The sequence below is a fragment of the Arthrobacter sp. B0427-1-12 genome (assembly GCF_059092905.1).
Genome location: NZ_JBNHIC010000014.1, coordinates 57,290 through 101,030, shown reverse-complemented (window position 1 = coordinate 101,030; position 43,741 = coordinate 57,290). Strand labels below are relative to the sequence as shown.

Annotated in this window: 53 protein-coding genes (1 of these 53 only partly in view); 26 read left to right on the top strand and 27 right to left on the bottom strand. The window is 66.1% G+C overall.

The annotated features are described in order from the left end of the window. Positions 1 to 205: 205 nt before the first annotated feature. The 4 genes from AC5RWU_RS10995 to AC5RWU_RS10980 are packed head-to-tail and all read left to right on the top strand — an operon-like array spanning position 206 to position 5,323. A complete protein-coding gene (locus AC5RWU_RS10995) occupies positions 206 to 1,447 on the top strand; it encodes a DUF1611 domain-containing protein (protein WP_494030718.1) in 1,242 nt (413 codons plus the stop codon). After that, a complete protein-coding gene (locus tag AC5RWU_RS10990; RefSeq protein WP_494030717.1) occupies positions 1,444 to 3,249 on the top strand; it encodes an ABC transporter ATP-binding protein in 1,806 nt (601 codons plus the stop codon). The genes AC5RWU_RS10995 and AC5RWU_RS10990 overlap by 4 nt, the downstream gene beginning before the upstream one ends. After that, a complete protein-coding gene (locus AC5RWU_RS10985) occupies positions 3,246 to 4,364 on the top strand; it encodes a CapA family protein (protein ID WP_494030716.1) in 1,119 nt (372 codons plus the stop codon). The genes AC5RWU_RS10990 and AC5RWU_RS10985 overlap by 4 nt, the downstream gene beginning before the upstream one ends. An 8-nt stretch (positions 4,365 to 4,372) precedes the next feature. Continuing rightward, positions 4,373 to 5,323 (top strand): hypothetical protein, encoded by a 951-nt coding sequence (locus AC5RWU_RS10980; RefSeq protein WP_494030715.1) that lies wholly within the window; start codon positions 4,373 to 4,375, stop codon positions 5,321 to 5,323. Positions 5,324 to 5,345: 22 nt separating this feature from the next. Here AC5RWU_RS10980 and AC5RWU_RS10975 read toward each other — a convergent pair whose 3' ends face one another. Together AC5RWU_RS10975 and AC5RWU_RS10970 are read right to left on the bottom strand one after the other, a co-directional pair. Continuing rightward, entirely contained in the window at positions 5,346 to 5,690 is a 345-nt protein-coding gene (locus AC5RWU_RS10975; protein WP_494030714.1) for a DUF202 domain-containing protein, read from the bottom strand. Between the two features lie 6 nt (positions 5,691 to 5,696). Then, positions 5,697 to 6,071 carry a YidH family protein gene (locus AC5RWU_RS10970; RefSeq protein ID WP_494036988.1) on the bottom strand — a complete coding sequence of 125 codons (375 nt, stop codon included), beginning with the start codon at positions 6,069 to 6,071 and terminating at the stop codon, positions 5,697 to 5,699. Between the two features lie 349 nt (positions 6,072 to 6,420). On the opposite strand from AC5RWU_RS10970, the gene AC5RWU_RS10965 reads away from it, so the two are divergent. Continuing rightward, positions 6,421 to 6,642, top strand: coding sequence for a helix-turn-helix domain-containing protein (locus tag AC5RWU_RS10965; RefSeq protein WP_494030712.1), 222 nt, complete (start codon positions 6,421 to 6,423; stop codon positions 6,640 to 6,642). 17 nt (positions 6,643 to 6,659) lie between these two features. Then, positions 6,660 to 7,298 carry a PAS and ANTAR domain-containing protein gene (locus AC5RWU_RS10960; protein WP_494030711.1) on the top strand — a complete coding sequence of 213 codons (639 nt, stop codon included), beginning with the start codon at positions 6,660 to 6,662 and terminating at the stop codon, positions 7,296 to 7,298. On the opposite strand, the gene AC5RWU_RS10955 is transcribed toward AC5RWU_RS10960, so the two are convergent. Then, positions 7,295 to 7,795 carry a TetR family transcriptional regulator gene (locus AC5RWU_RS10955; RefSeq protein ID WP_494030710.1) on the bottom strand — a complete coding sequence of 167 codons (501 nt, stop codon included), beginning with the start codon at positions 7,793 to 7,795 and terminating at the stop codon, positions 7,295 to 7,297. The genes AC5RWU_RS10960 and AC5RWU_RS10955 overlap by 4 nt on opposite strands. Before the next feature lie 62 nt (positions 7,796 to 7,857). Beyond that, entirely contained in the window at positions 7,858 to 8,490 is a 633-nt protein-coding gene (locus AC5RWU_RS10950; protein WP_494030709.1) for a dienelactone hydrolase family protein, read from the bottom strand. A gap of 294 nt (positions 8,491 to 8,784) precedes the next feature. Here AC5RWU_RS10950 and AC5RWU_RS10945 point away from each other — a divergent pair, with 294 nt between their 5' ends. The 3 genes from AC5RWU_RS10945 (at position 8,785) to AC5RWU_RS10935 (ending at position 9,813) form a co-directional block, all read left to right on the top strand. After that, a complete protein-coding gene (locus tag AC5RWU_RS10945) occupies positions 8,785 to 8,982 on the top strand; it encodes a hypothetical protein (protein ID WP_494030708.1) in 198 nt (65 codons plus the stop codon). Between the two features lie 94 nt (positions 8,983 to 9,076). Then, positions 9,077 to 9,475, top strand: coding sequence for a hypothetical protein (locus AC5RWU_RS10940; RefSeq protein WP_494030707.1), 399 nt, complete (start codon positions 9,077 to 9,079; stop codon positions 9,473 to 9,475). 128 nt (positions 9,476 to 9,603) lie between these two features. Beyond that, positions 9,604 to 9,813 (top strand): hypothetical protein, encoded by a 210-nt coding sequence (locus tag AC5RWU_RS10935; RefSeq protein ID WP_494036987.1) that lies wholly within the window; start codon positions 9,604 to 9,606, stop codon positions 9,811 to 9,813. A 14-nt stretch (positions 9,814 to 9,827) separates the two neighbouring features. Here AC5RWU_RS10935 and AC5RWU_RS10930 read toward each other — a convergent pair whose 3' ends face one another. Together AC5RWU_RS10930 and AC5RWU_RS10925 are read right to left on the bottom strand one after the other, a co-directional pair. Next, complete coding sequence (locus AC5RWU_RS10930) at positions 9,828 to 11,081, bottom strand: sensor histidine kinase (RefSeq protein WP_494036986.1); 1,254 nt, start codon at positions 11,079 to 11,081, stop codon at positions 9,828 to 9,830. A 155-nt stretch (positions 11,082 to 11,236) separates the two neighbouring features. Continuing rightward, positions 11,237 to 13,954, bottom strand: coding sequence for a PEP/pyruvate-binding domain-containing protein (locus tag AC5RWU_RS10925; protein WP_494036989.1), 2,718 nt, complete (start codon positions 13,952 to 13,954; stop codon positions 11,237 to 11,239). A 910-nt stretch (positions 13,955 to 14,864) separates the two neighbouring features. Between AC5RWU_RS10925 and AC5RWU_RS10920 the strand changes: the two genes are divergently transcribed. From AC5RWU_RS10920 to AC5RWU_RS10905, 4 genes are all read left to right on the top strand, one after another. Then, positions 14,865 to 15,395, top strand: a complete 531-nt coding sequence (locus AC5RWU_RS10920) for a hypothetical protein (RefSeq protein ID WP_494030703.1) — start codon at positions 14,865 to 14,867, stop codon at positions 15,393 to 15,395. Then, positions 15,392 to 16,360, top strand: coding sequence for a hypothetical protein (locus AC5RWU_RS10915; RefSeq protein ID WP_494030702.1), 969 nt, complete (start codon positions 15,392 to 15,394; stop codon positions 16,358 to 16,360). Before AC5RWU_RS10920 ends, AC5RWU_RS10915 begins: the two co-directional genes overlap by 4 nt. 124 nt (positions 16,361 to 16,484) lie before the next feature. Continuing rightward, positions 16,485 to 16,916 (top strand): hypothetical protein, encoded by a 432-nt coding sequence (locus AC5RWU_RS10910; RefSeq protein ID WP_494030701.1) that lies wholly within the window; start codon positions 16,485 to 16,487, stop codon positions 16,914 to 16,916. Between the two features lie 66 nt (positions 16,917 to 16,982). Then, positions 16,983 to 17,117 (top strand): hypothetical protein, encoded by a 135-nt coding sequence (locus AC5RWU_RS10905; protein ID WP_494030700.1) that lies wholly within the window; start codon positions 16,983 to 16,985, stop codon positions 17,115 to 17,117. Between the two features lie 10 nt (positions 17,118 to 17,127). Here AC5RWU_RS10905 and AC5RWU_RS10900 read toward each other — a convergent pair whose 3' ends face one another. After that, on the bottom strand, positions 17,128 to 17,529 hold the full coding sequence (locus AC5RWU_RS10900; protein WP_494030699.1) for a sortase: 402 nt from the start codon (positions 17,527 to 17,529) through the stop codon (positions 17,128 to 17,130). Between the two features lie 163 nt (positions 17,530 to 17,692). On the opposite strand from AC5RWU_RS10900, the gene AC5RWU_RS10895 reads away from it, so the two are divergent. Continuing rightward, entirely contained in the window at positions 17,693 to 18,460 is a 768-nt protein-coding gene (locus tag AC5RWU_RS10895; protein ID WP_494030698.1) for a DUF2382 domain-containing protein, read from the top strand. Positions 18,461 to 18,539: 79 nt separating this feature from the next. Here the strand turns inward: AC5RWU_RS10895 and AC5RWU_RS10890 are convergent, their stop codons facing one another. Beyond that, the gene (locus tag AC5RWU_RS10890) at positions 18,540 to 19,811 is read right to left on the bottom strand and encodes a glycosyltransferase 87 family protein (RefSeq protein ID WP_494030697.1); all 1,272 of its coding nucleotides are present in this window, start codon (positions 19,809 to 19,811) and stop codon (positions 18,540 to 18,542) included. Between the two features lie 101 nt (positions 19,812 to 19,912). Beyond that, on the bottom strand, positions 19,913 to 21,502 hold the full coding sequence (locus AC5RWU_RS10885; protein WP_494030696.1) for a multicopper oxidase family protein: 1,590 nt from the start codon (positions 21,500 to 21,502) through the stop codon (positions 19,913 to 19,915). A gap of 260 nt (positions 21,503 to 21,762) precedes the next feature. On the opposite strand from AC5RWU_RS10885, the gene AC5RWU_RS10880 reads away from it, so the two are divergent. Then, positions 21,763 to 22,266: a DUF2505 domain-containing protein gene (locus AC5RWU_RS10880; protein ID WP_494030695.1), complete on the top strand. Its 504-nt coding sequence runs from the start codon at positions 21,763 to 21,765 to the stop codon at positions 22,264 to 22,266. 2 nt (positions 22,267 to 22,268) lie between these two features. Beyond that, positions 22,269 to 22,487 (top strand): SCO4848 family membrane protein, encoded by a 219-nt coding sequence (locus AC5RWU_RS10875; RefSeq protein ID WP_494002666.1) that lies wholly within the window; start codon positions 22,269 to 22,271, stop codon positions 22,485 to 22,487. Positions 22,488 to 22,509: 22 nt separating this feature from the next. On the opposite strand, the gene AC5RWU_RS10870 is transcribed toward AC5RWU_RS10875, so the two are convergent. After that, positions 22,510 to 22,953 carry a limonene-1,2-epoxide hydrolase family protein gene (locus AC5RWU_RS10870; protein ID WP_494030694.1) on the bottom strand — a complete coding sequence of 148 codons (444 nt, stop codon included), beginning with the start codon at positions 22,951 to 22,953 and terminating at the stop codon, positions 22,510 to 22,512. A 158-nt stretch (positions 22,954 to 23,111) separates the two neighbouring features. Between AC5RWU_RS10870 and AC5RWU_RS10865 the strand changes: the two genes are divergently transcribed. After that, positions 23,112 to 23,558, top strand: a complete 447-nt coding sequence (locus AC5RWU_RS10865; protein ID WP_494030693.1) for a UPF0158 family protein — start codon at positions 23,112 to 23,114, stop codon at positions 23,556 to 23,558. 10 nt (positions 23,559 to 23,568) lie between these two features. Here the strand turns inward: AC5RWU_RS10865 and AC5RWU_RS10860 are convergent, their stop codons facing one another. From AC5RWU_RS10860 to AC5RWU_RS10835, 6 genes are all read right to left on the bottom strand, one after another. Then, positions 23,569 to 24,036 carry a sensor histidine kinase gene (locus tag AC5RWU_RS10860; RefSeq protein ID WP_494030692.1) on the bottom strand — a complete coding sequence of 156 codons (468 nt, stop codon included), beginning with the start codon at positions 24,034 to 24,036 and terminating at the stop codon, positions 23,569 to 23,571. Positions 24,037 to 24,149: 113 nt separating this feature from the next. Beyond that, the gene (locus AC5RWU_RS10855) at positions 24,150 to 24,620 is read right to left on the bottom strand and encodes a sensor histidine kinase (protein WP_494030691.1); all 471 of its coding nucleotides are present in this window, start codon (positions 24,618 to 24,620) and stop codon (positions 24,150 to 24,152) included. A gap of 76 nt (positions 24,621 to 24,696) precedes the next feature. Then, positions 24,697 to 25,182, bottom strand: coding sequence for a hypothetical protein (locus tag AC5RWU_RS10850; RefSeq protein WP_494030690.1), 486 nt, complete (start codon positions 25,180 to 25,182; stop codon positions 24,697 to 24,699). After that, on the bottom strand, positions 25,179 to 25,739 hold the full coding sequence (locus AC5RWU_RS10845; RefSeq protein ID WP_494030689.1) for a signal peptidase I: 561 nt from the start codon (positions 25,737 to 25,739) through the stop codon (positions 25,179 to 25,181). The genes AC5RWU_RS10850 and AC5RWU_RS10845 overlap by 4 nt, the downstream gene beginning before the upstream one ends. Positions 25,740 to 25,749: 10 nt before the next feature. Continuing rightward, positions 25,750 to 26,304: a hypothetical protein gene (locus AC5RWU_RS10840; RefSeq protein ID WP_494030688.1), complete on the bottom strand. Its 555-nt coding sequence runs from the start codon at positions 26,302 to 26,304 to the stop codon at positions 25,750 to 25,752. A gap of 68 nt (positions 26,305 to 26,372) precedes the next feature. After that, positions 26,373 to 26,972: an alternate-type signal peptide domain-containing protein gene (locus tag AC5RWU_RS10835; RefSeq protein ID WP_494030687.1), complete on the bottom strand. Its 600-nt coding sequence runs from the start codon at positions 26,970 to 26,972 to the stop codon at positions 26,373 to 26,375. Positions 26,973 to 27,124: 152 nt separating this feature from the next. Here AC5RWU_RS10835 and AC5RWU_RS10830 point away from each other — a divergent pair, with 152 nt between their 5' ends. Further along, a complete protein-coding gene (locus AC5RWU_RS10830) occupies positions 27,125 to 27,262 on the top strand; it encodes a hypothetical protein (protein WP_494030686.1) in 138 nt (45 codons plus the stop codon). On the opposite strand, the gene AC5RWU_RS10825 is transcribed toward AC5RWU_RS10830, so the two are convergent. Beyond that, a complete protein-coding gene (locus AC5RWU_RS10825; RefSeq protein WP_494030685.1) occupies positions 27,252 to 27,722 on the bottom strand; it encodes a PH domain-containing protein in 471 nt (156 codons plus the stop codon). The two genes, AC5RWU_RS10830 and AC5RWU_RS10825, sit on opposite strands and share 11 nt — an antisense overlap. Positions 27,723 to 28,077: 355 nt before the next feature. Between AC5RWU_RS10825 and AC5RWU_RS10820 the strand changes: the two genes are divergently transcribed. After that, positions 28,078 to 28,470, top strand: a complete 393-nt coding sequence (locus AC5RWU_RS10820; RefSeq protein WP_494036985.1) for an Hpt domain-containing protein — start codon at positions 28,078 to 28,080, stop codon at positions 28,468 to 28,470. A 3-nt stretch (positions 28,471 to 28,473) separates the two neighbouring features. Here AC5RWU_RS10820 and AC5RWU_RS10815 read toward each other — a convergent pair whose 3' ends face one another. After that, positions 28,474 to 29,268 carry a response regulator transcription factor gene (locus tag AC5RWU_RS10815; protein WP_494030683.1) on the bottom strand — a complete coding sequence of 265 codons (795 nt, stop codon included), beginning with the start codon at positions 29,266 to 29,268 and terminating at the stop codon, positions 28,474 to 28,476. Between the two features lie 156 nt (positions 29,269 to 29,424). Between AC5RWU_RS10815 and AC5RWU_RS10810 the strand changes: the two genes are divergently transcribed. Beyond that, on the top strand, positions 29,425 to 31,128 hold the full coding sequence (locus tag AC5RWU_RS10810) for a sensor histidine kinase (protein ID WP_494030682.1): 1,704 nt from the start codon (positions 29,425 to 29,427) through the stop codon (positions 31,126 to 31,128). A 9-nt stretch (positions 31,129 to 31,137) separates the two neighbouring features. Here AC5RWU_RS10810 and AC5RWU_RS10805 read toward each other — a convergent pair whose 3' ends face one another. The 3 genes from AC5RWU_RS10805 to galU form a co-directional block, all read right to left on the bottom strand. Further along, positions 31,138 to 31,815 (bottom strand): M15 family metallopeptidase, encoded by a 678-nt coding sequence (locus AC5RWU_RS10805; protein WP_494030681.1) that lies wholly within the window; start codon positions 31,813 to 31,815, stop codon positions 31,138 to 31,140. Positions 31,816 to 31,895: 80 nt separating this feature from the next. Next, on the bottom strand, positions 31,896 to 32,162 hold the full coding sequence (locus AC5RWU_RS10800) for a hypothetical protein (RefSeq protein WP_494030680.1): 267 nt from the start codon (positions 32,160 to 32,162) through the stop codon (positions 31,896 to 31,898). 147 nt (positions 32,163 to 32,309) lie between these two features. Beyond that, complete coding sequence (gene galU / locus AC5RWU_RS10795) at positions 32,310 to 33,200, bottom strand: UTP--glucose-1-phosphate uridylyltransferase GalU (protein ID WP_494030679.1); 891 nt, start codon at positions 33,198 to 33,200, stop codon at positions 32,310 to 32,312. A gap of 131 nt (positions 33,201 to 33,331) precedes the next feature. Between galU and AC5RWU_RS10790 the strand changes: the two genes are divergently transcribed. Then, positions 33,332 to 33,700 carry a VanZ family protein gene (locus AC5RWU_RS10790; RefSeq protein WP_494030678.1) on the top strand — a complete coding sequence of 123 codons (369 nt, stop codon included), beginning with the start codon at positions 33,332 to 33,334 and terminating at the stop codon, positions 33,698 to 33,700. Between the two features lie 75 nt (positions 33,701 to 33,775). Further along, entirely contained in the window at positions 33,776 to 35,113 is a 1,338-nt protein-coding gene (nhaA, locus tag AC5RWU_RS10785; protein ID WP_494030677.1) for a Na+/H+ antiporter NhaA, read from the top strand. On the opposite strand, the gene AC5RWU_RS10780 is transcribed toward nhaA, so the two are convergent. Further along, positions 35,114 to 36,046 (bottom strand): AfsR/SARP family transcriptional regulator, encoded by a 933-nt coding sequence (locus tag AC5RWU_RS10780; RefSeq protein WP_494030676.1) that lies wholly within the window; start codon positions 36,044 to 36,046, stop codon positions 35,114 to 35,116. Positions 36,047 to 36,511: 465 nt separating this feature from the next. Next, the gene (locus tag AC5RWU_RS10775; RefSeq protein ID WP_494036984.1) at positions 36,512 to 37,366 is read right to left on the bottom strand and encodes an AfsR/SARP family transcriptional regulator; all 855 of its coding nucleotides are present in this window, start codon (positions 37,364 to 37,366) and stop codon (positions 36,512 to 36,514) included. Between the two features lie 249 nt (positions 37,367 to 37,615). Here AC5RWU_RS10775 and AC5RWU_RS10770 point away from each other — a divergent pair, with 249 nt between their 5' ends. The 3 genes from AC5RWU_RS10770 to AC5RWU_RS10760 all read left to right on the top strand — a co-directional run bounded on the left by AC5RWU_RS10770 (position 37,616) and on the right by AC5RWU_RS10760 (position 40,211). Further along, positions 37,616 to 37,828: a hypothetical protein gene (locus AC5RWU_RS10770; RefSeq protein WP_494030674.1), complete on the top strand. Its 213-nt coding sequence runs from the start codon at positions 37,616 to 37,618 to the stop codon at positions 37,826 to 37,828. Next, entirely contained in the window at positions 37,825 to 38,400 is a 576-nt protein-coding gene (locus tag AC5RWU_RS10765) for an LPXTG cell wall anchor domain-containing protein (RefSeq protein WP_494030673.1), read from the top strand. Before AC5RWU_RS10770 ends, AC5RWU_RS10765 begins: the two co-directional genes overlap by 4 nt. Positions 38,401 to 38,669: 269 nt before the next feature. Further along, positions 38,670 to 40,211, top strand: a complete 1,542-nt coding sequence (locus tag AC5RWU_RS10760) for an S-layer homology domain-containing protein (protein WP_494030672.1) — start codon at positions 38,670 to 38,672, stop codon at positions 40,209 to 40,211. A gap of 104 nt (positions 40,212 to 40,315) precedes the next feature. On the opposite strand, the gene AC5RWU_RS10755 is transcribed toward AC5RWU_RS10760, so the two are convergent. Together AC5RWU_RS10755 and AC5RWU_RS10750 are read right to left on the bottom strand one after the other, a co-directional pair. Further along, positions 40,316 to 40,738 carry a response regulator gene (locus AC5RWU_RS10755; protein WP_494030671.1) on the bottom strand — a complete coding sequence of 141 codons (423 nt, stop codon included), beginning with the start codon at positions 40,736 to 40,738 and terminating at the stop codon, positions 40,316 to 40,318. 52 nt (positions 40,739 to 40,790) lie between these two features. After that, positions 40,791 to 41,723 carry an AfsR/SARP family transcriptional regulator gene (locus tag AC5RWU_RS10750; protein WP_494030670.1) on the bottom strand — a complete coding sequence of 311 codons (933 nt, stop codon included), beginning with the start codon at positions 41,721 to 41,723 and terminating at the stop codon, positions 40,791 to 40,793. A 331-nt stretch (positions 41,724 to 42,054) separates the two neighbouring features. Between AC5RWU_RS10750 and AC5RWU_RS10745 the strand changes: the two genes are divergently transcribed. Continuing rightward, complete coding sequence (locus AC5RWU_RS10745) at positions 42,055 to 42,738, top strand: potassium channel family protein (RefSeq protein ID WP_494030721.1); 684 nt, start codon at positions 42,055 to 42,057, stop codon at positions 42,736 to 42,738. Between the two features lie 79 nt (positions 42,739 to 42,817). On the opposite strand, the gene AC5RWU_RS10740 is transcribed toward AC5RWU_RS10745, so the two are convergent. Together AC5RWU_RS10740 and AC5RWU_RS10735 are read right to left on the bottom strand one after the other, a co-directional pair. Next, positions 42,818 to 43,327 carry a YciE/YciF ferroxidase family protein gene (locus tag AC5RWU_RS10740; protein ID WP_494030669.1) on the bottom strand — a complete coding sequence of 170 codons (510 nt, stop codon included), beginning with the start codon at positions 43,325 to 43,327 and terminating at the stop codon, positions 42,818 to 42,820. A gap of 186 nt (positions 43,328 to 43,513) precedes the next feature. Then, positions 43,514 to 43,741: the 3' end of a YcnI family copper-binding membrane protein gene (locus AC5RWU_RS10735; RefSeq protein ID WP_494030668.1), read on the bottom strand. The gene runs 531 nt beyond the window's last position; only the last 228 of its 759 coding nucleotides appear in the window; its start codon lies off the right edge, out of view; its stop codon occupies positions 43,514 to 43,516.

The following is a 43,741-nucleotide window of genomic DNA, read 5'->3' as shown; positions in this document are numbered from 1 at the left end:
CCCGCTCCTTCATACCCAGAAACGCCGAAGGGCTGGTTCGAGCGTCAATTCGCCCTCACCAGCCCTTCAAATCGCCCCTTGTTCAGCAGTCTCCTAGGCGCGCCTGCTTACCTTTGCAAGTGCAGTGAACCACGTCCAGTGGAGCACGCCCAGTGCCGTCCCCTCTGGCTGTTCGTCCCCGGTTCCAGCCCCTGGAGGCCACACCATGTCCGAACGACGGCGAATCTCAGTTGCACCTCTGGACGATGCCTACCGGCTCCGCGCCAAGGCTGCCTTCACCACGCGGCGGGTTCCCCGCGAGGCCATGCGCACCGTCGTCTCCGGCGCCATCCGCCCCCGGTCCGGGGACCTGGTGCTGGCAAGGGTCGTGCAGCTGGGACATCACAAGCACATCGAGCAGCCCAACGGCCGCCGCGCCATGCTGCTGGTGGGCGATCCGATCGTCGTCGCCTACGGTGACCGCTACGCCTCCGACCAGTTCGAATCCCAGGTCCCCGGCAATCTGCACCGTGCCCAGCTGGTGGCCTCCGGCGGCATCGCATCCTCCGTCCTGAGCCGCAGCCGCGCGGTCCGCCCCGCCACGGAGATCGAGCCGATCGGCCTGATCGGCGACGAGAACGGGGTTCCGCTGAACCTGAGCGCCTTCGCGCTGGAACCGGTGCCCGTCCCGGCCTCCCGGCCCCCGACCATCGCCGTGCTGGGGACCTCCATGAACTCCGGAAAGACCACCACCATCCGCTTTATGGTCGAGGGCCTGAGCCGGGCCGGCGTGCGGGTCGGCGCCACCAAGGTCACCGGCACCGGCTCGGGCAACGACTACTGGTGCATGATCGACGCCGGCGTCCACCGCATGCTGGACTTCACCGACGTCGGACTCGCCTCCACCTACCTGCAGCCGATGGACGTGCTGGAACGCAAGCTCGGCGAACTCGTCAACCACCTGACGGCCTCGGGCTCGCAGGTGAACCTGGTCGAGGTCGCCGACGGCATCTTCCAGGGTGAAACCTCCCGCCTACTGGAGTCCGCCGCCTTCCGCTCGCTGATCGATGCGGTGATCTTCGCCGCGCCGGACTCGATGGGCGCCTACGCCGGAGTCAGCCACCTCAGGGCGGTGGGGCACGAGGTCCTGGCGGTCTCCGGCCTGATCAACCGCTCGCCGCTGGCGGTGCGCGAGGCCGAAGCCGCCACCGGACTGGCCGTCCTGGGCGAGGAACAGCTTACAGACGGAGCGGTGGCGTCCCAGCTGCTGGGCCTGGGCCTGGTGGAGCCGCCGGCCGCCGCCGACGCCCCGTCGCCGGCGGCGATTCCGCTGGCGTCCGCCTCCGGCGACGGCACGCACCGGCACCGCGCCGGGGACCCCGGGGACGAGGAACTGGCCCAGCCGCAGCAGCTGTACGTGAGCTCGGACCAGGTCCGGGCCGCCCTCGCAGCGGAGCAGCGGCCATGAACGCCTCCGACGACGCCCCGGACACACGGCAGACGCCCAAGCTGTACCGGCTGCGGAAGCGGGATGTCGCCGTCGTCTTCCTGCTGGGGCTGGCCCAGCTGGCCACCCTGGTGACCTTCCTGCTCCTGCTGCGGTCCGTGGTCAATGCGTTGATCCCGGCAGACGTCGGCGCGGCGGCGGAATTCGCCCGCACGACGGCGCTGTACCAGGCGGGGCTGATGGCCATCCTGGCGATCGTCAACGGCGTCCTCCGCGGCCTGTCCTTCACCTTCTGCGAGGCGGTCGGCTACCGGGTTGTCCGGGATCTGCGGATGCGGATGTACGACCACTTGCAGGGCATGTCCCGCCGGCAGTTCCAGGGGCGTGCCCGCGGCGGCCTGCTGCTGCGCTTCCTCGGTGACCTGTCGATGCTGCGGACGTGGATCAGCCGGGGCATCCTCGGCGGGATCGTGGCCGGGATCATTGTGGCCGGCACGCTGGCGGTCATGGCCTTCCTCAATCTGTGGATGACGCTGACGATCCTGGCCGTGCTGTTCCTCGGCGCGGCGTTCTCGCTGGGCGCCGGGCGGACCATGCGGGTGCGGACCAAGACCATGCGCCGGCGACGCTCGCTGGTGATGAGCAACATTGACGAGCAGATGAACGCGCTGGCCGTAGTGCAGGTCTTTGGCCGCTCCGGCGGCGAGCGCTCCAGGTTGTCCCGTCAGAATGACACCCTCACCCGAGCCCTCGTCCGGCTGGCGGGTGTGCGCGGGTACCTCACCGGCGTCGCGACCGCACTGACCATGGTGCTGGTCGCCGCTGTGCTGTTCAGCGGACTGTTGGAGGTGTGGCGCGGCACGGCGACCATCGGGACGGTTGTGGCATTCGTCATCGTCTCCCGGCAGCTGTCCTCCCCCGTCCGCCGGCTGGGCCTGGCCCACGACTATTGGCACCGGGCGCAGGTATCCAGCCAGAAGATCACCGACTACCTGCAAAGTTCCAGCCGGGAGCTGGATGCGCCCGGCCTGCCGCGGCTGCGCGTGCGCAAAGGCGGCATCGACTTCAGCGGGGTCAGCGTCACCGGTTCGCTCAGCGGCGTCAGCCTTCATGTGGAGCCAGGGCAGCTGGTCGCCGTGACCGGTCCGGGTGGTGCCGGCAAATCGACCCTGCTGGGGCTTCTGGCCCGGACCGTGGAACCGGACCACGGCTCGATCATCATTGACGGGCAGGTCCTGGCCGCCACTACCATCCGCTCCTCCGCGCGCTGGATCGGCGTCGTCAGCCCGGACCTGCCGCTGATGCGCGGGACCGTGCGGCGGAACCTGACCTACGGCATGCCCGAGGCCACCGAGGAGGAGCTGGACCGGATCATCCTGTCCAGCGGCCTGGAGGACGTCCTGGCGGAGCTGCCGCGCGGCACCGAAACGTGGGTGACGGAGGGAGGGGCGAACCTGTCGCTGAGCCAGCGCCAGCGCATCGCCCTGGGCCGAGCCCTGCTGGGCAACCCGCCGATCCTGCTGCTGGACAAGCCCACCGTCGGCCTGGATGCCAGGGGCAAGGAGGCCTTCCTGAAGATGCTCACCCACTACAACGGAACCGTCCTGCTGGCCACGCACGATACCGCGGAGATCGCCCTGGCGGATCAGGTCGTGGTGCTGGAACAGGGTTCGGTGCGCGAGGTGCTCACCGGTGAGGAATACCGGGACCGGCTGTGGCTGGAGCAGCAGCGCAGCATGCCCTGGGCGACCAACCGCGGTGCCCCGAACGGGACCGGTGCGCACGCGCGCTCCGCCGACCAGCCCGGAGGTGCCACCCCATGAATCCCCGCATCCGCGACCGCATCCTGACCGCATTCTTCATCATCGCCGCGCTGGCGCTGGGCGGAACGGTGACCGCCAGTTACTGGTTCAACCGCGAGCCGGAGGTGCAGGCCATCAACGTCGACGTCACCCCGGCGGTGCCCGGCCAGCTGAGCCTGCAGTTCGCCGGCGACACGATGCTGGCCGACGGCGCCCAGGAATTCATCAACCTGAACGGCCACGCCGCGACGCTGCAGCAGGTGGGACCGCTGCTGGACGGTGACCTGGTGATCGCCAACGCCGAGGCACCGATCAGCGACCAGACCGTGCCGTTCAACCCGAACAAGGAATTCTCCTACAACGCCCAGCCTCCTGCCGCCGCCGCCCTGCGCGGGGCCGGAGTGGATGTGCTGGGTCTGGGCAACAATCATTCCATGGACATGGGCCTGCCGGGATTGCAGGACACCATCCGTTATGCGGCTGCCTCCGGCCTGCAGACCTTCGGCGCCGGCAGCAACCTGGCGGAAGCCGAGCGTCCGCTCCTGGTCCATTCGGAACTGGGCACGGTGGGCGTGGTTGCCCTGGGTGAGAATTTCGGCACTGCCACCCGCGCCGCCGAGGACAACCCCGGCACTGTTGCCTTCAGCCCCGCCACCGTCCAGCGCGGCTACGACCTGGCCAAGGCCGCCGGTGCGGACTGGGTCGTTGCCTATGTCCATTGGGGCGACAACTACACTCCCATCAATGAGGACCAGCGCCGCTGGGCCCGGATGCTGGTGGATGCCGGTTACGACCTCGTGGTCGGCTCGGGTGCGCACATCGTCCAGCCGGTGGAGTTCATCGGCAACGTCCCGGTCGTCTACAGCCTCGGCAACTTCGTCATGGGTTCGCCCGGCCGGTTCGACACCTTCGGCCAGGAGGGCACGGGGCTGCTGCTAAGCCTGCAGTTGATGGCGGATGCTCCAGCGCGGATGGCGTTCCGCTGCATTGTCACAGACAATGAGGTCGTGGACTATGTCCCCGTACCCTGCAGCGAGGAACAGACCCGGAACGTGATGCTCCGCGTGAATCCCGCGATCACCGTGGAGGGGAACATTGGCTGGCTGCCCTTTGACCGCCTGCACCCGACAAGCTGAGGATTCCCGTGCGCTTTCGGCACTGGGCCGTCAGGCCCGTTCTGTTCATCCTGCTGATCGCGGTGGCTCTGGTGAGCTGCACGCCGTCGGACCCTGATCCGGTGCCCACGTCGCCGCCCGCACCGGAACGTACGACGCCTACGCCTTCGGAACCGGCGGTGCCCATCACCGAAGGCACCGAGGGCGACTTCGTCTTCGAAGGCCCCACCGCCCAGCATCCGGTCAAGGTCTGGTACTCCGCCCCGGAGGACCTGGCCACGGCGGATGTGTTGTTTGTGATGCCCGGGACCAACCGCAACGGTGAGGAGTACCGCGGGGACTGGATCCCGCTCACCGAGGGCCGCAATACTCTGGTTCTGGTGCCGGAATTCGCCGAGGACGATTTCCCCGGCACCTCCTACAACCTGGGCAATATGGTGGACCAGGACGACGACGTGAGGCCGCAGGAAGAATGGGCCTTCACCATCATCGAGGACCTCTTCGACCACGTTGTGCAGACTACCGGCAGCCAGGCCACCGACTACGCGATGTTCGGCCACTCGGCCGGCGGCCAGTTCGTCCACCGGTTCATCGAGTTCATGCCCCACGCCCGGGTGCGCACGGCTGTGGCTGCCAACGCCGGCTGGTACACCACCATGGACGAGGACGAGAACTTCCCCTACGGGCTGGACGGCGCCCCCACCGAGCTGGACGACATGGACGACGCCTTCGCCCGCGATCTGGTGATCCTGGTCGGGGCGGACGACATCGACCCCGGCGACGACTCCCTGCAGCGCGACGACCGCACGGACGAGCAGGGCACCAACCGGCTGGAGCGCGGCCTGAACTTCTACCTGCAGGCCCGCAAAGCTGCCGAGGACGGATCCGCCCGGTTCGGCTGGCGCCTGATGGTGGTCCCCGGCATCGCCCACGAGCACGAGAAGATGGCCCAGGCCGCAGCCCCGATCCTGCTCCGCTGACTACCCCGGTGGTTGAGGGAGGTTAGAGGGTCAGCACCACGAAGATCCCCAGCCCGCCCAGGACCAGGGCGGCGAGCGACGTCCAGAGCACGGCCGCGGTATCGGCGGGGACGGTCTCCGCCACAATCCCGCGCACGCCCCGGCGGTAGCGCAGCCGCTGGGTCAGGTAGATCGCCGCGGCGGCCACGATGGCAACGGCGAACAGCGTCAGTACAAACGGTCCGTGGTGCTGGACCCAGCGCAGGAAGATCGCACTGGCCGTCACCAGCGCAATCATGGTCCGGCCCCAGGCCAGCGTGGTCCGTTCCGGCTGCAGTCCCGGATCTTCGTGCCTCGGCGGGGGTGCCGCCGTCGTATTCCTGCCCATCGCGCCTCAGGCGAGGATAACGAAGACGATGACGACGGCGGCGGCTATGGCCCCGCCGATGGCCAGCAGGGGTGCGATCAGCGGCAGCGGCAGCGGTGTCTTGTCCCGCATGCTGCGTTCGACGGCGATCCAGCGCACGGCGGCACCGCCGCTGATGCACATCCCCAGCAGCAACAGCAGGATGGCCAGCCCCTTACGGACCGGCTCGATGAAGATATCCGCAGTGAAGGCCTCGATGGCGATGCCGCCGGCCAGGAAAGCGAGGGCGGTGCGGATCCAGGCCAGGAAGGTGCGTTCATTCGCCAGCGTGAAGCGGGGGTCCGGCTCGGTCCCGCCGGGCAGGAGCTTCTCGGCGACTTTACCCCGCCGGGGCGGAGGCACCGGGGATGAAGGCGATGATACGGGCACGGACACAGTTTAGCCGCCCCGGCCCCCGCCGACTCACCTGCCCTCCTGCCCGCAACTCAGTCTGCTCAGGTACTGCCAGGACTTGCGGCGTGTCCGGGGGACACGCCGCAAAAACCGCGCTTCGGCCGGAAGAACCTGAGCAAACTGGGCTCCGGCCTGCTGGCTCCGGGGCCGGCCTGCTGGCTCCGGGGTGGCAGCGGAACAAGTCGGCGCGTCTGTTACCTAACTCACACCGTGTGGCATACAGTTAGGGGTTACAAGTTCACGCAGGGCGTGTTGCGGAACAGTGGGCATGCTCGCGTGGCGGAATCCTGGGGGGACGATGGCAGAGCAACAGCATGAGAGCCCGATCTTCTTGACGGTGTCCGATGTAGCGGCCCGCCTGAACGTGTCAAAGATGACCGTTTACCGGCTGGTGCATTCCGGGGATATGGAGGCGGTCCGCTTCGGCCACACCTTCAGGGTGAGCGAGGAAGCCGTCGAACATTACCTGGCCGACGCCGTCGTCAGCCACGATTCGGCGCCGCACCCGCAGCCCCACTGAACACAGCAGGAGCTTCGATGGCGAAACCGGAGGCCGCGGGCCGGGAGCCGGGCGAGTTCGCCGGCGGCCCCGTGCCCACCGGAACCTTCCACTGGCATACGGCGGAACCGCGCCTGCAGTGGTCGGAGGGGACCTTCCGGATCTACGGGTTCCGGCCCGGCGACGTGGTGCCCACGGTGGCGCTGCTGCTGGCCCACAAACATCCCGAGGACCGGCCGAAGATCTGCGCGCTGCTGCAGCGCCTCGCGGACAGGGGCGGCTATTTCCTGGACTACCACCGGATCGTGACCGCCGCGAACAGCACCCGCTACGTCATCAGCGTCGGTGAAGGCCGCCGCACCGGCGACGGCAGCATCAGCGTCACGGGCTACATCTGCGATGTGACGGACCTGCGCCGGGAGGAATCCGGCGCTGCCGCCCGCGAAGCCGTGTCCCGGGCCCGGCAGAGCATGGCCGCCATCGAGCAGGCAAAGGGTGCGTTAATGGCCCTGCATGGCGTCGGTGAAGAGGAGGCGTTTGCGCTGCTTGCCCGGACATCGCAACAGCGCAACCAGAAGCTGCGCGACGTGGCCGCCGACCTGCTGATCCGCCTGCAGCGCCCGCCGCAAGGGGATGGGCCGCAAGAGGCCGGGCCGCAGGCGGACGGCCGGGATTAGGGTTTTTTCGCTGCGGTGGCGCCGTGCTTCCCCGCGGCAGGCCGGCGCCCGTCCGATGCCATGAGCTCTTCCAGCTGCTCATCGGTGATGTAGGTCATGCGGGTCAGGATCGCCACCAGCCGTTCACGCTGCGCGGACGTGAAGCGCGTGGCATCGATCAGGTCGCTCACCCAGAGGCCGTCCATGGCCAGGCGCACGACAATGCCGATAATTCCGGACGGCGTCTTCGGATCCAGGTCGTCCTCGTCCAGCTGGCGGTTGAGGTAGTGCAGCGATTCGGCGAGGTTGGGCCGGTTGATCGCCGTCGTGAGCATGGCGGCCTGGTCCTTGTCCCGGTTGGCACGGAGATTGGAGAAGGCCTTAATGTAGGCCCGCTCCTCGGCGCCGATCGGCTCCGGGTCCGCTTCGGACAATTCCCCCAGCTCGTGCACAAGATCGGTAATGACCGCCTCGACGTCGCGCTCCACTTCGTCGATCGGCGCTCCGGGCCTGAACATTCGTCCTCCATACAGTCAGGGGGGTGGGGATGGTGCCGTAAGTCTATCCAGCGAACGCAGCCCTACATAAACCGGCTGAACCACTCCGAGCTGAGCCGGGCGACCTCGTCCAGCGTCCCGGGCTCCTCGAACAGGTGCGTGGCGCCCGGGACGATCGCCAGCTCCCGCTCGCACCGCATTAGGTCATGGGCGGACCGGTTGAGGCCGATCACCTGGGTGTCCCTGCCGCCGACGATGAGCAGCGTCGGCGCGGCGACTTGCCCGAGCGCCTCGCGGCCGGCCAGGTCCGGGCGGCCGCCGCGGGATACGACGGCGGCAACATCCTCCGCCCTCGAGGCCGCCACCAGCGCGGCTGCCGCGCCGGTGCTTGCGCCAAAGTATCCGAGCCTCAGGTCCCGGGTTTCCGCCCGGTCCCGCAGCCACCGCGTGGCCCCTTCCAGCCGTTCGGCCAGCAGGCCGATATCGAAGCGCAGCTCGGCGGTGACGGCGTCGATCCGTTCCTCCTCGGCTGTGAGCAGATCGAAGAGCAGGGTTGCGAATCCGGCCTGCTGCAGCTGGGCCGCCACGCGTTTGTTGCGCGAACTGTGGCGGCTCGAGCCGCTGCCGTGGGCAAACAGGACGATCGCCTCCGCACCGCCCGGCAGGACCAGGTCGCCTTCAAGGTCCACTCCACCGGCCTGGATACTTGTCACCATCAGGTCCGCCCTTTTCGGAAACTCTATGGGATTGTCAGCGGGGCCCCGCATCGTCCGTTACGGGGCCCCGCCTGAGATGAACGACGCCGGACCCGCTAGGCAAGGCAACGCCGCACCTACGGCGGCCTTTTCCGGCGCCGCCCTGCATCAGTTGTGTCAGGAATGCCTTGGGAAAATACTGGCTCAGCTCCGTCACAAACAGCCTCTCGGCGTCATATGGCCCGAATGTGTTCTCCGCCACATTCTACTCGTCTAACGTTGCTGTACCTGCTTCGTCATTTTCTAGGGGGAACAATGGCAAAGAATGCGTTCTTCAGGTTGCGGAGTCCGTTCAGGACAGGCGACTACGTGGTCGGAGACGACCCCTTCAACGGAAGGATTGAAGGCGTCGTAGCGGTCATCAACGGCAAGGACATCGGCGTCCGGCCCGCTGGCGGCCCAAGCGACCACTTCATCTACTTCGACTACCGCACCGTCAAGAAACCCGACTGAAAATTTTGGCGGCGCAATTGTGACCGTCATGCCCCTGCCGGTACCACGCCTCGGGGTTTAAGATAGTTCTCTAACTTTTTTGGAGGACCAGCTCATGGAGGATTCAAGAGCAGCATCCGGTGCACTCAGATACGTGCTCGTACCACAGAACCTGGATTACCACGGGGACGGTGGACTGCAGTACGTCGTCACCTCGGTGGAGGTCTGGACGGAGCAGATCGTCGTTGTTGCGCATTGCCCGGTGGAGGACGAAAACCAAATGCCGGACCTCGTCCTGGAGGACCATCTGGGAACGCACTACGTCTGCAAGGATTCAGGCCGGGCGGGCACCCGCGTGTTCCAGACCTTCAAACCGGGCCTGCCGCCCAATATCAGGAGCCTTAGTGTCCGCTCGCTGGGCGAGGATGAGAACCTGACCGCGGCACCGATCGTGGTCGCCGTACCGGCAGCTGCTTCAGCCGGCAACGGCGGTCCGGTCCTGTCGGCCGAATAGGGGCCGGGCAATCCGCACCGGAGGCTGTTCCCTTCATCACAGTCTCCGGGCACAATGGCTCTGTGGACAAAAAGTTTTCAGGCACCGCCATTGCAACCAGTAAGAATCCGCATGACTGGGGCCGGGCGATGTCAGTCGCGCTCGAGCACCTCCTGGCGAAGGCGCGGACGGGCGGCTTCGACATCGAACACGAGCACCTGTACGACCAGAACCTGCACATCAACTTCCGGGAAGCCGGAACGGGTGTCCAGATTTCCCTGTCCTGGAGCCCGGAGCCCGGGGCGTATCCGCCGCTGCGCGAAGATTACCCGGACGCGGAAGCCTCGCTGAACGTCTGACCCAGGCAGCGCTGCTAGTCCAGCGGGAGCACCACGCTGACGGAGGTTCCCTTGCCGGGCTGTGACTTGATGTCGATCGTCCCGCCGGCCTGGCCCACGATGATGTGGATCAGGCGAAGCCCCAGATGCTCCTCATGCCGCGGAGCCTCGGCGTCGAAACCGGCTCCGTCGTCGGTCACTGTCAGGCGCGCCGTATCATCCTCGCGGCACAGTGCCACGGTCACGTTCCGCGCCCCCGAATGCTTGAGCGTATTGGACAGCGCTTCCTGGACCGCCCGGTAGAGCACCGCTGCCGAGGCCCGGTCGATCTCCAGCACGGTCGGCACCTCCAGACGCACCTGCATCTGCCGCTCGCGCAGCGGGTCCGCCAGCGGCGCCAGCGCATCCGCCAGGCCCACCCGGTCAAAGTCCACCCAGTTCAGTTCGGTGAGCATGCCGGAGACGGTCTTGACGTCCCCCTGCAGGATGGTCCGGCCCTGCATGATCAGCGACCGCACGTCATCGCCGGCGCGCGGCTCGAGCGCCTCCAGCGCGTAGCTCAGTCCTGCCAGGTCCTGGATCACGCTGTCCCGCAGGTTCCGTGCAATCCGGCGGCGGTCGACGGCGGATGCCTCCACGGCATCGCCCAGCAGCTTGCGCCGAGCTTCGTCAGCACGCTGCGCGCGGCGCGCCAGCCGTGCCGCCAGCGGCACCTGCGCCGCATGCATGAGCAGCAGCGCGACAACGGCCGCCGGCAACAGCGCCAGCAGCAGTCCCTGCTGGGTAATGATGATGGCGTCGGAGGGGTAGTAGGCCTCGAAGATGAGCCGCTCCCCTGCCGCCGAGACCTCCGAGGTGTAAATCTCCACCATCGTCCCCAACTCCGACTCGTAGAGGTGCTCGGGCCGCTGGGCGGTGGTGATGCTGGCAGTCGAGGCATCCGCCTGGAACGCCTGCTGCACTGAGTCCGGCAGCGGGAACCGCTCGCCGAGCAGTCGCTGCTCATCGGAGTAGATGATGGTGCCACTGGAATCCCAGATCTTCAGCCGCAGCAGGGAACCCTCCGCGATCCGCTCATCAACCGCCCGGTCCAGGGCCGCCAGCGATTCAGCATTGCCGGCCAGCAGGCTTTCGTCCACCAGTGGCGCCAGGGTCTGCTCGGCAAGGACCTGGCTCCGCTCGGTGAAAGTATTCAGCTCCTGGCTCATGGCAACGTGGCGGATCCACAGGAATGCCGGAACCGCCACGACAATCAGTGCGACCAGCCCGATCACCAGGGAATCGCGCACTGCAGTCCGTACAGCGCGTCGCTCCCGGGACGCTGACATTGTCCGCCGGCCGGTGACAGGCGGCGGCACCGAAATTGTGGCCATAGGCAAAATATTTCACCAAAAACCTTGGGATGACCTTTGGGACAATCCGGCGTGTCGCAGTATGGCGTGTTCTAATTCGGCGCGGCACCGTCCCCGATTACGACTGTCCCGGCAGCGCCGTCCACCGTGATGGTCTGTCCGGTGGCGACCCGGTGCGTGGCATCGAAAACGCCGACGACCGCGGGGATCCCGTATTCCCGCGCCACCACCGCTCCGTGGGAGATGGCCCCGCCCATTTCCATGACCAGCGCCCCGGCGGTCAGGAACAGCGGCGTCCAGCCCGGATCGGTCGATGGCGCGACGAGGATCTCCCCCGGCTCCAGGTGGGCGCCCACCGGATCCAGGATGACGCGAGCCTTCCCGGTCGCGGTACCGGCCGACGCCGGACTGCCGGTCAGGGTCCTGCCATCGCCCGCCGCGCTGGATCCCGCGACGGCTCCGGCTCCCGCCGCCGCAGCGACGGCGGCCTCCACATCGGTGCCGTCGGAAAGCAGCAGCCGGGGAACGTGCCGGCGGCGGAGCTCGAAGTCATAGGTCCGGCGGCGCTGTGCCACCAGCTCCTTCAGGTCCGCGCCGCGCAGGCCCACCTTCGCCTCGTCAAAATCCAGGAAGAAGATGTCGGAGGCCGCTGCGATCCGGCCGGCATCCATCAGTTCCCTCCCCACCGCCGCTAGCTGGCGCCGGACCTCCGCAAGCAGCAGGACGACGTCGTACTTGGGCAGCTCGCGCAGCCCGGCCAGCTGCCGTGCCCTGGCCAGCCCGAACCTGACCGCCCGGGCACGCAACGGTCCGCGGGCACGCGCCGCCAGGCTCTCCGCCGCCGCCTCCGCCTCCCGTGCCGCCCGCGCGAACCGGCGGTCCGGGGCCTGCTCCGGATCCTCCAGCCGCAGGTAGTTGGCGATCACGCCGAGGATGTGGTCCGGCTCCTCGGACCAGCGCGGCACCCCAAGGTCGATCTCCGCCACCGCCCGGTGGCCGTACTGCTTCAGGAACCCCAGCACGGCGGACTGTACGACGGCGGGCAGGCGGCCAGCGTCGTAAGCGGTAGCAAGTTCCGCGGCAGTGAGGTGACGGAACGCGCGAACGGACTCCGGGTCGCCGCGCACCCGGACGGCCACCTCCCAGAGCGCCAGGTCCATCTCCGTGGTGACATTGTTGGGCAGGCCGCGCAACACGGCCCGCAGCTCACCCGGTTCGGCGATGCCGCGCAGCAGCCAGCGGGCCACGCCGAGCAGGGCGTACCCGGCGGCCGGCGCCGCCAGCACGGCCGGGATCAGCCTGTACACCTCGCGGGACAGCAGCCGTTCGCAGTGGGCCAGCCGCTGGTTCGCGGTCGCCGGCTCGGGCAGCTCCAGCCGTTCGGCCAGTCCCGCACCGAAGTCCCGGGCCTGCCGCACGGCGGAATCCGGCCGGAAAATCGCCCGGGCGAACCCCGCCGGCAGCTGCCCCAGCAGCGCGAAGCTGCCGCCCAGCCGGGCGAACTCCGGGCGCCAAGAACCACTGCCCCAGGAACCACTCCCCCGGGGGGCTTTGACCCCGGCGAACCGCGGGTCGTCGGCCAGGACGCGCAGCAGCGGCACCGACGCCGCGTCCGCGATCCCCAGGACCTTCAGCGTGCTCCGCCGGCCGGCCTTGCTGCGGAGCACCGGCGTCAGGTCCAGGTACAGGCGCTGGCCCGCCTCCAGGTACAGCCAGGGCCCCCGCTTCGTGCCCATCAGCCGGAACGCGGCCAGCCCCATCGGCGTCACCGGACGGACCAGGCCCTGCATCAGGCTGGCGCAGATGTAGGCGGACAGTTCGCCGTCCGCCTGCGTGTCGCCGGTTTGGGTTCCGGCCGGCCCGTTTTCGTCCGGCAGCGGGTAGAGCGTGGTGATCGGCCGGGCCTGCGTCAGCCAGGCCTTGCCCGCGCCGTCGATCGCCCACTCCACATCCTGCGGCGTTCCGAATATCTCCGCGGCCTTGGCGCCGAGGTCCGCCAGCTCCTGCAGCTGCGCGTCGGCCAGGCAGGATCCGCGCGCGCCGTCCGGGCCGGCGTCGTTGGCCGTCCGCTGCCCGGGCTGCCGCTGCAGCACCTTTCCCGAGGCGGTTTCCAGGACAAAGTGGTCCGGGTTGACCGCGCCGGACACCACCGCATCGCCCAGTCCTGGGGCGGCGTCGATCACGGTCTCCACGCGCCGGCCGGTGACGGGGTTGGCGGTGAACAGCACGCCGGCGGTGCGGGCGGCCACCATCTCCTGCACGACGACGGCCAGGCTCACCGCGCGCTGGCCGATGCCGTTGGCCGCACGGTACGTTACGGCCCGGTCGGTCCAGAGCGAGGCCCAGCAGCGCCGGACAGCGTCCAGCACCTCGTCCGCGCCGGTGATGTTGAGGTAGGTGTCCTGCTGGCCGGCAAAGCTGGCGAACGGCAGGTCCTCGGACGTCGCGGAGGAGCGGACCGCAACCGGCCCTTCGCCCATCGCGGCATGGCCTGACCGGACTGCTTCGGCCACCGCTGCGGGGATTGGAGCGGCCAGCAGGTGCCGGCGGACCCGGCCGGCCAGCGCGGCCAGGGCCGCGGTGTCGTCCGGCGGCAGGCTCTCCAGCTCGGCCAGGATCCCGTCCAGACCTGTCCCGGCCGGACCGCTCAAGGCCGGACCGTTCAAGGCCGGACCGTTCAAGGCCAACCCGGCGCCCGCCGCCACAGCGCGGTAGGCAGCCGTCGTCAGGCAGAAACCGCCGGGAACCGGCAGACCGGCCGCGGTCAGCAGCCCCAGGTTCAGCGCCTTCCCACCCACGGCGGCCAGCATGCCGCTGCCTATCCCGCGAAGGTCGACGGCGACTTCCGGCTGGCGTTGCTGGCCCGCGTCCACATGTGCTCCCAATACTGGTTCACGGATAATGTGGAGCCGACTATAGCCGCAGATGCTTGGATAATCCCGTACTCACAGAGCCACCAGCCAGGGAGACTCCACTGACTGATCGGCCGGGAAAGAAGCAGCACCCAGGATCGCCACGCGCAGCTGGAACTCCAAACTGCCGCATCAGGCGATCCTGGAACAGGCCATCGACGCGGACCGTGCTGAAGGTCTTCGGTGAGGCGTACGAACTGGACGGCGCAGCCGCCGGCTGTCCCCTCCCGCGCCCAAGTACTTACGACTCCGGCAGCCGCCCAAGCGGCGCCCCACCTGATTCACGGGGTAACGCGGAGGAACGTTTAAAAGAAGTTGCCCCGCCGTGGCATTTGGGGGACTGCCACGGTGGGGCAACAGAAAAAACAGTACATGAGCCGAGTTAAAAAAACAACCGGTTGCTCATCATCCTTATGAATTAGCGGCTTGATGCCTCCCAGCGTGATACCTGGCTTAAGCCGCAAGGAGCCGCCGGACAACGGTCCGGCAGCTCCTTGCTCCCCCAAAAAACGAGACTCCCATGGCATAGTTCGTCTCAGGTGCAGCCGCATGAACCGGAATAATCCTCCGGAAGGTGGCATCGCACAGAATAAATAAAACCATCAAATGCTGGACATGTCCAATCAGCCTAGGTTTACGGCGCCGGAAGCGGGGACGGATGCGCCTGAGTTCGACCGAGTATCCCGCAAACCCAGGGCTGCTCCGCATCGGGGACGCTGCAATTCGCCGCAAAAATGCGATACCTTACCGCGCAGCAGTTGCTTTCCACGGATTTTCCGGCGTCTCCGACTGCTATGGTTACGTCGCCATGAACAGCTCGCACCGCTCGCCCGCGCAGGAATACCGGTATCTGCGCGACTATGAGAAAGCCTCCGCCAACGCGCAGGATACGTTTGCCGGTCTTTCCTTGTCCGGACCGGTTTCCCTGAAATCGATCCAAAGCCACCTGGAGTCGCTCCGTGGCCGCCGGATCATTGTCCAGGAAATGGCTGCGCTGGATAACAGCAACATCTGCGGCCTGTGGTTCGGCCTGGATGACGTCGACCTGATCTTCCACGCCGCCACCACAGGGGAAATGCACCGTCAGCAGATCGTGCTGCACGAGTTCAGCCACATCCTGCTCAACCATGAGCATGAAGAATTCCGGGCGGACACGTTCGCCGGGCTCTTCCCGGATCTGGAGCCGGACGCTGTGGTCCGGGCCCTGCATCGGGGCAAGCACGGCAACGTCACCGAGATGGCAGCCGAAGTCCTGGCAGATCTGCTGGCCGAGCAGATCCGCACCTCCGGCGCTCACGCCCGGAGGCAGCCGCACCGCTTCACGGAGGTCTTTGGATGATTTTCCTGCTGGTCCTGTATTTCGCCTCGGAGATCGTGCTGCTCGCCTGCGTCGTGGTGCGCGCGGGCGCACTGGCCCGCAACCGCCGGGATCCGGTCTTCTACGCAGCACTGTTCTGGCTGCTGGCCATGACCCTGAATGAAGCCCATGTCTACGCCGCTGCCGAAAGCGTGCTGGGCGGCATCCTGCTGACCGCACTGATCATCCATCTGTCGCTGCAGTTGGGCCTGTTCCTGCTGCGGCGTGCGGTGGTCCAGGCCGCTGATCCCGGGACGCTGCGTTTCGCTTCCAGCATGGTCCCGTTCATCGTGGCCACGGCGGTCCAGATCGTGTCCTACCTTCTGATGGATGTGGAGACGGCCAAGGCCCAGTTCAATGGAGGCACGGCCCTGCACGTGCCCTATCTGGTGTTCAGCGTTTCCTTTGTGCTGTACCTGCTGTGGGTGTTCTTCGGCCTGATGATGATCTCCATTCGGTATGTGCCGGCCATGACAGGGGCAATGAAGACGGGCTTCATCCTCATTGGCACTGGATCGCTGCTGGCCCTGATCGGCTGCTCCTCCCAACTGCTGGCGCTCACGGCCCGGTTCATGGGCATCGAACCCCGGATCGTCTTTGTCCTGTCCGGGATCTATGTGGTCCTGGCCAGCCTGACATCCATGGCGTGCTGCGCCGGCATTGCCGTACCGGCCGCCGCTTCCAATGCAGCACGCAGGAAACAGCGGAATTACCACGCAGCCGCACTGCCCGCGGTGGAGGAACTGTGGAACCGGACGGTGGTCCAGCGGGGCGTCCGGCACCTGCCGGTCAATGAAGCAGCACCCGCACGGCAGCGGCTGCACCGCATGTTCATCGAGATCCGTGATGCGGACCTGGCCGCGGGCAAGACGCTGCTTTCGGACCAGGAGTCGGCGCTGCTGCAGGAGGTGGAGGACAAGCTCGGCCCGGCGCCGTCGTATATCTAAATACGCGCGCCGCGCGCCTGACGCCGGCCGATTGGCCGTAGCCTAGGATTATCACGAGATTGCAGGGGGTCTGTCGGGAACCAGGTTCACCTGCCGACTGTAATCCGAGAGGAAATCTGAGCACATGCACAGGCAAGAGGGCATGCCCTCGAGCGAAGCGCTGTCCCGCAAACTGGACCTGCTCATGGACACCATGGTGGCCGAGGGCGGAGAACCGTACAGCTTCCCGCAGATCCAGGAGGCCATGGCCAAGGCCGGCACTCCTTTGTCCCGGGCGCGCTGGCAATACATGCGCGCCGGCACCGGCCCGGACCCGCGCGACCGCGAACTGCTGGCGAATCTGGCGCGTTTCTTCCAGGTCGACGAGTCGTTCCTACTGGAGGAAGACGCTGAACTGCCGGAGCGCATTTCCGCTCAGCTCGAGCTGCTGCGGACCATGCGTGCGGCCAAGGTCAAAAATTTCGCTGCCCGGCAGCTGGCCGACCTCTCCCCCGAAACGCTGCAGCAGATCCGCGCCATGATCGACGCGGAAGTCAACCGGGAAAAGGACCAGTAGCCCTCCCCCACGGAGCTTTTCGTGGGTGCCAAGGTTCTTCCCAGACGCGGCTGATATCCAAGACCCATGGCCAAGAGAAACCACGCACGTTCCCCGTTCGAAGAACAGCATCAGGCCCGACGGGCCCTGCCGATTGTCGGCCTGGCCGTCCTGTCCCTGGTCACACTGCTGGTCGTCTGGCTGGCAATGACCCGCTTCTGACCGCCGGCCCTCAGGCTGCCATCAGCAGCAGGAAGCCAGCGACGGCGGCGGCCGCACCGACGCAGGTCAGCACCAGTCCCAGGACCAGCAGCACCCTGCCGGGATGGACGGGGAGGTCGCGCCGCCAGCGGTGGGGATTGCGCGCATCGTAATAGAGAACGACGTCGGTCCCCGGCTTAGGCGCGTCGGTTTCCCCGGGTGCCGCCCAGGCTTCATGGACTTCGTAATCGCGCCCGAACCAGCGGTACCCAGACCTGCCCTCGGACAGGACAGCCACAGCGTCAACCCTCCGCCAGTCGGTGCGGGTCCGCCGCACAATGCCGGCGGCAAGCAGAAACAGCAGGCCGGGGACAAGTCCCACCCACGTCAGCAGCTCCAGGATCAGGCCAAGGGCGTCGGGAGTGCTGAGCATGTTCCTGATGGTACCGCGGGGCGCCGCGCCGCCGGGACATGAGCCGCTGCCGTCGGTCCGGTTACCGCAAGGGTTGCGTTTCGCCGCCAAAAGTGGAGGATAGTAAGCGGGCTTACTAATGGGACGGCCCGCCGTCACTACCCGCCAACCAAAGGAGTTCACCATGGCAAACTTCGATGCCAACACCCTGACGAACGCCACCGTCTATGGGCAGGACCGTGAAAAGATCGGCAAGGTCGGGCAGTTGTACATGGACGACCAGACCGGTGAGCCGACCTTCGTGACTGTCAGCACCGGACTGTTCGGAACGAAGGAAACGTTCGTTCCCGTGAAGGACGCCAGGGAAGAGAACGGCGATCTGTACGTGCCGTACACCAAGGATTTCGTCAAGGACGCCCCGAACATGGATCCGGATGAGCACCTCTCCGAAGAGGAGCAGGACCGCCTCTACGCCTACTACGCGGGCCAGGGCGGCTACGCCACAGCCGGAACCACGGGCACGGCAGGAGGAGAACGGACCACCGAGCGCGGAACCGACCGCGACACGGACACGGAGGCCGAGGTCATCCGCCGCGAGGAGCAGCTTAACGTCGGAACGGAAACCCGGGAAGCGGGGCGCGCACGCCTGCGCAAGTACGTCACCACTGAAACCGAGACCGTCCAGGTTCCGGTCTCCCGCGAGGAAGTACGGGTGGAGCGCACCCCCGTCAGCGAGGGCGAAGAGGTCTCCGGTGCTCCGCTGGGCGAGGAGGAAACGGAAGTCACGCTGCGCGAGGAGCGCCCGGTCGTCAGCAAGGAAACGGTCGGCGCGGAGAAGGTGTCCTTGGGCAAGGAGCAGGTCGAAGGCACCGAAACGGTGCAGGCCGACGTAGCCAAGGAGCACGTCGAGGTCGAAGGGGGCGAAGAGGACCGCGGACGCGGCACCCGCTAACCCCGCCCAGAGTGCAGGAGGGCCTTTCCGGACCCACCGGAAAGGCCCTCCTTTCAGCTCTACGGAAGAACGCCCAACCTTAAGCGCCGCGACCCTCCGGCCCGCGTGCGGACACGGACTCGCTGCACCGTGCCGGCCACCTGCTCCGGCCCGCGCTCGACCAGAGCACTGCCAGCCAGTACAGCAGCATGGCCACGCCGCAGAACACGCCGGCGCTGGAGGCCATCAGCCACAGCTCCGGTTCCTGCGCGTTGAGGTCCGGCGCGCCGAAGAGCATGCCGATGGTCTTGGGCGAATAGAAGAACACGAGCACGGAGACCGCCAGGAGCGCCGCCCCGGTCCGGCGCAGCCCCCGGTAATGCGTCGGCAGGTCCCGGACCGTGCGGGCCAGCAGCGGAAGCAGGACCGCAACCCAGACCCAGTGATGGGACCAGGACACCGGCGAGATGAGCACCATGAGCAGCGCGGTCGCCGCCACGGCGACCAGGTTCAGTCCGCGGTCGTCGGCGAGCTTAATGACGACGGCGGTGGCGGCAACCAGGGCGAGGGAGAGCAGCAGCCACGGAAGATCGACGTCGTACCCGGGGCCGGCAAAATGCAGAATGGCGCCCTTGACGGACAGATTGTCCACATAGCCGGCGCCGCCGATCCGGGAGGTGTCCGCCAGCAGACCGAACCAGTAGTCGACGGATTCGCGCGGCAGCACCGCCAGGCCGACCGCGACCGTGCCCAGGAAACCCGCGGCCATATTCCGCAGGCCAACCCAGTCCCGCCGCACCAGGAAATACAGGCCGAACACGAGCGGCGTCAGCTTCAGGCCGGCCGCGATTCCGGTCAGCAGTCCGGTGGGCCAGCCGCGGCGGGCCGCCAGGAAATCCGCCATGATCAGGCCGAAGAGCAGGATGTTGATCTGCCCGAACCCCAGCGTCTCCCGCCACGGACCCAGCAGGACGATCAGGCCGAAGACCACAATGGCCAGTGGACGCAGCCAGGCATGGTCCAGCACGTCCCGGACGCGCTGCCTGCCGAAGAAATGCCGGACGGCATGCAGCGCCGTGGCCGCGGCGATCGCCAGCGAGACCAGGGTGAAGAGCCAGACGCCGGCGTCGTGCCCGAGAGGCACCAGCAGCGTAAAGACCAGCGCGGCGAACGGCGGATAGGTAAAGGGCAGGCCCCGGCCCTCGACATAGAGGTCCCCGTGACCCTCGAGGATCCGCTGGCCGCCGGTGAGGTAGACGTTGAAGTCCAGGCCGTGCACCGGAGAGATCCGGAAGGCCAGGACCAGCAGCGCGAGCGCAGCCGCCCCCGCGGCCAATGTTGTGGCAGTCTTTGCCGCCGTGGAGTTCCGCATCAGGCCATGCTTCTCTTTCTGGCCTGCCGCGGGCCGGAGGAACGACGTTGGCAGTATATCGGCGGCGTTCGCCAAACCGGCGGAACCTCGCTCAGCCTTGGCTAAGCCGCCAGTCCTTCAAAGACCGGAGGCGCGGCCAGGATCGGATCGTTGGGGTCCGGCTCTCCTTCCTGCAGGCCGATGCGGAACTGGCTCATCATGGAGTGGTCCTCATGCGGGACGTTGTGGCAGTGGATCATGTACCGGCCCTGGAAGGGTCCGAAGCGCGTGACCAGGCGCACGGTTTCGTTCTCCGCCAGGTACACCACGTCCTTGGGGCCAAGCTCCCAGGGGAACGGCGGTGCACCGTCGCGGCCCAGGATCCGGAAATTAACCAGGTGCAGGTGGATCGGGTGGAACCAGCCGCCTGACTTGTTCTCGAGTTCCCACACCTCCACGTCGTTCAGTCCCGGGTTGGCGATCGCATGCTGGAAGTTGCTGGAAGTGACGTCTTCCCAGGTTTCCTGGTTGATTGTCCATTCACTGCTGTGCCGCTGGAAGCGCAGGTGCCTGGTCCGCACGGCCTGGGCCTCGGTCAGGCCCATCACCGGGCTGGGCACCAGCGTGGACGGAATCCGGTTGGCATGCGTATCGAACGGCCCGTCGGCGACGTCGAACGCCATGATCTTGTCGGTGTCGTCGTAGTCGATGTTGTTCTTGTTGGACAGATTAAGCAGTTCGATCCTGGTGCCCACCGGGTAGGCGGAGAAATCGATGAGGAACTCATACCGTTCGGAGTTGGCGTGGCGGTAGGAGTCCACCGCCTGCGGCACCGGCATCATGCCGTCGTCCGTAGCCACGATGACCAGCGGGTCTCCGGTGCTAAGCCGCGGACGGACGGACCGGGCAATGGAGGTGTTCAGGAGCCGGAACCGATAGACCCGGCGCTTGACCTGCATCACCGGCCACGGCACACCGTTGACCAGCATGATGTCCCCCCACAGTCCGGAATGGGAGTGGTCGTCGAAGATCAGGTTGCCGTCCGCGCCCAGCATGATGTCGTGCAGGATCAGCGGCACATCGAACTCGCCCTGCGGCAGCAGTTCCCGTTCCGCCGGTTCATGGATCTGGTACATCCCGGCCAGGCCCGAGTACGCATTCTGTGCGGTGTAGTGCACCTCATGGTCGTGGTACCAGAGCGTTGCCGCCGGCTGGCGGTTCGGGAACAGGTAGTCCTTACGGAAGCCCGGTTCGGACAGGTCGTTCGCATAGCCGTCGTACTGCGGCAGGGACACCGAGCCGTGCAGGTGCATCGAGGTCGACGTCGGTGTGCCGAAGACCGGATGGGTGCTGCGCAGCTGGTTGTGCACGGTCAGTACCGAATGGGTCCCCTGGTCGATGCTGATCGTTGGCCCGGGAGCGATTCCGTTGTAGCCCAGGATGGTGGTGGCCAGGCCCGGTACGATGTTCCGGCTGCTGATCCGCTCCGTCAGATCGTAGAAGTGGACCGGCTGCCCGTCACCGGGATCGGTCCCCGTGCGGACCGGCTGCAGGACCGGGGGCGTGCGGAAGGCCGCGCGGAATGGCACCGGCCTGCTGCCCGACGGCAGTTCGCTGGCGTCCTTCGCGGCGATCGGGGAAAAGGGAATGCTGATGGCGCCGAGGGCTCCCAGCCCGCCCAGCAATAGGGCTTCGCGCCTCGTCATCTTCATGATGGGTCATCTCCAGTGCCCATGAAGAAGCAACAGAGGCCTCCGAAGACCTACCCCGAGGTCGACGGGTACGCTGCTTGACCCCCTACGATTCCGTAGTACCACCGGGTGCGGAGGAATACAAGCGATTGCAAATATTGAGATGGAAAGGAACTGTATCCGGCACGGCAATGCGGACCAAGCCGTGCGGCAGCGCCTAAGATGGGCACAGAACCCAGCCCGCCGGCGTCGTACTTAACGCCGAGATCCTTGGAGAGACTATGGCCCTGAATGCTTCGACCACCCTGCCGTACAGCGTCCAGCAAGTGACCGAGGTATTCACGGATGAGGCCTTCCTGAAGCACACCAGCGAGCACGTGGGCGGGACGCTGACTTCGGTGAAGGTGGACGGCGCGATCTCCGGCCCGTTCGAACTGACCGTGGTGCGCGCCATGCCGACGACCCGGCTGCCGGACTTTGCCAAGAAGTTTATCGGCGAGAGCCTCAACGTTACCCAGACCGAGAAGTGGGCCGCGCCCGCCGCGGACGGTTCGCGCACCGCCGATGTCCAGATCACGGTGGCCGGCGTGCCCGTGGATGTTTCCGCGGTGCAGCGCCTGGTGCCCGAGGGTGACGGCACCCGCGTGGAGCTTGAGGGTCAGGTCACGTCCAGCATTCCGTTCATTGGCCCCAAGATCGCCGAGGCGGCCGAGCCGATGATGGCCAAGGCACTGAACATCCAGGCGCAGCAGGTGCAGGCCTGGCTGGACAAGGCAGGTGCCTGAGGGTGCTGCATCCCTTCCTTGCCTTCATCCTGATCCTGTCCGGCGTGTGGTCGCTGATCGTGTGGCCGGCGTTCCTGCGGCGCGTCATGAAGGACCCGCGTGCCCGCGATTCGTCCGGCAAGGCCACTAGGTTCTTCACGGTGCACCTGTTCCTGGTCAGCATCTCCCTGACGCTGGGCCTGGCGACGGCGATCATCGGCATCCGCGCGCTCGTCGGCTGATTTCCCGTCGTCGGCCCTTGGGTCACTTCCCCGCGGCGCGGGCGGAACGGGCCCTCTCGGCGAGCACCGACGCAAGTGCCCGGACCCCGCCCACCCCGGATCCGGCCAGCAGGGTGAGCCAGTCGAAGTAGTCACACCAGTAGACGATCTTCCCGTCCCGCACTTCAAAGGTGCCGCAGACCCAGAAGGACGTGCGGAAACGCCCCGCCTTGAGGACGTCCGTCCGCTCGGTCAGCACGATCGGCCCCTCGGCGGCGATGTTGTGGAGCTGGACCTCGAAGCCCGTGCACAGCTTCATAAAGGCGCGGATCTGGGCCTTCGCTGCCGTCCCTCGGGCTGCGGGCAGTGGCATGTTCCGGTACACGACGCCGTTGCCCAGGTAGGACAGCGCCTTCTTTCCGTCATGCTCCTCCAAAGCGCGAAGGAACTGCCGGACGGTTTCCTGCGGGGATTGCTGCTCGGGCATAGCCGCCTCCTTCATCCCTTTGCAGATTAGTCCCTGGGCAGGGTAACCGTCACGCGCGTGCCGGCACCCAGCAACGAAATCAGGGCAAAGCGGCTACCGGCTCCGCTGCACCAGGATTAGGCTTGATTCCACCCCTGCTGACCGCACAGGAGGCACTCATGGTGAGCATTGAAGCCATCGACATGGACATGCTGATGACGGCAATGGAATTCAGCGACACCTTCGAGACCCAATGGTGGCTGGACCCGACAACCGGCCAGATCGAAATGACCGGCGAGTGCGTTGATGATCCCTTCCCCACGTGGGAGCTGGAACAACACGGTGCAGTTCCCATCCCGTCAGCCGACTCACACCGCGGCTACCGGGACATGGAGGACTTCATCGCCACGCTCGACGACGAACAGATCCGCGCCGCCCTGATCCACGCCATCGAAGGAAAGCGCCCGTTCCGCCGCTTCAAGGACGCCCTCCACATGCACCCGAAGGTCCGGGACGACTGGTACGCCTTCCACGAGAAGCGCATGCGCCACCACGCCATCACCTGGCTCGTCGCAGAAGGCCTCGTTGACCAGGCCGAAGCCCGACGCACGCTTGACCAGGGCTGATCCGGGGCGTTTAGCTCAGCGGCAGGGTCACCGTCACGCACGTGCCGGCGTCCGGCGTCGAAATAATGGCGAAGCGGCCGCCGGCGAAGACGACCGCACTGCGCAGCCCGCGAAGTCCCTGGTCTGCCCGTTTGGCGGCGGCCACACGCAGGACGTCGAATCCGACTCCGTCGTCGGAGATCCTGAGCTGGACCCCATGGTTGCTCGGCCTCAGGCGGATAATCACTGTCCGCGCGCCTGCGTGTTCCAGGACATTGCCGAGCAGCTCCTGCGCCGCCCGGTAGAGCAGAACGGCGGCGTTCCACTCAAGCTCCATGTTGTGTCGCGGCATTTCCAGCCGTACAGCGATGCCGCGCCGCCTCAGCGGGACCGCAAGCCGGTTCATCACCCCGGCCATCCCCAGGCCATAAAAGACCGACGGGTGTGTATCCGGCACTACTGCAGCGGTGAGAACCGCATCGGGCGGAAAACGCATCATGTCCGATCCTCAACCGGCGCCTAGGGAATCGGCAGCCGGCAGCATCAGGATAGGGCCGCCGCTCCCGCGGGTCTATGGATGAAAGCGGCAGTTAGGTCTCAATCCGGCAGTGTTCAATCCAGCGGGAGCGTGACGGTCACGCAGGTGCCGCGTCCCGGCGTCGAAATGATGTCCACGCGGCCACCGGCCAGGTCGACGGTGCTTCGCATCAGCCGAAGTCCCAGGCCGGGGTGCTTGCCCGTGGTCGCTAGCTTGACGTTGAAGCCGACCCCGTCGTCGCGCACCTGCAGCAGGATGCCGTGGCTGACCGCGGCCAGCCGGACAGTCACCGTGGTGGCGTTCGCGAACTTGTAGATGTTGCTGAGCAGTTCCTGCGCCGCCCGGTAGAGCAGCATCGCGGACCTGCTGTCCACTTCCATGCCGTGGTGCGGAGTTTCAAAGTGCACCACTACGCCGCGGCTCCGCAGCGGAACGGTCAACCGGTCGATCGCCCCGGCCACCCCAAGGCCGTAGAAGTCGATCGGATGAGTATCAGTAATGACGCCGTGTACGGCGAAGACCTCGTCGGTTAACAAGTGGTTCATGACATTTATGGTGCGCCGGGGTGCTTGGTAAATCCTTGTGATCGGGGGCATTCTGCTGGAGCAATGAGCGGCCGCTTCACTTCACACAGTGGTACGCGCTACCGGCAGCCTTTACGCGCACGGACGTACTTTCGGGCCCCGTCCAGCCACTGTAATAGTGCTGAACCGAGACTTCGAAGATTTTCTCTTTTCCAAGGAGAGCACCCAACTCTCCAAGTAACTTGCCGATAAAGCCGGAACTGCTGGTGGGGCTGAAAACGGCGCGCGTCTCGAACGTCGGTTCTGAAGGCGAGACCGATGATCCCTCTTTGATCAGGACAACGTACCCGGCTTCAGGTGAAACGCCGGTCCACTCAACAGTCGCCGTGCCGTTCTTGTCACTACACTGCGGCGGCGCAATTTGTCCCAGCGTTGCTGTTTGGACGGCAACGCTCGCCGTTGCGGACTGATGCCACAGCGCATTGGCTGCCATGCCACCAACACCCATGAGGACAACCACGCAGAACGCAACGGCCGCGGCGGTGAAGCCCGGAAGCCGGCGGATGCGGGTTACCAGGTTCATGCCGCCTTCCTCTTGCGCCGGGCAATGATGATGGCTCGGGTAATGCTGAACACCCCGTATCCAATCAGGCCCACAGCAGCCCAGTTGATGACGGCGCTCCGGTCGCTCTGGCCGAGCGCGTTCGCGACCCAACCCACATAGGGCACGGCGTAGAACAGCTTGCCCCGCACCTGGACTTCCTGAACCGGCAATTCATCCTCGACGTCATTGTTGTCGCCCTTGGTGATCAGCGTCCGGTCTCCGGTCTGAGTCGTCCCCACCGACACGATGCGGTGGGTAATCACCTCGGGCCTGCCGGACTCGATCTGGTACGTGATGACGTCGCCAAGGCGCAGGGACTCAAAGGGCTCCGGCTTGACCACCAAGAAGGTTCCCGGCGGGTACTTCGGCGCCATGGAACTCGTCAGGACCGAGTATGTCTGCGAACCTGACAGCAGAGGAATGACGATCAGGACGATGGCGGCGAATCCGCTCACGCACAATGCGATCAGGCTCAAGGACCGGCCGAGGAAACCAACCAGTCCCCCGCGCTTGGGCTTCGCGATTGTTACCGTCATAATGATCCGTTCAGAACTGGTTTTGCTTCACAGAGATAGGGATGTTGACGGCGGTTGTCTTTCCCGACAGCGAAGACGGAGCGGTGTTCAGCAGTGAAATCTCAAAACAGAGAAAGGCAGAAGCATCCTTCGCGATCTGATCAACAAAAGCCGTTTCACTTGTATAACCACCCACCGGGCACGCTTCAGTAGTCGAGGCACGGGACTTAACGGTCAGGTAGCCCAAAAATTCTGGGTTTGCTATCACAGCCTGTCCGGAGTCCGCGCGGACAGTGAAATCAGATCCAGCGTTGGTGAAATTTGAAAGCTTGACCCCGGCATAAACGGATGTTCCCGGAAGCAATCCCCCGGAGAATGGGGTAAGTTGAACGCTTGCAGAATTGACGTACGCCGTTCCCGACTTCATGTCCGTTAGCACTACCCGAAAATCCGCGGCCTGGATGGTGCCGGCATTCGCCGACACCATCCGATTCCACAGGGCATAGCTACCTTGGACGCTCAGCAAACCAAGTACGACGGCGGCAGTCACCAGAGCGAGTGCCTTCAGTGTCGTCTTGGTTCGCATTACCTTCTCCGAGATACAGGCGGGAACGCCCGCTTAGCGCTTATCGATCAATGTTTAGGTGGTTCGGGCTACTCCGTCGGGGTGGGAGTTTCCTGCTCCAGTTTGAATCCAACTTGGCTGAAGTTGTATTCAGCTTTCGTATCCGCCCTGTTGGCGTCTGAGGCAAAAGGATCAGGAACAATGTTATTGAATGTGAAGGATACTGAAGCGGTCGCGTTAAGAGCTGTGTCTGAAAACTCCTCAGGCTTCAAACCGCTGACCTTTATCACAGAATCAGCGACCGAGTCAGAAACTGTACGGCTGGCAGTCGTCAGCTTGAAATCGGAAAATTGAACGTTGCCCTCCTCGAAACTGGAGACAAGATTGTCCGGGGTTACAAGTTCCAAGCTTGCCTGCATATTGTGGCCCTTAAGCGTGACGGTGAGGGCTTGAGTGAATGTCAGCGTTTCGCCCGGAACGATTTGGTGTGTGTCGATGTTAATGTCGCCACTTAGGCTGCTCTTCCAACTACCGCCAGCGGCAGCCAAGTTCAAATCACCGGCAATGATCTTGCCGCCATCTTCTCCCGCCGATGCGGTAGTGTTCCACACGGCCAGCGTCCCGCCGCCGCCGAGCAGCAGTGCTACGCCGACGCCCGTAGCGATTGCGCCCTTTGTCATCTTGTTCATGTTGAGCCCCCACTTTTTTGCTTGTTGTTCCTGCGGATAACAGCAACTTTGCTAGATCAGTCTCAAGAAAGGGCCCAGTTCATCAACAAGAAACTCTCAAGATTTTCCCAGAATCCCGAATCAACTCAAGGCTGCTTCGAGAGGAAACCTCGATGAAAGCTTTTTCGTTTCGCGGCTCACAACTTGGCGAGGATGCCGGCTTTCTGCTGCTCGAATTCTTCCTCATCCAGGTGACCCTGGGACTTCAGTTCGGCAATGCGCTCAAGATCCGCTATCCAATCAGCGGATAGCCGGCCGGAAGAGCGAGTCCGGGCATTGTTCAGCTTGCGCAGCTTCCGTGATCCTCTGGCCCTGGCCGTCTCCGAGCCCGGTGATGGAAGCGGTCATGCCATCAGGGGTGACGGTCAGGGATTCACCGCGGGGAGTACTCGTCAGGGAGACGGAGCGAATGGCGTCCAGATAGAAATAGGCAATATCCTCCGACCAGAAATTCTTTTCCAGGAAGATCATGCGCTCGTCCGTGATCGCGACAATTCCCAAGAGGGAACTGCGGTAGCCGACACCAATGGCATGAACCATCTCGTCGGCGCCCAATACATTGGACAGGTGACGCATTTCCGGCCCGCTGAAGAATTCCTTGGCCAGATGCCCTGACACTGCTCCAATGCCGTGATCGAAGAGCAGCCCGTCCGGGAGATCAGCGGCGATTTCTGTCAGGTGCTGATACTGCCGCTTGCCTCTGCTTTCCACAGTCCACTTGATCCTGGTCCCTCGGGGGACCTCAGAAATCTCACCTGTGAGCCGAGCCCGGCCGCCGACGGCGTCCAGCAGATGCACCAGCGACACGTCCAGTTCGGATTGGAGAACCCAGAAAACAGTGCGATAGATGGTGGATCTTGACGGCTGGGAGAGACGCCTCACCCGGGATGACGTCGGGAACAATGCACTTCCCGGGTCGCGGTCTCCCCCAGCCTGGATCAATTCTCAGGGCCCGGACTCAAGGCAAATGCATTCTTTCTGAAAGGTTTGCGCAAGATTCTCTCACTCCCCGCAATCCGCCAAAAACCGGGGCTACTGTTGGATAAATGAGCTCGAGGAACCGCTATTGGGAGAGGACGAAGTGGCTGTACTGACGTCGCACGATCTCCCGCTGGTCTCCGAGGCGGTCCTGCGGCAGCTGCAGTTTGAACTCGAGGACCAGGGGCTGTGCCTGGACTACGTCCGCTCCTACGTCAACATGTGGGGCTGCCGCTTCCAGCGGCTGACGTCGGCGGTCGTCCTGGCGGATCATGAAGCGGCGATGGACGCGGTGCTCAGCCTCAAGTCCTCGAGCCTGATGGTGGGCGCGTCGCGGCTGGGGCATCTGGCGGGGTGCATGGAGCAGGACATCCGGTGGCATCGGGATCCGGAGGCTGCGTCGGCGTTATCACCGATCGGGCAGTGCGGGAATGAGACGATGACGCTGCTGCGCCGGGAGTATTTGCGCGGGTGGGGGTAGCCGCTACGGCGCGAGCTGGTACCCGACTCCGCGGACGGTCTTGAGCCAGCGGGGGTCGCGGGGGTTCTCGCCGAGCTTGCGCCGGAGGTTGCCCATGTGGACTTCGACGGCGCGCTCGTCGGCATCGCTGATGTAGCTGCCGGTGTCGTAGTCCTCGGCACGCAGCCGCCGGACCAGGTCCGCCTTGCTGCGCACGCGCCGGCCGCTTTCCAGCATGGCCTGCAGCAGGTCGAATTCGGTCCGCGTCAGTTCCAGCGGCCGGCCTTCGAGCCTGGCCAGCCGGGTGGCGCTGTTGAGCTCCAGTCCCTTGTGCTCCAGGTGCCCGTCAGTCAGGGTCTCGCCGTCGTTCTTCTCCGGGGCGGCAGAAGCGGCAGGCGCCGCCGCAGCGGCAGCCGGGGCGGCCGCCGTCGAACCCGTCAGGGCATCGGCGCGGGGCCGGCGCAGCATCGCATTGACCCGGGCCCGCAGCTCGCGCGGCCGGAAGGGCTTGGTGAGGTAGTCATCCGCGCCGGAGGCGAAGCCTTCGACCGTGTCCAGTTCGTCCCCGCGAGCGGTGAGCATGATGATGTAGCTGTCGCTGAACTGGCGGACACGCCGGGCGACTTCGAAACCGTCGATGTCCGGCAGGCCGAGGTCCAGGGTGATGACGCTGGGCATGTGCCGGCGGACCGTTTCGACGCCGTCGAGTCCGGATTCCGCTGCATACACCTCGAAGCCGGACTGCGTGAGAACACCCTCGAGCAGCCCGCGGACGTCGGCGTCATCCTCGACCACCACGGCGATTCGCCGGTCGTTCATCCTCTACCCCCTGCAGAAACCCGCCCTCTGGAGAGCTGCCGGTCTGGGGCCGGCGCTGCTTGTTAACTAAGTCTACGCCCCCCTCCTATACTGAAAATTGCCGCGGTAACAATTCAGCATCCAGCCGGACGCGGCAATCAAAGGGGGGAACTGCGAGTGTTCAGTTCGGGCTCGGCGGTCCTTAATACGGTAGCGAAGCTGACCACCAATGCCTACTTCCACGACCTGACACTGCGGGCCCGGGTGGTACTCAGCCAGCTACCGCTGACCGTTTCCATGGTACTGGTGATCATCCTTGCCCTGGCATTCCATCCGACGGCCCTGGCAAACCCGTTGTTCCAGGCGGGCCTGGCCATGCATGCGCTGCTGTTCCTACTGTGCTTCATTATTCCCTGGGACCGGCTCTGGTATCCAAGTTTCTTGTCCATCCCGCTGTTGGACTTCGTGGCAATCGGACTGACCCGCGAAGGGTCACTGGCCGAGCTTTCCGGCGTCGGCCTGCTAGCGGTTTTCCCTGTTTTCTGGCTGACCGCCTCCGGCCAGTTCCCGCGGCTGTCCGTGTGGATTGGCACCTTCTGCACACTGCTGATGGTGTGGATTCCGCTGTTCATCCGCGGCGCCGTCTCCGCGGAGGATCTCACCGCGCCGCTGCTGCTGCCGCTGATGATGCTGGGCATCGCCATCTCGGTCTCCGCCGTAACGGCGAGCATGGACGAGCAGCAGCGACTCCTCACTGAGGCCAGAAATGAGCTGCGCGCGTCCCTTGAGCAAACGGCCCGGCACGAGCGGCTGCTTAACGCGATCGTGGATACGGTAGGCGTGGGTGTGCTGGCAGTGGACGCGGACGGCCATGACATCCTGATGAACCGTCAGCAGCGCCAGCACCACGGGCTCGCCACTCCCCCGGACAACCCGGATCCCAACGAATCCGAGCTGCTGCTCTTTGGCGACGGCGGCCAGGAACCGCTGCCGGTCGACCAGCGCCCGGTGCGCCGGGTCATCAATGGAGAGACGTTTAAGGACTACCTGGTGTGGCTGGGCGCTCAGCCCGGGCAGCGCGTCGTTTCGACGACGGCCCGCCCTATGACGGACGAGGCCGGCACTTACGAAGGTTCAGTGGTCGCCTTCAGCGATGTCACGGACCTGGTCAATGCCCTGTCCGCCAAGGAGGACTTCCTGTCCAATGTGTCCCACGAGCTGCGCACGCCGCTGACCTCCATCCTGGGCTATGTGGAGCTCATGATGGAGGAGGAGGGCACGCAGGGGGAGGACCTGGACCGTCTGCACGTGATCGAGCGCAATGCCGAGCGGCTGCAGCGCCTGGTTTCGGACCTGCTGACCTCCGCGTCCGGTTCCATCGAGGTTCGGCCCCGCCGCGCCGACTTGGCCGAGGTGGTCCGCCAGAGCATGGCCGCCGCGTCCCGGCACGCCGCGGATGCCGGCATCGATCTGGTGAACCGGACCGCGGACAGCGTCACCGCGAACATTGATCCGGTGCGCATGGGCCAGGTGCTGGACAACCTGCTCTCCAACGCCATCAAGTACTCGCCCGGCGGGGGCACCGTCACCGTCCGCGCCTGGTTCGAAGACGGCCAGTACGACGGCGGCACGGACGACGGCGGCAGGATCATCTGCCAGGTCCAGGACACCGGCATGGGCATGTCAAAGGAGGACTGCCGAGAGCTTTTCACCCGGTTCCACCGCTCCCCCACCGCGCGAAAGGCGGCGATTCCCGGCGTCGGACTGGGCCTGGCCATTTCCAAGACCATCGTGGAAAGCCACGGCGGGAACATCGCTTGCGACAGCACCCTGGGCAAGGGCACCACGTTCACCATCACGCTGCCGGCCGCGGCTGCCTGACCGGGGCGACTACGGCTGGTACGGCCCCAGGTAATCCGGTGCCGGGCCCAGCCCGAAGTACTCCTCCAGCGTCGTAATCCCCTGGGTGCGCATGTCCGTCGCCAGTTCAACGCCCACGTACCGCAGATGCCACGGCTCGTAGGTGTAACCGGTGGTCGTCTCCTTGCCGGCGGGATAACGGATGATGAACCCGTACTTCCAGCCCTCCTGCGCGGCCCATCGGCCGACCGGGGTGTCCGCGAAGCAGGCTTGGAGCGCACAGACGCCACCGGGGTTGCCCACGTCCATGGCAAGTCCGGTCTGGTGTTCGCTGTAGCCGGGGCGCGCGGCAAGGTCCTCCGCGGTTTCCAGACCGTACCGGGCCACGTAGTCCTCGTAGAGATTCTGCTGCTGGCCGTAGGAACGGTAGCCGCTGATGGGGACGACGTTGACGCCGGCGGACTTGGCAGCCTTGGTGAACTGCTTGTACGCGTCCGCCGCTTCCGCCCGCAGCCGCTCGCCGTTGACCCTGGTCAACGGCGCCGGCACGTACGTCCTCGGCACCAGTTGCCGGTGCTTATTGACCACCACCTGCAGGCTGGAGGCCGTGTCCGTGTCATAGTCGGCCGCGACCGCGGCGGACGGTGCCAAAAACGCCAGCGACAGCAATGCCCCGGCAAGACCCAACGAAAAACGGCGCGGCTTCATAATGTCCTCCCCCGGACGATAATTGCACTGGGCCCGAATTTACCTGCCGCCGCGGCCGGCAACAATGGCCTGCCCGGAAATTACGACTCCGCCCGCAGCTTCCACCCCGCCCCGGCCAGGTCCCGGGTCAGCTCCATGGTCCGCAGCGGGGTCCGCGGGTTCCGGCCGATGCGCGCCTGCACCCGCCACACCTCCACCTGGGCGGCCAGCCCGCCCCCGATCGGCATCCGCCGTTCCGTCTCCCACCAGTTGACCCGCTCATACCAGCGGATCGGTTCCGCGCCGACGATCCATTCCCTGCCACCGCGGTCGATCGCGAAGGGCTTGCCTGTGGTCGTTGTTCTCACCGTTACATGTTCCATGCTTCGAAGCTATGTTCCAGCAGTGACAAAATAACTAGTAAGCAGATATTCGATAGCCCGGCCAGCCCAGGGCCCCCAAAAAGTTCGACGGCGGCACTCGCCGAGTGCCGCCGTCGTACCTTAAGCTCGTCCCTAGCTGACGAAGTCCTTGAGCCAGGTGCGCAGTTCCTCGCCGAACTCGGGCCGTTCCACGGCCAGGGTGACCACGGCCTTGAGGTAGCTGAGCTTGTCGCCGGTATCGTAGCGGCGGCCGCGGAAGACCACACCGTACACCCCGGAGCCTTCGCCCTCGGCAGCGGCCAGGGTCTGCAGCGCGTCCGTCAGCTGGATCTCCCCGCCGCGGCCGGGCGCGGTGTTCTCCAGCACATCGAACACGGCCGGGTGCAGCACGTAGCGGCCGATGATCGCCAGGTTCGACGGCGCGTCCTCCACCGCCGGCTTTTCCACCAGCTTATTGACCTTCACGAAGCCCTCGCCGTCCAGCCCGGTGACGTCAGCCACGCCGTAGGCGCTGATCTGGGCCGGATCGACCTCCATCAGGGCCACCACGGACCCGCCGGTCCTGGCCTGGACCTCGATCATCGTGGTCAGCAGCTCGTCCCGCTCATCGATCAGGTCATCGCCCAGCAGCACCGCGAACGGCTCGTCGCCCACATGCTGGCGGGCGCAGTACACCGCATGTCCCAGACCCTTCGGATCGCCCTGGCGCACGTAGTGGATATCGGCCAGCTCGGAGGCATGCCGCACGGCGGCCAGGCGCTTCGCATCGCCCTTCTTCTCCAGCAGCGCCTCCAGCACCGGCGTCCGGTCGAAGTGGTCCTCCAGCGCGCGCTTGGACCGCCCGGTAATCATCAGCAGGTCCGACAGGCCCGCCTTGACCGCTTCCTCAACGACATACTGGATGGCCGGTTCATCAACCACCGGTAGCATTTCCTTGGGCATGGCCTTGGTGGCGGGCAGGAACCGGGTGCCCATTCCCGCGGCCGGAATGACGGCCTTGCGTACAGTATTTCCCGTTGTCATAAACCGAGAATATACAGCCACACCGACCCAGCACGAACTCGCAACCTCCCGTTAGGAAACAGGCAATTCACAAAACTTCGCGAATTCGCCCCCGTCCGGCGCTGCCGGTTTCGCTGCTGGCCGCCTACCTGATGGCCCTCGCGGCCATCACCTTCTGGCCGACGCCGGTGGACCGCCAGGCGGCCGACCTGATCCAGCGCGCCCTGGCGAAACTGCACACCTGGGGTGCGCCGTCCTGGGTCAATTACGGGATGGTGGAGTGGCTGGCGAACGTGGCGCTGTTTGTCCCCTTCGGGCTGCTGGTGGCCTGGATGCTGCCGCGCGGCCGGGCCTGGCTGGCCGTCCCGCTGGCCTTCGCGGTGTCTGCCGTGATTGAGCTGGGCCAACTGGCGTTCCTCAGCGAGCGCTTTGCCACGCCCATGGATGTGCTGGCAAACACGCTGGGTGCCGCGGCCGGCTTCATCGCCGCGGCTGCGTGGCGGAGTACTCGGAGCGTGTAAACTACCTCGAAGGTGAGCCGGGAAGTCTGGTCGGCAGTGACGTTTTCCGTGCCCGACCACCGAAAGGTGCCTTCCATGGCCAAGCAGCCCGCACCCGCCACCAAGCCCAAGGTCCTCGGCCGGACCAACTGGCCCGAAACCCAGCGGATCGGCGAACTCCTGCGCAAGGAAACCATCGGCGGGGCACTGCTGGTGGCGGCCGCCGTCGTCGCCCTGATCTGGGCTAACTCCCCCGCTTCGGACAGCTATTTTGCGCTGCGCGACTTCAGGATCGGCTACGAGCCCTGGCATCTGGAGCTGAGCCTGGGCCAATGGGCCTCCGACGGGCTGCTGGCCATCTTCTTCTTCCTGGTCGGGCTGGAACTCAAGCGCGAATTCGTCGCCGGGGAGCTGCGGCAGGTCCGGACGGCGGTCGTCCCCATTACTGCCGCAGCCGGCGGGGTGATGGTCCCGGCGCTGATCTACGCCGTCGTCAACTGGAGCAATCCGGAAGCGCTGCGCGGGTGGGCCATCCCCACGGCCACCGACATCGCCTTCGCTGTCGCTGTGCTGGCGGTGATCGGTTCCCATCTGCCCAGCGCGCTGCGGATCTTCCTGCTCACCCTGGCGGTGGTGGACGACCTCATTGCCATCGCCATCATCGCCGTGTTCTACACCAGCGACATTCAGGTGGCGCCGCTGCTGCTGACCCTGATCCCAGTGGCCGTGTATGCATTCCTGGCGCAGAAGTACCGGCGGTTCTTCGGGCTCCAGGCCGGCGCCGCGTGGCTGATCCTGCTGCCGATCGGCATCCTGGCCTGGGCGCTGCTGCACGCCTCCGGCATCCACGCGACCATTGCCGGCGTCGTCCTCGGCTTCACCGTGCCGGTGCTGCGCAGCAAGGCCAACGGCGGTCCGGAAGCCGGACCGGGCCTGGCGGAGGTCTTCGAGCACCGGTTCCGCCCCGTGTCCACGGGGATTGCGGTTCCCCTGTTCGCCTTCTTCTCCGCCGGCGTCGCGATCGGCGGGGCGGACGGGTTCACCTCGGCGCTGACGGACACCGTGACGCTGGGCATCATCGCCGGCCTGGTGCTGGGCAAGCCGATCGGCATCGCCGGCATCACCTGGCTGATGACCAAGCTGACCCGGGCGCAGCTGGATCCGTCGCTGAAGTGGATCGACGTGATCGGCATGGCGTTCCTGGCCGGCATCGGCTTCACCGTCTCCCTGCTGGTGGCGGAGCTGAGCTTCGGCGAGGGCAGTGCGCACAACGACCACGCGAAGGTGGCGATTCTGACCGCGTCGCTGCTGGCCGCGGTCCTGGCCACCGTGATCCTGCGGCCCCGCAACCGGTACTACCGGAAGCTGGAGGCGGAGGAAAAGGTGGATGCGGACCGGGACGGCATCCCGGACGTGTACCAGCAGGAGGGGTGATCAGACCAGCATCATCGCCCGCTGCAGGAACCGGTTGAGCACATTCCCGGCGGCCCGCACTGACGCCCCGGGCGGCCTGCCGGCGGTCCACGCCGGACGCGAACCGTGGACGAGCTGCTCATGCAGGTACAGCAGGGCGGACAGCGCGTCGGACAGATCGCCGTCGGACTCCGCGGTGGCGCGCAGCAGGCGGGCATGGGCCTCCTGCAGCTGCGTGCCCGGCGCGCAGCCGAGTTCGCTGTTGAGCCGGCGGCGGTACCGTTCGTAGGCCTGCAGCCCTTCGGCGTAGCGGCCGGCCTGCTCCAGCGCCAGGACCAGCGCCGTCCAGGCCTGCTCATTGAACGGCTCCGCCTCCAGGGCAATGTGGGCCCAGCCGATCGCCTCGTCCGCCACGCCCAGCTCGGCCGCCAATTCGGCGGCACGGACCGTCACGGCGGTGACGCGGGCGGCATGGAGGTTCCGTTCCGCTTCGGCCCATTGGGCCGTCAGCTCCTCCCCCAGCAGAGGTTCGCCGGCCAGTTCGAGCGCCTGGCAGAGCAGGGGGTACGCCGCGGGGGCCGGGGCCTGTTCGCCGGCGCGCACCAGCTCGGCGAAGCGGTCCAGGTCCAGGTCCACCATGCCGGGGTCGATCACGTAGCCCCCGCTGGCGGTCTGCAGCGGCCCGAATTTGCCCTGGCCCGGCTGCAGGTACCTGCGCAGGACGCTGATGTAGCTCTTCAGGGTGGGCTGGGCTTCCGCCGGCGGATGGCCGGCCCAGAGCAGTTCGATCAGCAGGTCGTTGGAGACGGGCCGGCCGCGGTGCAGGAGCAGGATCTCCAGGATCTGCCGCGGCTTGGGCCCGCCGAGGTCCGAGGCGCCGAGCACCACGTCGCCGCGGCGGATCTGCAGGCTGCCGAACAGCCGTATCCTCAGCGGCCGGTTCCCGTTGTCCATGATGTCTCCTCTGGATACAGGCGATTCAATTGAGGCAGCGGTAGCTGCAGGATGCGGGCGTCTGACAAGGCGTCCGCTACGGCGCCGTTTGCGGCCTGGGATGAGGCCGGCTTCGCCGCCGTGATGTCGGTAACGCGCACACTCTTGACTGCCGGTGGGGGCCGGTCCCCGATCGTGACGCCGGGCAGCGGCTCCGACGGTCCCGAGGCAACGGCCGACGTCCAGACCAGCAGGCAGGCTCCCCCCAGAGCCAGCACAATCATGAGTAGCCACAAATGCCTCACAGCCAGAACTCCCCCGAACGGCGCGAATGATGGCTCTACTATCCGAAAGTTCCGTGAGAGCTGGATGAGAATTTCATGAAACCTTTCTCATCATCGGCCCTACCTGAAGTACGACGACGGCTGGCGGCTTCCGTGGGGGAAGCCGCCAGCCGTCGTCGTACTGGTTGGATTGGGCGCCGGGTCAGGCCACGGCCATCGCCTTGCGCATGAAGTTGTTGAGCACCTTTCCGGCCGCCCACATCGAGGTGGCATCGCGGCGTTCACGCGGCACCGCGGCCTTCCCGCCCTGGCTGAGCTGCTGGTGCAGGAACAGCAGCGCGGACAGCGCGTCGGCCAGATCGCCCTCGGCATCCGCAGTGGCGCTCAGCAGCCGCGCGTAGGCGGCCCGCAGGAACGGACCCGGCGCGCAGCCGAGCTCACGGTGCAGGCTGCGGCGGCACTTCTCGTAGGCCTGCAGGCCCTCGGCGTAGTGGCCGGCCTGTTCCATGCCCAGGATCAGCGCGGTCCAGGCCCGTTCATTGAGCTGGTCCCCGGCCAGCGCCGACTGCGCCCAGGCGATGGCCTCGCCCGACCTGCCCAGTTCGGCGGCAACCTCGGCGGCATGGGTCTTGGCCGCCGTGACCCGGTTTGCGTGCAGCTCCCGTTCCGCCGCGATCCATTCGGGCGTCAGTTCGTCACCCAGCAGCGGTTCCTCCGTCAGGCTCAGCGCCTCGCACAGCAGCCCATACGCCTTGGCAGACGGAGCCTGGTCGGCGGCGTGGACCAGATCCTCGAAGCGGTCCAGGTCCACGTCCACCAGGCTGCGGTCAATGACGTAGCCGCCGGTCACGGTCCGGAGCGGACCGCTCCTGCCCTGGCCGGGCTGGATGTGCCGCCGCACTACGCTGACGTAGCTTTCCAGCGTGGGCAGGGCCTCCAACGGCGGCTGCCCCTCCCACAGCAGGTCGATGATTTCATCCTTCGAAACCGGCGTTCCGCGGTGTAGGAGCAGGATTTCCAGGATCTGGCGGGGCTTGGGCCCGCCCAGATTTTCCACCCCAAGCACCATTTCTCCGCGCTGAATGCGAAGGTTCCCAATAAGCCGCACTGACATTGGCTGCGGCAAGGCCGTATTCTTATTCATCTTGTCCCCCCCAGGAATGAATGAACCCATCATGCTCAGGGAATTCCAAGGTGGGCACCCCAAGACGAGGGGTTTACCGCACCCCTAAAATTGGGGTCTGGGCAAAAACGCCGGATTTACCATTCAGCGATCTCGGGCTGGCCGCATACCTTAGGCAACCGTTTGGACAGCGTCAAGGGAAAGGCGAACACCGGGTTAACATTTCATGATCTCTGCCGCTTTGATGTGACGCTGGAGCCCATTCTCGGTAGCGTCGAAGATAACAGCGCGGTCACGTTCCACGGTCCGCGCTGTTGTTTGCCCGAGGCGGACGGCACCCTCCCCCAACAGGTGCTGGACGCCGTCGAACCAAGATGGAAAGAGCACTACCTATGAGAAAAACTCTGTCCACCATTGTCCTGGCCGGCTCCCTTGTACTGACCGGCGGCGCTGCCGCCACGGCCGCCGAATATCCTGCTCCCCCGGTTTCCGGCAGCGTTTCCGACGCGACCGTTTCCGCCGGTGAATCCTTTACGTTCTATGGCACCGGCTTCGAGCCCGGCGAGACCGTGACCATCACGGTCGCCTCCAACCAGTCCGGCAACGGCGGCGGCTCCGGCGCCGGCGCGGCACGCGCTGTCCCGCTGAAGTTCGAGGCCCCGGCCTCCTACACCGCCACCGCGGATGCCTCCGGCAACGTCCAGCAGGACATCACCATCGATAAGCCGGGCCGCCACTGGATCACCGCGACCGGCGCGCAGTCCGGCGCCACCGCCACCGCGTCCGTCGTCGTCCAGGGCCCGCCCGCCGGCAAGGGCAACGGCCACGGCAACGGCAAGGCCAAGGGCGCCAGCTTCGAAGTGGAGCAGAAGCAGGAGCAGGACGCCGAGAACCTCAACAACAACGGCAACCAGTTCAACTTCAATGCCGACACCATCGTCTGGAACGTCGTCAACGCCATCTGGTAAATCGCTTCAGGGTCACGCATGACCTGAACCACCGGCTGTAATCCACGGGCCGGGATCCGGAACCTTCCGGGTCTCGGCCCGTGGTCGTTCCCGGGAGTGGTTACCCCTGGCGGCTGCCCCGGGGGTGGGCACCCCGGCGGGACGCCGGACAGGACATGACAAAACTTGAGAGCAAAACTTTTTTACAACCTCTGGGCGAAAGAGTGGAGTCAGCGGCCCGCGGGGGAACGCGGGCTCGCCACACCACCCCCTATGAGGAGCTCAACATCATGTTTCAACCCCAACAGCTCTACCGATCAGCTACCTCCGACGCCGTGGTCCGGCGCCGGCGCAGGGCCATCATCGGCGTCGCCAGCGCCGCGCTCCTGGCTCCCATGCTCGCCGTCCCGGCCAGCGCGGTCACGGTCAGCGACCCGGCGCCGAACAGCGGCCTGGCCATCACCGGACCGGTCAATCCGGACAACGGCTTCCCGCTCTGGTTCGAGGACAAGGGAGATCCGGCCAACGGCCTGGCCCCGGTCCGGCTGGAACTATGCCTTGATCCGGCCGAATGCCCGGTGCTGCTGGAGGATCCGCTGCCCAATCCCGCCGAGCCGGCGTCCTTCCCGGACAACTTCCCCGGCGAAGCCTTCTGGTGGATGGGCGAAGCGCTGATCGATACCGGCACCCAGAGCGCCACCCTGGTCATGGCGCAGGAAGCCGCCTTCGGCGGCGCCACGGAAGAAGTGATTGACGGCGAACAGATCGTCTTCTCCCGGATCCGTATCCGGGTTGACGGCCTCCAACTGGGCGAGACCTACACGGTCACCCATCCCTACGGCGTCGAGGAATTCGTCGCCACGGACGACGGCGACGGCGGCGGTGAAATCAACTTCACGGAGGACGTCGGCTGCATGGACTTCCCCTGCACCGAAGCCGGCTTTGCCCGGGCCATGACAGGCCGTGTGGGTCCGTTCCTGCGCTGGGACACCGGCGCACCGGAGGGCCATGTCGGCGATGCCAACATCCCGCACACCGTGGTGGGCAGCCCGTACGACACGAACTTCTTCCGCGTCGACGGTCCGGGGGCGGACCTGGAGACCAACCTGTTCACGGTCCAGGGCAAGATCGCGCCGCCGTCATCGGTCTTCCCCGATGTGGCGTTCGACAACCCCTTCCTGAACGAGATCAACTGGATGCAGACCAACGGCATCTCCACCGGCTACCCGGACGGGTCCTTCCGGCCCACCACGCCTGTCGCCCGTGACGCCATGGCTGCCTTCGTCCACCGGCTGATGGGCTCGCCCGCCTTCGCTGACCCGGCTACCTCCCCGTTCCCGGATGTCTTCACGGACAACCTGTTCTACACGGAGATTGCCTGGCTCCAGACGCAGGGCATCACGGAAGGCTTCCCCGATCTCGGGTTCCACCCGTACGAGTCCGTCAACCGCGACGCGATGGCAGCCTTCCTGTACCGGCTGGCCGGCTCGCCGGACTTCACCCCGCCGGCGGTCTCCCCGTTCCCGGACGTGACCACCGACAACCAGTTCTACACGGAAATCGCGTGGCTGGCCGACCAGCTGATCACCACCGGCTACTCCGACGGCACCTTCCGTCCCGCCTCGCCGGTGAACCGCGACGCGATGGCTGCCTTCATGTTCCGCTGGAACGCACTGTTCGGCACCATCCAGGATCCCGCAGCACCGGCTGCCGACCCGGCAGACGAAGCTGACCCGGCGGACGCTGCCGACCCGGCCGACGGTGACGCCGCAGCCGGCGACGGCGCAGCAGCCGACGCGGAGGCGGAAGCCGAGACCGTAACCGCGCCGTAGTAATCTACCGGGCCACCTGGCCCAACCGGTCTGCAGCCCCGCTCCACCAGGAGCGGGGCTGCATTCTGTTGCGTACTGCACTCTGTTGCGGGACTGTCACCCAGTTACGCCGCGGGTCGGGCCTTCCGCAGCGCCTCCAACAGGGTCGCCAGCGAGCCGCCCTTGGGCAGGACACAGCAGGTGCCCAGCAGCGCGGCATCGTCCCGAATCTGGGTGGACGGATCGCCGGTGAGGATCACAATCCCGGTAGCCGGGGCCTGCGCAAGGATCCGTCCGGCGGCACTGAGGCCATCGCCGTCGCCCAGGTGGTAGTCCATGACGACGACGTCCGGACGAAGGCTCAGGCACAGACTGACACCCTCCTCGGCGCTCCGGGCGCACCCGATGCTGACCAGGTCCGCTTCCCGGTCGAGCGCACCGATCAGCAGTTCCGCGAACCGGCTGTGGTCGTCGACGACGACCACCCGTGTGCGTTTGGCGGAAACCTGCTCCAAAGCCTGCCGGCTCCCACCCGTATTATCCGTCACAACGATTCACCCGCAACCGCTGCCCTATCCCGGCCAGCACCGGAGCACCTGCTCATGCAGCCGCCAGTGCCTTGTGCAGGAAATTGCTGAGCACATCACCCGCAGCGCGGAGGGACGCTGAGGCATCCGGCGCCCCGTCGCCGCCAGCCTGGCTGAGCTGTTCGTGCAGGTACAGCAGTGCCGAGAGCGCCTCGGAGAGGTCGCCGTCGGTGTCCGCAGTGGCGCTGAGCAGCCGGGTGTAGGCGTCGCGCAGGACCGGACCCGGCGCGCAGCCGAGTTCCTGCTGCAGGCCGCGGCGGCACCGCTCGTACGCCTGCAGCCCCTCTGCATACCGGCCGGCCTGCTCCATCGCCAGGATCAGGGCGGTCCAGGCGCGTTCATTCAATTGGTCGGTGGCCAGGGCGGTCTGCGCCCAGAGGATGGCCTCATCCGGCTTGCCCAGTTCGACGGCGGTCTCCGCGGCCTGGATGCGCAGCGAGGCGACCCGGATGGCGTGCAGACTGCGTTCGGACTCGGCCCATTCGGCCGTCAGTTCATCCCCCAGCAGGGGTTCGTCGGCCAGGTGCAGCGCCCGGCACAGCAGCGGGTAGGCCGCTGCGGGCGGCGCCTGCTCGGCGGCGCGGACCAGGGCATCGAATTGGTCAAGGTCCGACTCCACCATGCTGCGGTCGATGACATAGCCCGCATTCACCGTCTGCAGAGGCCCGTTCCGGGATCCGCCGGGCTGCAGGAACCGGCGCAGGACACTGACGTAGCTCTGCAGGGTCGCGACGGCCTCCCCCGGCGCGTCCTGGCCCCACACTAACTCAATGATCCGCTCCTTGGAGACCGGGATGCCGGGGTGCAGGAGCAGGATTTCCAGGATCTGGCGGGGCTTGATCCCGCCGAGGTCGTGCGCTCCAAGCACCACGTCCCCGCGCTGGATCCGCAGACTGCCAAGGAGGTGCAGGACTATCCGCTGCTGGGTAACTGAATTCGGTTCCATGACGTTCCTGAGAATGTGCGGGCATCAGTACTCCATCATGCGTCCGCTGCCGAATTCGCTGTACCCCTCCGTGGAGGGAGGATCGGCCCCCAAAACTAGGGGTTGCTCCCAAGGAATTCCCAAGCCAGTTGTTGTACGCGGGGGTGGACCGTCCGGCGGTCAACCACCGCCGCTCAGCCACCGGCGGTGGTAGCCTGACGTCCATGTGGCGAAAGCTGGCTCCCGCGCCCCCGGCTGGGGCCGGTCACGCTGGCCTCCGCCCCGGCCCTGCGTTCGCGTCCGCTGCTGTACGAATTCCCGAAAGAGAGGCCCCTGATTGGCTAGGTCCCATATGTTCTCCTCGCGGTCCATGGACAGGCTGGCCGAGGCGGACTCGGTGGCTGTGATCGGCCTGGGTCGCTTCGGCGGCGCGCTCGCCCTGGAACTGATGAGCGAAGGCGTGGAGGTGCTGGGCATCGACGTGCAGGACGAGATCGTCGAGTCCTTCAATGGCCAACTGACCCATGTGGTGCGGGCGGACTCCACCAAGGAGGAGGCGCTGCGCCAGCTCTCAGTGCACGAGTTCGACCGTGTGGTGGTGGGCATCGGCACGGACATCGAGGCCAGCATCCTGACCACCTCGCGGCTGCTGAAGTTCAACAAGCCGGTGATCTGGGCCAAGGCGATCAGCGAACCGCACGCGGAGATCCTGGAGCAGCTGGGCGTGCACCACGTGATCCGGCCGGAGCATGACATGGGCCGGCGCGTGGCGCACCTGGTCCGCGGGGCGGTCCAGGATTTTGTGGACTTCGGCGACGACTTCGTCATGGTCCGCACCACTGTCCCGGCCGTGGCGCAGGACCGGCCGCTGGGGGTGCTGGGGGTACGGGAAAAATACGGTGTGACGGTGGTGGCGGTCAAGCGGCGCGGGGGCCAGTGGGAGCACACCACCGCCCAGACGGTGCTGTACGACGACGACCAGATCATCATCTCCGGGTCGGTGGCCAAGACTGAGCAGTTCGCGCAGCTGACGTAAACGGACGACGGCGGCAGGGCCGGTCCCCTGCCGCCGTCGCCTTGGTTCTAGCGGTCGTATGGTGCCGGGCGGGCGCGGACTACTTGCTCGCGCCGGCCTTCTGCACGCTTTCCTCTGCGACCTTCTGCGCGAACTTCTTGATTTCGTCCGCGGTGTGGGTTTCCTGCTCCAGGTTCTGCTTGAGCAGGTCCACGACTTCCTTGGCACCCATGGCCTCGGCGTGGGTGATCAGTGTTTCGTACACCGCGGTCTCATAGTGCTCCGTGCCCAGGGCTGCGGCCAGGACCGCCGAGTCGATCAGGGCCTCGTCCGTCTTCTCGAACACCTTCTTGCCTTCTTCCTTCATGCCCTTGGTGGTGGGCGAAGGGTGCTCCTTGGCCGGCTCCCCCAGCACCTCGAATACCTTCTCGAGGTTGCTGACCTGCTCGCGGGTCTCCTCCTGGTGATGCTTGAAGAAGTCCTTGAGTTCCTTCCGCTGCGCGGATTCTTCCAGCTCGGCCAGCATGTCCAGCGTGTCGTTTTCCATCCTGAGCGCGCTTCCCAGCTTGTAAGCGAAAAGCTCCTCGGGCGTCTTGAACTGAACCGTCATCGCACAACTCCTAAGTAGGCTTAGCAATCTTTGGAACGAGCCTACCCTAACCCGAAGCGCCTGCCGGACGGAAGTCCGCACCAGCCCACGGTCGAGTCTGCTCAGGTACTGCGGCGCCGCTTTGGCGTGTTGCCCCGACTCGCCCGATAAAAGACGAGCCGTGCCGCAGTACCTGAGCAATCTGGTTCAGGCCCGGAGGTTTCGGGTGCGGGCCAGGGCGGTGCCGCCGGCGGCCAGGCCCAGCAGACCGGCGACCAGACCGGTCCAGCCGAGCGCCCGCGCCGAGACGCCGCCGTCGGACGCAGAGTCCGAAGAAGCCGCCTCCGTGTCAGCACCAGCTTCCTCGGCGGATGCATCCGGAACGGTGTGCTCGTCGCCCGACCCGCCTGCCGCCGTCGTAGTAATGGACGGCGC

Coding starts and splice junctions, on each gene's coding strand:
- AC5RWU_RS10835 (WP_494030687.1), bottom strand. CDS start 26,972: ATGAACAAGATGACAAAGGGCGCAATCGCTACGGGCGTCGGCGTAGCA.
- AC5RWU_RS10850 (WP_494030690.1), bottom strand. CDS start 25,182: ATGAACCTGGTAACCCGCATCCGCCGGCTTCCGGGCTTCACCGCCGCG.
- AC5RWU_RS10905 (WP_494030700.1), top strand. CDS start 16,983: ATGGCCAAGAGAAACCACGCACGTTCCCCGTTCGAAGAACAGCATCAG.
- AC5RWU_RS10750 (WP_494030670.1), bottom strand. CDS start 41,723: ATGGAACCGAATTCAGTTACCCAGCAGCGGATAGTCCTGCACCTCCTT.
- AC5RWU_RS10920 (WP_494030703.1), top strand. CDS start 14,865: ATGAACAGCTCGCACCGCTCGCCCGCGCAGGAATACCGGTATCTGCGC.
- AC5RWU_RS10860 (WP_494030692.1), bottom strand. CDS start 24,036: ATGATGCGTTTTCCGCCCGATGCGGTTCTCACCGCTGCAGTAGTGCCG.
- AC5RWU_RS10760 (WP_494030672.1), top strand. CDS start 38,670: ATGTTTCAACCCCAACAGCTCTACCGATCAGCTACCTCCGACGCCGTG.
- AC5RWU_RS10940 (WP_494030707.1), top strand. CDS start 9,077: ATGGAGGATTCAAGAGCAGCATCCGGTGCACTCAGATACGTGCTCGTA.
- AC5RWU_RS10880 (WP_494030695.1), top strand. CDS start 21,763: ATGGCCCTGAATGCTTCGACCACCCTGCCGTACAGCGTCCAGCAAGTG.
- AC5RWU_RS10935 (WP_494036987.1), top strand. CDS start 9,604: ATGTCAGTCGCGCTCGAGCACCTCCTGGCGAAGGCGCGGACGGGCGGC.
- AC5RWU_RS10780 (WP_494030676.1), bottom strand. CDS start 36,046: ATGGACAACGGGAACCGGCCGCTGAGGATACGGCTGTTCGGCAGCCTG.
- AC5RWU_RS10910 (WP_494030701.1), top strand. CDS start 16,485: ATGCACAGGCAAGAGGGCATGCCCTCGAGCGAAGCGCTGTCCCGCAAA.
- AC5RWU_RS10845 (WP_494030689.1), bottom strand. CDS start 25,739: ATGACGGTAACAATCGCGAAGCCCAAGCGCGGGGGACTGGTTGGTTTC.
- AC5RWU_RS10740 (WP_494030669.1), bottom strand. CDS start 43,327: ATGACGGTTCAGTTCAAGACGCCCGAGGAGCTTTTCGCTTACAAGCTG.
- AC5RWU_RS10830 (WP_494030686.1), top strand. CDS start 27,125: ATGAAAGCTTTTTCGTTTCGCGGCTCACAACTTGGCGAGGATGCCGGC.
- AC5RWU_RS10950 (WP_494030709.1), bottom strand. CDS start 8,490: ATGGTGACAAGTATCCAGGCCGGTGGAGTGGACCTTGAAGGCGACCTG.
- AC5RWU_RS10745 (WP_494030721.1), top strand. CDS start 42,055: ATGTTCTCCTCGCGGTCCATGGACAGGCTGGCCGAGGCGGACTCGGTG.
- AC5RWU_RS10870 (WP_494030694.1), bottom strand. CDS start 22,953: ATGCCCGAGCAGCAATCCCCGCAGGAAACCGTCCGGCAGTTCCTTCGC.
- AC5RWU_RS10965 (WP_494030712.1), top strand. CDS start 6,421: ATGGCAGAGCAACAGCATGAGAGCCCGATCTTCTTGACGGTGTCCGAT.
- AC5RWU_RS10900 (WP_494030699.1), bottom strand. CDS start 17,529: ATGCTCAGCACTCCCGACGCCCTTGGCCTGATCCTGGAGCTGCTGACG.
- AC5RWU_RS10895 (WP_494030698.1), top strand. CDS start 17,693: ATGGCAAACTTCGATGCCAACACCCTGACGAACGCCACCGTCTATGGG.
- AC5RWU_RS10765 (WP_494030673.1), top strand. CDS start 37,825: ATGAGAAAAACTCTGTCCACCATTGTCCTGGCCGGCTCCCTTGTACTG.
- AC5RWU_RS10945 (WP_494030708.1), top strand. CDS start 8,785: ATGGCAAAGAATGCGTTCTTCAGGTTGCGGAGTCCGTTCAGGACAGGC.
- AC5RWU_RS10790 (WP_494030678.1), top strand. CDS start 33,332: ATGGCCCTCGCGGCCATCACCTTCTGGCCGACGCCGGTGGACCGCCAG.
- AC5RWU_RS10915 (WP_494030702.1), top strand. CDS start 15,392: ATGATTTTCCTGCTGGTCCTGTATTTCGCCTCGGAGATCGTGCTGCTC.
- AC5RWU_RS10985 (WP_494030716.1), top strand. CDS start 3,246: ATGAATCCCCGCATCCGCGACCGCATCCTGACCGCATTCTTCATCATC.
- AC5RWU_RS10805 (WP_494030681.1), bottom strand. CDS start 31,815: ATGAAGCCGCGCCGTTTTTCGTTGGGTCTTGCCGGGGCATTGCTGTCG.
- AC5RWU_RS10990 (WP_494030717.1), top strand. CDS start 1,444: ATGAACGCCTCCGACGACGCCCCGGACACACGGCAGACGCCCAAGCTG.
- AC5RWU_RS10925 (WP_494036989.1), bottom strand. CDS start 13,954: ATGCTGGCCGCCGTGGGTGGGAAGGCGCTGAACCTGGGGCTGCTGACC.
- AC5RWU_RS10815 (WP_494030683.1), bottom strand. CDS start 29,268: ATGAACGACCGGCGAATCGCCGTGGTGGTCGAGGATGACGCCGACGTC.
- AC5RWU_RS10960 (WP_494030711.1), top strand. CDS start 6,660: ATGGCGAAACCGGAGGCCGCGGGCCGGGAGCCGGGCGAGTTCGCCGGC.
- AC5RWU_RS10955 (WP_494030710.1), bottom strand. CDS start 7,795: ATGTTCAGGCCCGGAGCGCCGATCGACGAAGTGGAGCGCGACGTCGAG.
- AC5RWU_RS10885 (WP_494030696.1), bottom strand. CDS start 21,502: ATGAAGATGACGAGGCGCGAAGCCCTATTGCTGGGCGGGCTGGGAGCC.
- AC5RWU_RS10855 (WP_494030691.1), bottom strand. CDS start 24,620: ATGAACCACTTGTTAACCGACGAGGTCTTCGCCGTACACGGCGTCATT.
- AC5RWU_RS10890 (WP_494030697.1), bottom strand. CDS start 19,811: ATGCGGAACTCCACGGCGGCAAAGACTGCCACAACATTGGCCGCGGGG.
- AC5RWU_RS10975 (WP_494030714.1), bottom strand. CDS start 5,690: ATGGGCAGGAATACGACGGCGGCACCCCCGCCGAGGCACGAAGATCCG.
- AC5RWU_RS10995 (WP_494030718.1), top strand. CDS start 206: ATGTCCGAACGACGGCGAATCTCAGTTGCACCTCTGGACGATGCCTAC.
- nhaA (WP_494030677.1), top strand. CDS start 33,776: ATGGCCAAGCAGCCCGCACCCGCCACCAAGCCCAAGGTCCTCGGCCGG.
- galU (WP_494030679.1), bottom strand. CDS start 33,200: ATGACAACGGGAAATACTGTACGCAAGGCCGTCATTCCGGCCGCGGGA.
- AC5RWU_RS10840 (WP_494030688.1), bottom strand. CDS start 26,304: ATGCGAACCAAGACGACACTGAAGGCACTCGCTCTGGTGACTGCCGCC.
- AC5RWU_RS10865 (WP_494030693.1), top strand. CDS start 23,112: ATGGTGAGCATTGAAGCCATCGACATGGACATGCTGATGACGGCAATG.